This window comes from Bradyrhizobium sp. LA6.8, from assembly GCF_040547935.1.
GTDB classification, from domain to species: domain Bacteria; phylum Pseudomonadota; class Alphaproteobacteria; order Rhizobiales; family Xanthobacteraceae; genus Bradyrhizobium; species Bradyrhizobium barranii.
This window is the reverse complement of the sequence record NZ_JBEPQQ010000017.1, coordinates 57,672-104,716: the sequence shown is the minus strand read 5'-3', so window position 1 is coordinate 104,716 and position 47,045 is coordinate 57,672. Positions and strand designations below refer to the sequence as shown.

Sequence of the window (47,045 nt, the reverse complement as noted above, 5' to 3'; positions counted from 1 at the left end):
GACCCAGGCGTCCAAACCAACCTCCCGTCCCCGCAAACTCGCTCCCCGCTCACAATCGGATCGCTACACGCCCGGCTGTGAGATATCCGGGCTAGATCCTGCCGTTCCGAATCGTTCAATCCGGCGCGGGCTCGTCGAGCAGCAGGATCGTCGGCGCCGAGACCGCTGCCCGCCCAATTTCGACGATCCGTTTGAATCCGAGCGACAACTCGGCAACAGGCCGGCCCAGACTCTCGGGCACGAATCGCATCGCGCGGAAAGTGGCAAGCGCGGCCTCACGACGGAGCCGATTGCGCCTCAGATCCACCGGAAGCCGAAGAAGCGCCGCAGCCAGGCCACCCTTTTCGCGGCCGACTAGACCGATCTCGATGTTCTCGATCGTCGTCAGTTGATCGATCAGTTGCGGCACCTGAAAGGTTCGGCCGATTCCCGCCCGCGCGAGCTCGTCCACCCGCCAGGCGGTAACATCCTGGCCACGGAAGCTGATCGCGCCTGCGTTAGGCGTAAGGAATCCCGAAAGGACATTGAGAAATGTGGATTTACCCGACCCGTTCGGTCCGATGAGACCAATCAATTCGCCCCGCCGGATTGAAATATCGATACCCTGTTAAATCGGACGGACCGCCGAGCGGATCACCACCGAGGCAATCCCAAGGCACGCGTGAACAACGATCTCGTGTCGCCACTGACGATGTTCAGGGCGATCCGGATGTGGATGGACGAACCCAAGCTGCAGGTGGACCACCGGGTCTCGGCCCTCTCCGATCTGCTTCGGTCCCTGGATTGAAGTCGCGGAGGCGCCGCCGCCGTTCCCACTAACGGCGCGCGAAGGCCCCGACCTTGTTCGACGGCTGTATTTTCGGAACGACGAGTAAACAGCGAAGCTCATCGATCTGGCCGACCATGCTCAGGGCCTGCCGCTTGAGCACTTCCACCGCGAGGCCGCGATGGCCTTCCGTTTCCAGTTCCTTGATGCGCTCGTTGAATACAGCGAGGTCCTGATGCAGGACCTCGATCTGGTGCTGGACCGGATAACGCGCGGGGTGAAACCTGTCGCTCGCGCTCTGCTTTGCAGTGTCCGGCTTCGACGCGACGCCGTAAAAACGCTTCTCACCCTCTACGTCCATGAATCACACCCCCGTGCTGCGTCTTAGCATTGCGGAAGTGTGGCGGTCTTACAAGGGGGAAGAAGGCCGGATGACCGGCGCCCCGTAGTGGTACCGGGCAACCCTGAGCCGGCATCGGCCAAACGCTGGAGCGGGTTTGTTTTTATTAGCAATCCCAATTACTTACGCGTTTCGACAATTCTCATATTGGACGTCATTGGACACTCCTGCGCAGCTCAGCCTGGTTCGGTGCCCCACAAGATCCGTTTCCGCCTCTATTCCCGTTTGTACACCGCACGCGGCGCGTTGGCGGCTTTGATCAGTGTTTCGGCTGCCTTTCGATCAAGAGCGATAAAATTTGCAAACTCTTCTGGCGAAGTCGGGGCCGCAACGACTGCTTGCTGCTCCAGAAATTCAACGAATTTTGGTTCCTTGAACGTTTCGACAAAAGCGGCATTCAATTTGTCGATGAATGCAGCAGGCGTGCCCTTGGGCGCCGCCAGGCCCCACCACCCTACGCCCGGATAATCACCGAAGCCCGCCTCGGGGTCCGTTGGCACATCGGGGAGCAGAGGCGACCGCTGCCTTGACGTAACCGTCAAGGCCTTGACCGAACCGGTCTGCAGCAGGCCGATGAAATTTCCGAGGCCGAAACGCGTCAACTGTACTTCGTTCGCGGCCGTGGCCTGGGCGGCCGGTCCGCCGCCTTTATAGGGGATGCCTACAATCCTGGTTCCCCATTGGTTATTCAGCCACTTCAGAAACAAATCCTGAGAGGACCCATCGCCCAGCGTCGCGAAATTGAGTCCGTCAGGCTTGGATTGCGCGAGGCTTTTGAGTTCTGAGACGGTGTTTACCCCCAGCGCCGCAGGCACGAACGTGCCTTCGGTGAGAAAGAACAGTCGGGTAATCGGAACGATGTCGTCCGGATTGTACGGAAGGTGTTCAAACAGCAAGGGATTGTAGGACAGCGTCGAATGATAGATGACGCACAAATTGTAACCATCCGGCGCTGCGGCAGTGCAGGCCTGGCCGCCGAGAATGCCCGAAGCCCCGCCCTTGTTTTCGATGATGAGGGGCTGCCCGAGCTTTGGCCCGATCTCACTTGCCGCTTTGCGCATGATCACATCGGTAACGCTACCGGCTGCAATCGAGACAATCAGCCGGATGGGCCGTTCCGGATAGGTTTGCGCCTGCGCGCTGGTGGCAGCGCCAACACCGAGAAGACCGATCAAAACCATGCTGATCCACTTCATGTCGCTCCTCCCGATTATTCCCTCAACCCACACCTTGCGCCGGCAGCGTTCTAAAGCGCCTGTTCAAATGCATCCGTGATGAACTGATCGAGCCAGCGATAGCTCTGCCGCGCTGCGGGCTCGTTGTATTCGGCGATCCCTGGTACGCCCGCCTCCGGCTCGCAGAATGAGTGCACGAGGCCGCCGAATGTGAGCATCTGCCACTTCGCCTTGGCCGCATCCATCTCCGTTTCGAAAGCATCACGCTGCGCCTTGTCCGAGACCGGATCGCGCGACCCGTGCAACACGAACAGCGGGGATTTGATCTCGCCCGGCTTCGTCGCAGGCTTCGACGTCGTCAGGTCGCCGTGCAGGCAGACGACCGCCTGGACGTCCGCGCCGGTGCGCGCGAGTTCCAGCACGTTGCCGCCGCCGAAGCAGAAGCCGACGGCGGCCTTGCGGCTTGCGTCCCCGATGCCACGCTTCTCGGCCTCGACGATGAGCGTCACCAGCGCGGCGTTGATTCGCAGCCGCCGCTCGTCCGGGGCGTTGCGGAGCGCTTCCGCGAGGTGGGCCGCCTCCGGCGGGCCGCTCGATGTCTTGCCGTCGCCGTACATGTCGGCGACGAAGCCGATGTAGCGAGAGCCGGCCATCATCTGCGTGCGCGCGATGGCGTCGTCGGTCACGCCGAGCCAGTTCGGCGCCATCAACATCAGCGGTCGCTTGCCGCTTGTGCGTTCGTCGTAGACGAACGCTCCGATGAAGCTGTTGCCGCCGGCCTGATAAATGAAGCGTTCGACTGCCATGTCCGTTCCTCAACCTGGTATGACTTCGCCGATGAAGCCGCCGTCGAAAGCCGTAAAGAACAACCGCCCATCCGCCCATGCGCAGATGCAGCGCGCGCCGGCATTCGGTGCCGGAATGTCGTATTCGCCGAAAACTGTGCCTTTCGGCGTCATGCGGCCGATCTTGTTGGCTTGGTTCGCGGTGAACCACAGGTCGCCATCCGGCGCGACGCAGACCCCGCGCAGCGAGGAATTGGGAGTCGCCACCGGATGTTCAGTGATGGTCCCGTCGCCATCGATTCGAGCGAGTGCGTTCGTGCTGGTCTCGACGAACCAGATGCTGCCGTCCGGGTGCTCCGCCATGGCGCGGGGCTGGCTGTCGTGGCTCGGGATCGGATACTCCGTAACGCAGCCATCGATGGTGATACGGCCCACGCGGTTGCCTGCGGCCTCGCTGAACCAGAGCGCGCCGTCGCGCATCGCGATCGAAAGCGGTCTGCTTCCGGGCGTGATGCCATCGCGGAACTCGGTGACAGTGCCGTCCGGCGTTATGCGCCCAATCTGACCGGCGTCGCTCTCGGAAAACCAGACGTTGCCGTCCGGGCCGGCAAGAATGCCGTCGGGCCCGGCATGCGGCGTCGGCAGATCGAACAGCGTGATTTCGCCGCGCACGGTGATCCGGCCGACCTTGTTGGCCTTCTTGGCGCAGAACCAAAGGTTACCCGCGTTGTCCGCGGCTATGCCGATCGGCATCGCGTTCTCGACCGGCAGCTTGAATTCAGCGAAGGTGTAGTCGGTGACGTTCAGGCGGCCGATCGTGGACGCACCGCTTTCACAGAACCAGAGATGGCCGTCGGGGCCCGCTACACAGATATAAGGCTCGCTGTTCGGAGAAGGAATTCGATGGGTCCGGATGGTGACCCTCGTTTCGGTTTGCGGTCGCGCTGTCCCCGAGACCATGGATATGCTCCCTCCTCACGCTGTACCGTTATGCAGTACAACTGTATTGTTGAAGAGTATTCAGCAGCCCCGTGTTCTGGTCAATCGGAAACGGCGGTGCGACACACGACCGTTTGAGATGCCTCGGTTGCGTTGCACACCTCTTGATGAGAGGCGCGGCTACCGCCTTCCAACAAACGTCCGAAGCTTCTCGCGAAAGATGAGCAGAGCCTGGGAGAGCGCCTCACGTTGCTCGTTGAAACGATGGTTCGGCGCGGGAATCGAGACCGCGACCGGCCTGCCAAAGGGATCAAGCACGGCGATCCCGACCGCGCTGATGCCGATGCCGTGCTCCGCCGGATCGAATGCCAGGTGCTTGCGCCGAGCCGTATCGAGCTCGCGCACCAGCTTTGCGCGATCCCTGAGCGGATGCTCGGGATGCTCCGTGGCGCTCTTTTCGATCAGCGTGGCGGCGTCTTCCTTGGAAAAGCACGACAGGATCGCCTTGCCGTTGGCGGTGCAGTGGAGCGGAAAGCGTTCACCGATGCCGGACAGCGCGACCAGCCGTTGCTTGCCCGGTATCTGATCAATGAAGACCGCGGAGCCCCCCGACAAGATCGACAGGTCGACGGTTTCGCCGACCTCGTCGCGCAGCGCGACCAGATGCGGATGCAGGATCTCGGTGAAGTTCGAATTCAGCGACGCCGCAATCCTGGCGAGACCCGGGCCGATGCGCACGCCGCGGCCGGGCTGCGCTTCGGTGACGAAATCCTCGGTGACGAGCGCCGCCACGATGCGCTGGACCGTCGAACGGGCGAGACCGATCTCGCGCGCGATCTCACCGAGACTGAGCCCGTCGGGTTTGCCCTCGAGAGCGCGCAGTACGCTTGCCGCCCGCGCGATGACCTGCACGCCGAGGCCGACGCCTTTCTCATCCTCATCCGTCATCCGCACGTTCACCGCGAATCCCCCTGGCGACTCGTTGCCGCACCAAGCCATAGCGCGCCAACCGCACGCAAACAAATCACGTCGACCGTCTTGACTGCATTGTGATACACATGTACTGACTACCAGTACAGTAAAAAATGAGCGGGGCCGCGCGGCCGCGCCGGTGGAAACGCAAGATCAGGAGGCACGTGCCGATGAAAATTCGCGGCATCGAATTCGAGGGCAACCTCGACAACGCGATGGGGCTGGAGTTCTACAATCTCTCGCATCGCTTCGGATTCCAGTCGCCGAACTGGCCGTATTTCGAAGACGTCAAAATCGAGCGCATTCATTACATGGCGAAGTCGGGGGTGCTGTCGCAGCGCATCACGACCAGCATGCACAACACCACCCATATCGACGCCCCCGCGCATGTGGTCGAGGACACGCCGTTCATCGACGAAGTGCCGCTTCCGCATTTCTTCGGATCGGGAATTGTGGTCTCGATTCCCAAAAAGCTGTGGGAGCCGATTACCTATGACGATCTCGAAAAGGCTGCCGGCCATGCGGTGCGGCCCCACGATGTGGTGATCGTCAACACCGGCTGGCATCACAAATATCGCGACAGCGAAGAGTATTTTTGCAAGTGCCCGGGTTTCGTGCCGTCAGCCGGCGACTGGTTTGTCGAGAAGAAGGTCAAGGTCGTCGGCCACGACACTCAGGCCAATGACCATCCGCTCGCCACTGCGATCGGACCACACCGCAACGGGCCGTTGCATCCGCATCTCGCCGAAGAATTCAAGAAATGGTCGGGCGGAATCGACTGGAAGGAAGCCCATCCCGAATGGGAGCCCGTGCATCGCAAGCTCTTCACCAACGGCATTCTCGGCATCGAGAACGTCGGTGGTGACCTCGATGCGGTGACCGGCAAGCGCGTCACCTTCGCCTTCTTTCCATGGAACTGGGACCGCGGCGACGGCTGCATCATTCGCCTCGTCGCGATGCTCGACAAATCGCAGAACTACCGCATCGAGAAGGGCGACGCGTTCGGCAAATAGCAAACGCCGACCACCCAACAGATCACGGCCACGGCTGGAGGAGACGTCCATGCATGTCAAACGGTTTGCCGACGCCAAGCCCTATGAGGCGCCCAACCACCGCGGCGTGATGGGCCTGCGGCTGCAGGGTTTTGAGCCGGGCGGCCCGACCAACCAGTGGATCGGCTACTCGCAGTTCCTGCCCGGCGGCGGCGCCGGGCCCGATTCGACCCCGTTCGAGAAGGTCTATGTGGTGCTGAGCGGCCAGATGACCGTGCTGATCGACGGCAAGGAGACCGTGCTGGAAGCCATGGATTCCTGCACCATCGCGCCCAACGAGGTGCGCGAGATCGTCAACCGCACCAACCATGTCTGCAACATGCTGGTTGTGATCCCCTATCCACAAGGAGGTGCGCCGCGATGACCGCCCCTACCGATCCACTCGCGCTCTTCTCGGTGAAGGGCAAGGTCGCCATCATCACCGGTGCGTCAGGCGCCTTCGGCACCGTCGCCGCACAGACACTGGCCTCCGCCGGCGCCAAACTGGTGCTGACCGCCGGTCGGGCGCCGGAATTGCACGAGGTGGCGGAAGATTGCCGCAAGCGCGGCGCCGAGACCGAAGAGATTGCCACCCGTCCCTCCGACGAGGCCGCCTGCGATCGCATCGTCGCAGCCGCCGTTGCGCGCTTCGGCCGGCTCGACATCCTGGTCGTTGCATCCGGCAAGAACGACGTGTCGAAAATCACCGAGATGGCGCCCGCCCGGTTCCTCGACGTGATGGATGCCAATGTCACCCAGAGCTGGCTGATCGCCCGCGCCGCAGGCAAGCAGATGCTGGCACAAGGCGACGGCGGAAAGGTCATTCTGATGTCTTCGGCGCGCGGTCTGCTCGGCCACCCCGCCGGATATACCGCCTATTGCGCCTCCAAATCCGCGGTCGACGGCATCACACGCGCCCTCGGTTGCGAATGGGGACCCGTCGGCATCACCGTCAACGCCATCGCACCGACGGTTTTCCGTTCGCCGCTCACGGCCTGGATGTTCGGCGACGACGAGCGCGCGCGAACGACGCGCGCGGGCTTTCTCGCGCGCGTGCCCAAGGGACGGCTCGGCGAGCCCGACGATCTCGCGGGGCCGTTGCTGTTCCTCGCCTCGAAAGCGTCGGATTTCTACACCGGACACATTCTTTATGCCGATGGCGGCTACACGGCGGGATGACGATGGCCCCCCAGTGCATCAGCATCGTCGGCGGCGGCCTGATGGGACACGGCATCGCGCTGGTGTTTGCCGCGGCGGGACACCATGTCAGGATCACCGATCCGGTCGCAGAGATACGCGCGCGCATTCATGACCGGATCGGCACGACGCTCGACGAACTCGGCAACGATCGCGCGGCACTCGACCGCATCGCGATCGCCGAGACCCTCGAAGCCTGCGTCGCCGACGCGCAATGGGTGATCGAGGCGGCGCCGGAAGATCTGGCGCTGAAGCAGCGCATCTTCGCCGACATCGAGAACGCAACGCCGGCCGACGCGATCCTTGCTTCCAATACATCGGTCATTCCGATCGGCCAGATCATGGCCAGGATCGGGCGCAAACAGCGCGCGCTGGGAACGCATTGGTGGAATCCACCCTATCTGGTGCCGCTGGTCGAGGTCGTCCGCACCGCCGAGACGTCGGACGCGGCAATCGCATCGACGATGGCCCTGCTCAAAAGCGTCGGCAAGGCTCCCGTCGAGGTGAAGAAGGACGTGCCCGGCTTTGTCGGCAACCGGCTGCAGCACGCGCTGTGGCGCGAGGCCATCGCGCTGGTCGCGGAAGGCGTCTGCGACGCCCGGACGGTCGACGACGTCGTCAAATCGAGCTTCGGCGCCCGGCTTGCGGTGCTGGGCCCGCTCGAAAACGCCGACCTCGTCGGCCTTGATCTGACCCGATCCATTCACGGCTACGTCTTCCCCGCGCTCGATCGGGCCACCACGCCCTCCCCCTATCTCGACCGGCTGATTGCCGAAGGCCGGCTCGGATTCAAAAGCGGCCGCGGCTTTTCCGACTGGACCGCGGAGCAGCAGGCCGCCTTGCGGGCTCGGCTGACGCAACACCTCAAGGCCAGCTTCGGCCCATCGGCCGCGCGCAGGGAGTAGACCATGGCGAAGCCTCGATCCGACAAGGTCATCATCACCTGCGCCGTCACCGGCGGCATCCACACCCCGACGATGTCGGATGCCCTGCCCTTCACGCCCGACGATATCGCCGCGCAGTCGATCGCAGCCGCCGAGGCCGGCGCCTCGATCCTTCATCTGCATGCACGCGATCCGAAGGACGGCCGGCCGTCGCCGGATCCCGCGGTGTTCATGCAATTCCTGCCCCGCATCAAGCAGTCGACCGACGCGGTCATCAATGTGACGACCGGCGGCAGCCTCAGCATGACGGTGGAGCAGCGGCTCGCAGCTCCCCTCGTCGCCAAGCCCGAGATGTGCTCGCTCAACATGGGCTCGATGAATTTCGGCATCTTTCCGCTCGCCGATCGCTACAAGACCTGGAAGTACGACTGGGAAGAGCCCTATCTGCGCAACACCGACGATTTCATCTTCCGCAACACGTTCCGCGACATCGAGCGGATCCTGAAGCTGCTCGGCGAGGATCACGGCACGCGTTTCGAGCATGAATGCTACGACGTCGGTCACCTCTATAACCTTGCACATTTCGTCGACCGCAAGCTCGTCAAGCCACCGTTCTTCGTGCAGACCATCTTCGGCATTCTCGGCGGCATCGGCGCCGAGATGCGCAACCTGATGTTCATGAAGGAAACCGCCGACCACCTGTTCGGCGACGATTATCACTGGTCGGTGCTCGCGGCCGGGCGATCGCAAATTCCCTTTGCGACACAGGCCGCGATGATGGGCGGCAACGTTCGCGTCGGCCTCGAAGACTCGCTGTTCATCGGCCGCGGCAAGCTCGCATCCTCCAACGCCGAACAGGTCGCCAAGATGCGGCGCATCCTCGAAGAGCTCGGCCATTCGATCGCGACGCCGGCGGAGGCCCGGGAGATGCTCAAGCTAAAGGGCGGCGATCAGGTTGGTTTCTAGCAGCGAACCGGACTGCACAAGGGGACGGCCATGAAATTTGAAGACGCTAATTACCTGCTGAAGCCGGGCTACCTGCCGTTCGAATCCGGATATCAGGAAATCGAGGACGGCAAATGGGTGGTGGCCGGCCTCACCCGCATGCCGGGATGCCGCGCCAAGATGGTGGACTGGTGGTTCTCCTGGCTCGGCGACATCGAATGGTACCGGCTCTGGCATCCACGCGACCACGTCTATAGCGGCTGGGAAAACCGCGTGAACGGCAAATATATCGGCGCCTCGCATCTCGTGCACGAGTACCTGGCCGGGAAGGACGGCCCGCTCTACAAGCTGCGCGTCGACTTCCACGATCCGGCCGAGACTTTCGACGCCTCGCGCTACAAGGCCTCGGGAATGCTTGCCGTCTGCGCCCGTCCGGGTTTGCTGGAGGCGCCGTTTTACGTCGGCCGCATGACGCATCTGGTCCGCGACACCGATTACGGCTGCGAAATGCGGTCGCGCTTCTGGCTCGGCATGATCGCACATCGCGATCCCACGATCACGCTGCCGGAGGCCCAGATCAGGCAGATGCGCGCCGAAAATCTCAATGCGGAATTTTCCCGCCGGCTCCACCAGCATTGCGTCGAAGAGATGGGATATCTCGCCGAGGTTCTGCCGGCGCTCTATCGCCGCGTCACGCTCGACGACACATTTTGAGGACATCCTGACTGCACTGAACAACACAAGAAAAGCACAAAGACATTTGGAGGAGGAAACAGATGAAGCGTCATATTGGAACGTCTCTCGCCACCACCATGTTCGCTTCGGCGATGTTGGCGCTCGGTATCGGCGCCGCGGCAGCCGATGACATCGTCATCGGCGCTTCATTGCCGCTTTCCGGCCCGCTCGCGGGCTTCGGCAGCTTCCAGCAGTGGGGCTACAAGCGCGCCATCGACCAGGTCAACAAGGCCGGCGGCATCGCCATCAACGGCACCAAGCAGCAGGTCAAGCTCATCATCCGTGACGACAAGACCGATCCCAACGCCACCGCCTCCAATACCGAGACGCTGATCTCACGCGATCGGGTGGTCGCAATGCTAGGGTCCTGCACGCCGGCGCTCGTCAATGCCGGCGCGCTCGTCTCCGAACGCGCGAAAAAGCCGATGGTTACCGGCTGCGACCCGCTCGAGGCTTTCAAATCGGTGCGCAAGTGGAATTATGTATGGGACATCTTCTTCCACGAGCCCGAACTCGCGGCAGCGCAATTCAAGGCGATGGACGAGCTCGGCGCTAAGACCAACAAGAAGCTCGCGATCTGGCATGACAACGGTCCCGACGGACAGGTGATCGGCGGCAAGATATGGCCGGCGCTCGCCAAGGAATTCGGCTACGAGGTGGTTCAGAACGCCGAATTCCCGATCGACAATTCCCAGTTCATCTCCATCATCGGCGAGGCCAAGAGCAAGGGCGCCGAGGTCGTGCTCGTCGATGCGATCACGCCGCAGGCTATCGCGATCCGCAAGCAGATGGCGTCCGCCGGCTACACACCCAAGGTTCTCAATATCGAGAAGGGCGCCGAGCCGGTGCAATTCGCCGAAGCGCTGGGCAAGCTGTCGGACGGCATCATGGTCGGCGGCTATTGGGACCCGACATTCCCCTATCCCGGAGCCGCGGACCTTGCCAAGGCCTTCGAGAGCGAGACCAAACTGAGCAGCAGCCAGCATATCGCGGATTCCTATGCCGCCGCGCAGGTCCTGCTCGATGCCATCGCCGCGGCGGGCTCGACCGATCCCGAGAAGATCAACGCCGCCATTGCCAGGACCGACAAGTCCTATGTGGTCGGCCCCGTGAAGTTCGACGAGAACCACACCGCCAAGCTTCCGATCGTCTCGCTGCAATGGCAGGGCGGCAAAGCCGTGATCGTCTGGCCGAAAGCCGCCAAGACCGGCGACTTCCTGTTCCCGCTGCCCTGACCGCGGAAGGCCCAGCCGGCATGTTCGACGTCAGCATCATCTCCAGCACGATCGTTTCGGGCGTGTTGCTCGGCGGGATCCTCGCGCTCACCGCGCTTGGACTGTCGATCGTGCTGGGCGTGATGCGTCTCGTCAATCTCGCCCACGGCGACTTCCTGGTGGTCGGCGCCTATGCCGGCCTGTTCTTTCTGCAATTCACCGGTATCGATCCCCTGCTCGGCGTGCCGGCGGTCGCCGTGCTTGTCGGCCTGCTGGCGCTGCCCGTCTATCGCCTGCTGCTCGCCCCGCTCGCCGACCGCGGCGCGGAAGCGCAGATGATGACGATGTTCGCGGTGTCGATCATTCTCGAAAACGCCTTCGTCCTCGCGTTCAGTGCCGACACGCGTTCGATCGCGCGCAACTATGCCACTGTTCCGCTGACGCTCGGTCCGGTCACGTTTCCCTTGATCTACCTGATTGGCTTTGTCATCTCCGTCAGCCTGATCCTGGCCGTACACTGGCTGGTGTCCGTCACCGCGTTCGGCCGCGACCTGCGCGCCAGTGCCGTCGACGCCGAAGCCGCGTCGACGCTCGGCGTCGATGTCAAACGGGTTCAGATGCTGACTTTCGCGCTGGGCGCGGCCTGCGCCGGCGTCGGCGGCACGCTGATCGGCGCCGCCTTCCAATTCTCGCCATCCAGCGGGGGGGCCTATCTGCTCAACAGCCTCGCGGTCGTGGTGCTCGGAGGGCTCGGCAGCGTGATCGGCACCCTGGTCGGCGGCATCGCGCTCGGCGCCCTGCAGAGCATCGGCGGCCTGACACTGGGCGACGGTTACCGCGACCTGGTCGGCATGGCGGTGTTCCTGCTGGTGCTCGCGTTCCGGCCCGACGGCTTTCTGGCGCGGGGACGGACATGAGCGAAGCGGTCGCATCCTGCCCGCGCCACGGCTACGCGCGCGGCCCCGGACTCGTCGAAGTCGCCGTTCTCGGCGGCGCGCTCGCAGTATTTTGGTTCGCCCCGGATTTTGCCGGCGACTACTGGCTGCAGCTCGGCTTTCGGACTTGCATCTTTGTTGTCCTTGCCCAGGGGTGGAACCTGATGGCGGGATCGGCCGGGCTGGTCTCGCTGGGCACCTCCTGTTTCGTCGGGCTCGGCGCCTATGTGGCGTTCGGCCAGCTCAATCATCTCGGCATGCCACTGCCGCTCGCACTGCCGATCTGCGCAATTGCCGGCGGAGCATTGGCTGCCCTGGTGTCTCCGGCGCTGTTCCGGCTGCGTGGCCTCTATTTTACGGTGGGCACGCTTGCGCTCGCGGAACTGCTGCGGTTGTTGATGGCCAATGTCAGCACCTTTGGCGGCGCAAGCGGTATCTTCCTGCGGGAAGATCCACCGGCGCTCGCCGTATTGTTTCGCTACGCGCTTGTGCTGGCGCTGCTCGCATCGCTTGCGATGACGCTGTGCGCGCGAACCCGGATCTCGGTGATCCTCCGCGCGGTTCGCGACGACGAGGACGCCGCCGCGCAGATGGGCGTTCGTCCCTATCGCGTCAAACTCGGCGCCTTTGTGCTCGCCAGCGCGCTCGCAGCCATGGCCGGCGGCATTCAGGCGGTAAAGCTTGGCGCCATCGAACCTTACGGCATGTTCGGGCTGCAATGGTCGATCGACGTGCTGTCGATGGTGATCATCGGCGGCGTCGGGATGCGGCTCGGGCCGCTGGTCGGCGCGCTGTTCGTGGTGGTGCTTGGCGAAGCGCTCGCCGATTATCCCGAGGCGCATATCGCGATCGCCGGCGCAATCCTGATCGTGCTGATCCGGTTCGCGCCCCATGGCGTCGTCGGCCTTGCCGCAAAGCTTCCCTTAACCCGGCGGATGCCGGCATGAACGCGATGGACCCGCAGCCGCTGCTCCAGGTCGACGGCCTCGTCAAACGTTACGGCGGGCTTGTCGCCATCGATCACGTCGATCTTGCGCTCCGCGCCGGCACCATCACCGGGGTGATCGGCCCCAACGGCGCCGGGAAATCAACGCTGATCGGGCTGATCGGTGGCGCCGTCATGCCCAGCGCGGGCTCGGTCAGGCTCGATGGCCGTGACGTGTCCCGCCTGCCGGCATCCGAGCGCGCCCGCGCCGGCATCGGGCGCACTTACCAGATCCCGCGACCCTTCCTCGATATGTCGGTCGAAGAAAACCTGGAAGTCGCACAATACTCGATTGCGCCGTTCATACGGGCAGCGGCCGCCCGCGACGAGCGCGAGGCCTTGCTGGCCCGCACCGGACTTGCCGACGTCGCGCAGCTGACGGCGCGTGCGCTGCCGCTGCTTCGGCGCAAGCGGCTGGAAGTCGCGCGCGCGCTCGCACTCAAGCCGCGCGTGGTTCTGCTCGACGAAGTCGGAGCCGGCCTGGTCGACAGCGAGATCACCGAATTGATCCGGCTCATTCACTCGATCCTCGACGCGCGTACCGCGATCCTGATCGTCGAGCATGTGATCCGCGTCGTCCGCGAATGCTGCTCGCGCACGATGGTACTCAATTTCGGCAAGCCGCTGATCGAGGGACCGACCGCCGACATCCTCGGCAACGACCGGGTCGCCGCCGTCTATCTCGGCACCGGCGGCACACGCGTGGCTGACGCGGCCGTACCGGCGACCGATGGCGCCATCCATGTCGGCGCCCCCGAGACCGAGACCAGGGTTCTCGCGCCTCTCACGGCACCGGCGCCGGCGGAGACGACCAAAGCACCCGCGCTGCAGCTTACCGGGATCTGCGCGGGCTACGGCCAGGCGCGCGTTCTGCAGGGCGTCGATCTGACCGCGCAGAGCGGCCAGGCGATCGCCATTCTCGGCGCCAACGGCGCCGGCAAGACCACGCTGGCGCGAACCATCAGCGGCGTCATCGCCCCGACGGCCGGCGCGCTTCTGATCGATGGCCAGAACGTCTCGGGCCGCCCACCGCACCAGATCGCCGCAATAGGTGTCGCCCACTGCATGGAAGGACGACGCATCTTCTCCACGCTTTCGGTGCGGGAGAACCTCCTGATTGCGGCACGCGGCGCCGATGCACCGACCGCGCGCGCCAGGCTGGAGGCCGTCTACGATCTCTTCCCGATTCTCGCCGAGCGCAGGAACCAGGGCGGCACCTCGATGTCCGGCGGCCAGCAGCAGATGCTGGCGATCGGGCGTGCCCTGATGGCCCGTCCGCGGCTGGTGATCTTCGACGAGATCAGCCTCGGCCTCGCACCTATCGTGTTGGACAAACTCTACGAAGCGCTGGCGCTGCTGAAAAAGGCACGGATGACCCTGATCGTGATCGAGCAGGATGTCGACCGGGCACTGGCGCTCGCCGACCACGCTTACGTGCTGGAGCACGGCACGATCGCGCTGTCGGGAACGCCGCGGCAAATCGCCGACGACCCGCGGCTGCGTCACATCTATATCGGGGCCGCCGAAGGAGCGCTTGAACATGCGGCTGGCTGATGCAAACCAGTTGTTGGACAGCCCGATCTCGCCGTTCGAGAGCGGCTGGATCCGGCATCCGGACGGTCGCGCCCATGTCGCGGCACGCACGCACATGATCGGATGCAAGACCGCCATGGTGAGATGGTGGTTCGGCTATGTCCACACCACTGAGCAGTACAAATGGTGGCATCCGCGCGACCATGTGTTCAGCGACTGGATCGGCGAACGCGGCACCGGCCGCTACATCGGCGGCACCCACATTGCGCACGAATATTTCGGCGGCGGGCCGACCCGGTTCAAGCTCAAGATCAATTTTCGCGATCCCGGCGACATCCTCGATCTGTCGCGATTCAAACAGGCCGGCATTGGTGCGGCGATCTATGCCAGGACCGGACCGCTCGATCGCGATCTCTGGATCGGTCACACGCTGCACCTTGTTTACGACACGCCGGACGGATGCGTCATGCGCTCCCGCTTCTGGCTGGGCGAAATCGAACCGGCGCCGACCGGTATCTCGCCACAGGACATGCGGGTGCTGGTCCCCGACGAACGCGTGCAAGGCTTGCACCAGCATTGCTCGGAAGAAATGAGCATTCTCGCAGGCTTTCTTCCGATGCTGTTTCGGCTGAACAACCCCGGCGTGGAATGATGATGTCGACGATCACGAGAGCAAAACCACAAGCGCGAGACGCGCGGCAAAGGCCGAACAAGGAGACCTCCATTGGTTAGCAAGATCGCGCTCGAAGAGCATTTTCTCTGTCCGGGTTTCGAGGGGTATTGGGCGACGACCGTCGGTGGCGTGGCACCCGAAGCTTTGCAGAAGATCAAGGGGCGGTTGTCCGATTTTGACGACAGCCGGATCGAAGCCATGGATGGGGCAGAAATCGCCAAGGCGGTTCTTTCCCTCGCTGGCCCGGGCGTGCAGATCGAACCCGACCGCGCGACCGCAATCAAGCTGGCCATTCAGGCCAATGATTTTCTCGCCAAGGAACTTCAAAAGCGTCCGGATCGCTATGCCGGATTTGGCCACCTGGCGATGCAGGATGCATCTGCCGCGGCCGACGAACTGGAGCGCTGCATGCGCGATCTCGGTTTCCGTGGCGTGATGATCAACGGCCACACCAACGGCCAATATCTGGACCATCCGTCGCTGGCACCGTTCTGGGAAAGGGCCGCGGCACTTCGCGCACCGGTCTACATCCATCCAGGCGATCCGGTGGCACTTAGCCCGGTGCTCGACGGACATCCCGCGTTGCGACGGGCAACGTGGGAATGGGGATTCGAGACGGGGTCGCATGCGTTGCGTCTGGTATTCGGCGGGGTGTTCGCGCGCTATCCGGATGCGACGGTCATTCTGGGCCATCTCGGAGAAACCCTGCCCTATCTGCTGTGGCGCTTCGATAGCCGCGCCAAGCTGTACGGCGTAGAGCTCCCTCGTCCGCCCTCGGCGTACATCAGGTCCAATATCGCGGTGACGACATCGGGCATGTTTTCGGCAGAGCCCTTGAATTGCGCGATTGCGGCAATCGGGCACGAACGCGTGATGTTCTCGAGCGACTATCCATTCGAAGCGCCCGAGGAAGCCGGCCGCTTCATGGATCAGGTCGCGCTGCCGGAGGACGTCCGCGCCGCCATCGCCTTCAACAACGCCAAGCGAATTCTGAACCTGTGAACTGATCGATATTCCGTCCGCAGCCGGCACCAGATCGGCAGGACTTCACGCCCTGGAGGAAACCATGATGAAGGCTATTTCCCGAAGAACATTCGCGCTTACCGGCGCTTGTGCACTGATCACCTCACATTCGGCGTCCGCCCAGACCGCCGAGTTGAAGGTGTCGCACTTCCTGCCGCCGAACCACACGTTCCAGAAGGCGATGGTGGCGTGGAGCGATGACCTGGAGAAGCAATCGGCAGGCCGGATGAAGCTGCGGATCTATCCGGCGGGCCAGTTGGGCGGCGGCCCCAACCGGCAATTCGATGCAGCACGAAACGGAGTCGTCGACATCGCCATCAGCCTGCACGGCGCGACTCCGGGTCGCTATGCCATGACCGAACTCGCCAGCCTTCCGTTCGCCTCGCCTTCGGCAGGCAACACCAGCACGGTAGCGTCCCGCCGGCTCAGCGAGGTGGCACCGGACTACCTGTCAAAGGAGCACGAGGGGCTTCGGGTTCTTTGGATGGCCGTCACGCCGCCCTTGATGTTCCACAGCAAGGCGCCGCTCCGGACCATCGCCGATTTCAAGGGCAAGCGCATCCGCTACGCCGGGGTGCAATTCAAGAACATCATCGACAGCCTCGGCGCGGTGCCACTGCTGGTTCCGCCGCAGGAAACGCAGGATGGCCTTGCCAAGGGCATTATCGACGCCGCGACCTTCCCCTACGAAGGCGCCGCCAGTTTCGATATCGCGACGATCGCCAAATACACGCTGGAGCCCGGCGTCAGCTCGGCGACTTTCGCCGTGGTCATGAACCCGGCGAAATACGGCTCGCTTCCCGACGACCTCAGGACCTTGATCGACAAGACCACCGGACCGGAAGCCGCGGCCAGGTTCGGCGCGATGTGGGACGAGGCCGAACGCGAGGGAAAGGTCTCGATGCTGGCGAAGGGTACGCAGGTGTCAACGCTTGCCGAGGACCAACTCGCGCAGATGAAGGGCATTTTCAAATCTCAGGTCGAAGCAGCGCTCGCCGAGGTGGAAAACCAGGGCAAGCCTGGCCGCAAATTCTTCGCCGCCTATTTGAAATAGACGCCCCATCATGAAGGACCAGGTATCCCCACCTTCGGCACCGCCGGCCAACGTTCACCGGCTGCAGGCCGCGCAGCTTCGACTCGCTGCGGTCGCGCTTCTGACCATGATGACAGGGACGGTGCTCGATGTATTTTTCCGTTACGCTTTCAACAAGCCGTTGCGAATCTCCTACGATCTCGTCGAGAGCATGCTCGTGATCTACGTCTTTCACGGCATATCGAGCGTGTTCCTGGCGCGGCGCAACATCGTGATCGACGTGATCGATTCGCTGGTCAGTCCGCGCATTCTGCGCGTGCTGGCCGTCATCGCCGATATCGTCTCGGTGATGTGCCTGTTGCTGTTTGTCTGGGGGATGTGCCAGCCCGCGATGCAGGCTTTCCAGTACGGCGATCGCAAGCTTGAACTGGGGATGCCGCTTTATGTGTTGTGGGGTTTCGCGCTGGCGGGACTCTTCGGCACCGTCGTCTGCGCCATGGCTGCCTTTGTCCACATTTCCCTGCGCCAGCTACGGAGCCCACAGTGAGCCCAGGCATTATCGGCGCCATCGGCATTGCATCGCTGCTGCTGCTGTTATTCATCCGCATTCCGGTGTGGGCGGCATTGGCGCTGGTCGGCTTTGCCGGCAATTTCATCCTGTCGGGGCTGCCAAGCGCGTTGACCCTGACCGGTACGTCGGCGTTCGATGTGTCGTCCGCCTACACGCTATCGGTCATTCCGCTGTTCGTGCTGCTGGGCGAGGTCGCCTCGAACACGCGGCTGTCGGCCGACCTCTTCAATGCGGCGCGCCTGCTGCTTTCCGGCGTGCGCGGCGGCCTTGCGATTGCCACCATCGCCGCCTCGGCCTGCTTTGGCGCCGTGTGCGGCTCGTCGATCGTCACGGCCGCGACCATGACACGGATTGCCCTGCCGGAAATGCGCAAGGCGGGCTATGACGACAGGCTGGCGACGGGATCGCTGGCCGCGGGCGGCAGCATCGGGATACTCATCCCGCCGTCGATTATCCTCGTGATTTACGCCTCGATCGCCGAACAATCGGTCCCGAAGCTGTTCGCGGCGGCTCTGTTGCCGGGACTGTTGCTGACGGCGCTCTATATGGCTGTCGCGGTCGGCATCGCTTTCGTCTATCCGGACTATGCACCCCGCCAGAAGCGGGCCTCGACGCGCGAACGGCTCAAGGCGCTCGCCGGACCTTGGCAGTTCATCCTGCTGTTCATCGTCACGATCGGCGGCATCTATGCCGGAATCTTCAGTCCGACCGAGGCCGCCGCGGTCGGCGCCTTTGGCAGCATCGTGCTCGGCGCCATCGCCCACCGCCTGACATGGAGGACGCTGTGGCAGTCGATCGAGGCATCGATCCGGACAAGCTGCATGCTGTTCGTGATCATCATCGGGGCCAACCTTTTTTCATCCTTCATGGTGCAAACCCAGTTTCCGACCATGCTCGCAGACGGCGCCAGTGCCCTGAACCTCTCGGCGCCGGTCGTGATGACCATGATCGTGCTCGCCTATATCGTGATGGGATGCTTTCTGGAAGGAATCGGCATGGTGCTGATCACCGTGCCGGTATTCCTGCCGCTGGTCGTCAAATTCGGCTATGATCCGATCTGGTTCTCCATCCTCGTGGTCATCGTCGTCGAAGTCGGACTGATTCATCCGCCGGTCGGCATGAACCTGTTTGTGATCCAGGCGCAGGCGCCCGATGTCCGGATCACGAGCATCTACCGCGGCATCGTTCCGTTCCTGATCGCGCCGCTCGTCCTCATTGTCATTCTGTTCCTGTTTCCCGGCCTGGCGCTGTGGCTTCCCAAACTCCTGTACGGCTAAGCCCATGACCAATGTCCTTGTTCTCGAAGCCCATGCCGAAGCCTATGCCGGCGGTCTGCGCGGTGAATTCCGAGACCTGAAGGTTCAGGTGGCGCGATCGGCGGCCGATACCCATGTCGACTATGGCAAGGTGGAGATCCTGGTTGCGTTCGGCATGGACGTGACGGATCCACTGTTTGCCCGGATGCCTGCATTGAAATGGGTGCAATCGTTGGCGACCGGCGTCGATCATTTCCTGCGCAGCAAAACCCTGTCTGCCGAGGTGATCCTGACGAGCGGTCGCGGCATTCACGGGCCGGCGATGCGGGAAACCGTCCTGCATCTGATGCTGTCGGTCGGCCGTGACAGCCTCGGATTGGCCAGCGACAAGGCCGCCCGCCGCTGGGATCGTCGTCCCTGGTCACTGCTTGCCGGCAAGACCGCGGTCGTCGTCGGCACCGGCGTCGCCGGTTCGGCGATCGGCTTGCTGCTGCAGGCACTGGGCATGCGCGTGGTCGGCGTCAGCCGTACGCCTCGCGACGCAGAGGGATTCGATAGCGTGCTATCCCAAGGCGAATTGAAGGAGGCCGCCGCAATGGCGCACTACCTCATCAACGTCCTGCCCGGCGACCCAGCAAATCGAAACCTGGTCGGTCGCGACGTCTTTGCGTCGATGAATCCGCGCGCCCATTTCATCAATGTCGGGCGCGGGGAAACCGTCGACGAGGCCGCCCTCATCGAGGCTCTGCACGATCGCAAGATCGCCGGCGCCGGCCTCGATGTCTTCGCCACCGAGCCGTTGCCGGCCGAAAGTCCGCTGTGGGCTCTGCCCAACGTCTTCATCACGCCGCACACTGGCGGCCTGTTTCACGAGTACCAAGAGATGGCGATGCCCCTGATTATCGGCAATATGCGCGCGTTTCTCTCCGGCCGGACCGACCAGATGACGAACGTGATCGATCGCTCACCTCTCGCAGCAAAGGTGCATTGACATGACCATCGTGATAGATCCCGCCAGCCGTATTCTGACCCGCATTTCGCAAGCTGAACTGACGCGGCGCTGGAACGAGGTTCGTCGCGTCATGAAGGATCGCGACATCGACGCTATCGTGATGCAAAACACCAACGACTGGCTGGGCGGCTACGTAAAATGGTTCACCGACCTTCCCGCCAACAACGGCTATCCTCGCACCGTGGTTTTCCACGCGGAGGCCCCGATGAGCCTGGTCGAGATGGGACCGTCGAATGCCCGGCGAGCCTTCGCGGCTGACGAAACACTGCACCGCGGCGTCGGCGAGATGCTGCATACGCCATCATTTACGTCGATCGGTTATACCGATCTTGATGATGCCCGGCTGACGATCGATGCGCTCCGCCGTCACCGCCATCATACCATCGGCCTCGTCACACCCGGGGCGCTGCCTTACGGATTCGTCGCGGCGCTAAAGGACCAGCTTGGCTCGACCTCATTCGTCGACATCACCGCTGATATCGACGCCATCAAAGCCATCAAGAGCGACGAGGAGATCGCGCTTATCCGGCGTACCGCCCGGCTGCAGGACGAGGTCTTCGCAGAAGTTCTCAAGGAGATTCGTCCGGGATTGCGGGACATCGACGTCACCTCTATCGCCCAGCGCAAGGGCCAGATCCTCGGCAGCGAGCAGGGTATCTTCCTCGGCGGCTCCTCCCCGCTCGGAACCCGGTCGCCCTTCGTCCCGCGCTACATGCAGGGCCGGACGCTTCAGAGAGGCGACCACCTCTCTCTGTTGATCGAAATTAACGGACCTGGTGGCTTCTATACGGAAATTGCGCGAACGATCGTCCTGGGCAAGGCCACCTCGGAGCTGACCGACGCGTTCGCCGCCGTCAAAGCCGCCCAGGCCTACTCGCTCAGCCTCATGAAGCCCGGCGTATCCGTCAGGGACATCTTCGCCGCGCACAACGTCTATATGAAGCAAAACGGCATGCCCCAGGAAACGCGGCTTTATGCGCATGGCCAGGGCTACGACATGGTGGAGCGGCCGCTCATCCGGCAGGACGACGATATGGAGCTGCGGCAGGGCATGTGCCTCGCCGTCCACCCCGGCTATGAGACCCCCTCTCTGTTCGCGGTGATTTGCGATAATTATGTGATCGAGGAAAACGGCGTCGGCGAATGCCTTCATCAAACGAAGAAACAGATCTTCGAGGTCGACTGACCGGGTCGACGGCTGGGATCACTCCATGATGGCTCATTCCATCACAGATTCTCCTTGGCGTTCATCTGAGGCGACAGCAGCAGGAAGAGAACAGCGCTGGCAACCAACGCAAGTGCGTAGGCAAGGAGCCCGGGCGCGTAGCCACCGAGGTAAGTTCGACTGAGCGGCAGTACAGTTGCACCGAGTGCTGCTCCGAACTGGAACACGGCGAAGATCAGCCCGTAGACGCGACCAAAGATGGCGAGCCCAAAGAAGCGCTTTACAACATAGCTCAGCACATCGAATTCGGCGCCATAGATCGCACCAATCAGGATGGCGCAGATGAATCCAACGCCCCAAGCGGATCCGATTGCATAAAGGCTGCAGGCAACCGCCGCACCGACGCAGACGATGCTCATCAGCTTCTTTGCCGCGACATAGTCCAGCAGCACTCCGGTCAGAAACCGACCGATCAGCACCGACAGACCAAAGACGGACTGAACTGCAGCCGCATGTGCCGGGGTTGCTCCACCGTCGAGGTGCCGTCCGGAATGCGGTTGGAATTCAGTGTGGCGCATTCTCCGGGAACATGAAGGTATCGTTTCAGGCGGCGAGGTCAATCGGCTGATCGATGGGTTTTGTGGCGAGCGTCTGCCAACCATCAACCTTGCGCATGTTGATCTGACCGGAGGCGAGCAGTGCCGATGCCGGTATACCAATCGTGGACGGCCCTGTAATAGGTGCGCCGGTAAGGTGCGCCGCCGGCCGCGCCCATAGCCGCCATCCACATGCGGATCTCTTCGCAGCCATTGCCCGCCGTATGGACGAAGTCGGTCGCGTACGAGATCGTGCCGTCGATATCGCCGTCTTCCATCAGGCCGAGGAAAGTGCGGTCGAACTCCTCGTTCACCATGCCCATTCGAGGCGTGGCGATGTCATGGCTAATTCCGCCTAATGCCATTACGATCATAATATTAAATTACGATCGTACTTCAATGGTGATTTTCGCGTCCATGCTGTGTTGCCGGACACATGTTCGTGAGGCGCCGATGACACCGTTGATCGAGGGGAGCAATCAACCGTTCGACGAATGACCATCAGTGACGCAGGGCCTGCACACACCCTCTATTCGCGCTTTCAACCCGCGGCGCGATTGCTGGCCTACGTCATACCGAAGCAGGGGACGGCGTTTGTCGGGTCGAGTAGATGACTTCTGCATTGGGTCAATCGCTACACGAGCGACGGAGCGGCAAGTCCGGCCACGTCAGCTATACCGCCGAAGCGGAAGCAGAGCGTAAGCCGCTCCGCCATAGGCCAATGCGGGTTGATGGCGCTGCTCGCGGGTGCCGCCGACTAAGAACCGTTAACTAACCCCGTGCGCGCCGCAACGCGGCTTCCAATCGCTCCTTCTCCTTATCCCAGCGGGCTTCTTCGGCTTGCAATCTCTTCTCAAGAGCCTCGATCTCGGATTGGATGGTGATGGCCCGCTTGGCGCGCCCCTGCCCGGCCTTGTCCAGCGCAGCCTGCGCCTTGTCGATCGCCTGCTGACGGCGTTTACGCTCCTTCTGCTTGGCGGCCTCTTCCTTCGCCCGTTCAAGCTCGCCGCGCGACTGCTCTCGTTCGTAGCCGAGAGCGGCCTTCCGCTCCGCAGCCTTGTCGACGGGGCGAGACGAACGCTTCTTCGCCTTTGGGCCTTTCGACTTGCGGGCGGCTTTCCTTGGTCCACCGACGCCAAGATCGGTGGGCAGCTCGGCATGTTCGTTGAAAGGCCGGTCGGTGCCAACCGGGCGCCTGAGAACGACGCCGGGCTTTGCCATGGTGGCGGCGATGACGTCCGGATCGTGGCTCTCCTTCGCCGCACCCTGATGGAAGAGATTGCTGTCTGCGCCCCAGGCTTCCAGAGCCGCTTTCATGGAGGGAGCGGCCATCGCCAGATCGAAGAAGCCCAGCGAAGTCTGGTAGGTCTTGAGTTTTCTCGCCATCTGTTTCGCCGCCCTCCCCGATCATCAACGCCCGCGCTATTGGATTGTCCCGGCGCATGACGGAACATGGCGCGGCCGTGGAGCGTTCCTTAATCCTTGAAGGACGTCCATGCATTACGCAACGAGTTCTGAAGGATTGGCCCGCGAATGAGCCGGACGTCGACCCTGCCCAAGCGCCTGCAGCCGATGCTCGCTACGCTCACCGACGCGCCGTTCGACGACCCCGGCTGGGTTTTCGGGGACAAGTACGACGGCTTCCGGATGATCGCAGAAATCCGGCGGGGCAAGGTTGCGCTCTACAGCCGCAACGGCAAAATCATCAGCCGCAGTTATATGGAGGTCGCCAAAGCGCTGGAGGGCGTGAAGGGCGACGCCGTGATCGATGGTGAACTCGTCGCGATCGGAAAGGACGGCGTCTCGCATTTCCAGCTGCTCCAAAATGCGCTGCGCCATGAAGCGAAGCTCCTGTATTGCGCTTTCGATCTCATATTTGAGAACGCAGTGGACTTGCGCAGGCAGCCTCTCCTCGAACGCAAGAAGCGGCTGAAGGCGATTCTACCGCGCGACAAGCTGGTCGCCTTCAGCGCTCACCGCAAAGGGGATGGTACCAAATTCTTCTCCGAGGCGGAGCGGAAGGGTTTGGAAGGCGTCATGGCGAAGCGCGCCGCGACTTCGTGATTGTCGGACCACCCGGTAACGAGCGCATCTTCTGCATCTCGATATTCTTGACATGGACCGCGCGGTACCAGCCCAGGCGCATCATCTGTGCAATGCCTCGGGCGTCGTTACGGTCCGTCTTATTGCGCATCGTCGACAGCGAGACACGCATATGGCGCGCTTCGACAACAATGATCGGGACCCCGGCCGGCTGAAGTTCACGGTACAACCAGATGCCGAGCGACGACGCTTCGACGCCGACCCTATCGAGGCGATCCGCGTAGCTTTCAAGAGCGAAGCGGATCGCCTCCGGCTCCGTGTTAATCTTCACCTCGCGCACCGTGAGACCCTCACTATCGACGATGCAAAGGCTGGTTTCCTCAAGGCCGACGTCCAATCCAACATACAGTTTCATCGGAGCTCTCCTTTGTGACAACGACAGCCTAAGTCGTTGCACCAGGCTCCGGATTCGGCCACCAGGGGGCTATCCCCGTGCACCGGTTTCTCGGAGCCCGATTTGAAGAGCCGTCATCCTCGCCGTCACGCCGTCATGTAACCGTCCGAGTCCTGCACATCTTTCGGATATTTTGTTCTCGCTTCATCAACGCCAGCGCTAATCCCTCGCGATCCGATGCAGCAATTACTGCACAGGCTTCAATCGCGGCCGCTGCGTCACCTTGGCACCGAAGCCGACGTGGAAGTCGGTCTCGCTTGCCCACATCCGATGCAGGATGCTTGCGAGCTTGCGCGCCACCGCAACGATCGCGCACAACATGCTCGACCGTTTGGCGATCCGCAGGCCCCCTCGCGCGCAAGACCGACCATTTCCTGCCCCGCAGCAGAAGGCTTGCAGCCGCCACGCACAGCGCCTCCCGCACGGCAACGTCGCCCTGCTTACTGATGCGTCCTTCATAGTCGATGGACGTTCCAGATTGGTGTCGCCTCGGCGTCAGGCCAAAAAGCGCTCGAACCGGTCGAGATCGCGTGATGCGTCGGGGGTCGTCGACACCTACTTGAACAAAAGCGCAGCAACGGGACCGACGCCAGGCACCGTCATCAAACGACGGCAAACTGCATCGTGCTGAACCACCTGCAGGAGCACTCTGTGCAATCTCTCGTAGCCCACGAAGATTGCCCGCCGCACATGCAGCGTGGCTTCGATTGTGGCGACCAAGATCGGATCGCAATGCTCGAGCAGCTCTATGACCCGGCCTTCGTATTGCCCCCGGCCGACGGCGCCAATCGGCAATCCATAGGCCCGCAGCGCACCACGAACGTGGTTTTCGATGTCGATCAGTTTGCGCTTGAGCAGCTTTCTGTTGGCCAGCAGCGTGCCCATCTTCCTGCATCTCGATATTCTTGACGTGGACCGCGCGCTACCAGCTCAGATCGCATGATCTGCGCGCAATGCCGCGGGCATCGTTCCGGTCGGTTTTGTTGCGCATCGCCGAAAGTGAAACGCGCACAGGGCGAGCTTCGACGACAATGATAGGAAGCCCGGCTGGTTGCAGTTCGCGATACAGCCAGATGCCAAGCGATGACGCTTCGACACCCACCTTCTCCAGGCGATCCGCGCAGCCCTCAAGAGCGGAGCGGATCGCCGCCGGCTCCGTGTCTAGCTTGACCTCGCGAACGGTGAGGCCCTCGCTGTCGACAATGCAAAGATTGGTTTGTGACGCCCAAGCCAACGCAAAGATTCATCGGAGCTCTCTTCCGTACCAACGACCACCCAAGTCGTTGCACCAGGCTCCGGATTCGGCCACGGCCGTGTTATCCCTGTGCACCGGTTTCTCGAAGCCCGATTTGAAGGACGCCGTTCCGAGCGCATTGATCCGACGAGATGTCGCTCTAACTTGAAGATCTCGACGGCGATCTCGCCTGCGAACACGAGAGCCGTCCGCAGGTCGAGAAGCAACAAGCCGAATAGTCTTCCCACGGCAAACCGCTGCCCGACCATTTGCCGCGTGAGGATGTGCGGCTCGATATCGACGAGATGACGGGCGATCGAACCAGCGCCGCTTACCAGGTCACAACGTGGTTCGACCAGTACGGGTTGTTAGCCTTCGCCCAGGAACGACGAGGCGCCATCGGAGATCCTCCACAGCAGCAGAGAACCCGAAATGGAACGAGAACACATCTTCGAAAAGTCGTGCAAGGTTCGGACGGTTAGGCACGCCGCCGCCGCTATGGCATCGCCACCAGCCTGCTCTTCCGCTGGCGGGTCCAGTTCGGGCTGACCGCTCGAAAGGCGCCGCAACTGGCAACGGTGGCGCTCGCCGACGCCGCGACGAATGAGGCGCCGGCGTTCGCGGCCTTGCGCGATCTCGTGCGGCCGCCGGACGGGACGATGCGATCGAACTGGAGGATGGACGGCGCGTCTTTGCGCCAGCGGGCAGCAGTCCGGCCGAGGTGAAGCGGCAACTCGCCGAGAAGGAGAAGGCATTATGATCGTCGTTCCGGCAGGCGTGAAGGTGCACCTGGCGCTCGGCCATACCGACATGCGCAAGGTCTCGACGGACTTGCCACGCTGATCCAGGGACACTCGAAGAAGGACCCCTTCTCGGGCCATCTGTTCGTCTTCCGCGGCACGAATGCCTCGCTTCTGAAGATCCTGTTTTGGGATGGCACGGGTTGTGCCTGTTCACCAAGCGCATCGGTCACAGGGCTGTTCAGGCAGTCCGGCGCTCTCATTGTGTTTTGGCGTGGATGAATGCCGAAACACAATTGCCGGCCATATCAAGTGAACAGGTATCGAAGCGGACCAAAACCAACTATCCGAATCGAACACAAGACAGGCGCAATTACTGCTCATCGTTTGGACGCAGATGGCGTAAAGTTTTACGCCGACGCCGAGGAAGTCCTGGCGAAGCTTCCGAGACGCGGGATACCAATGGTCCTGCGCGAGCTTAAACACGGGAATGCCAAGCCGTTCGCGTTCAGCACCATGCAACACATCGTTCAGCGCGTGCGTAAAGCCACAGGCGAGGTAGACTATGTTGAAGCACTGGCTCATTGACCTCATTGGTCACGTTTCCGGACTCAGCGATGCGCAACTTAGGCAATTTGAGGAATCGTTGCCGGCGAGCAAGGCGCTGATCGATCTTCTCATTAGAGCGCAGCCAATCATCGAACAGGCGCAAAAGCTGCACGCAGAAGCTGAGCCGCTGATCGACGAAGCAATGAAAGAGTGGCAGACTGTCGGCCCCGCGGCGCAAATTTTGATCGATGTTATCGGGCATCATGTCAACAAAGGTAGTTCGCCGGCAGAGGCCGCTGAGGCAGTCCGCACGGCGCTTAACGGCTCAATCAAGAGCGTCGCCCAGGATCATTGGATCGATCGGCGAATGAGCTGCGTAACCGTGTTTGGGGGAACTGGCTTTGTTGGCCGTCGCGTCGTGCGCTATTTGGGCGAGTCCGGCGCCACGGTGCGCGTCGCCTCACTGCATCCTAGACCGGCTGAGGGCGACGACGTCAAACAGATCGCCGCCGACGCACATGACGAGCGCTCGGGAGAGGCCGCCGTTGCGGGCGCCGATGGCGTGGTCAACGCGATTAGCCTGTACGTCGAGCACGGAAGCGATACATTCCATTCGGTGCACGTCGAAACGGCCGCTAGGATCGCGAGCGTAGCGCGGCGGGTCGGGGCCAAACGGCTAGTTCACCTATCAGGAATCGGCGCCGACGCGGCCTCGCCTTCGCCCTATATTCGCAGTCGCGGCGAAGGCGAGGCAGCTGTGCAGGCCGCATTCCCTGGCGCGGTCATCATCCGCCCAGCGGTGATGTTTGCGTCGGACGACCGCTTTCTCACGACAATTCTCAGGCTGCTTCGGGGCCTGCCGGCTTATCCGATATTCGGCGACGGCAGGACGAGGCTCCAGCCGGCGTACGCGGATGACGTTGCTGCGGCGATTACACAAGTTCTGCGGCAGAGCAAAAAGCCGTATCCTATCTACGAACTGGCCGGCCCGCGTGTCTATTCATACGAGGAGTTGTTGCGGACCATTGCCCGTACCGCAGGTTTGCGGCCGGCGCTGATGCGGATGCCGTTTGCCTTGTGGGATGTACTTGCCGGCGTCGCTGAAATCTTGCCACACCCACCCCTCACCCGCAATCAGGTCGAACTTATGCAGATCGACACCACAGCGTCGGACAACTTGCCGGGGTTTCGCGTGCTCGGCATTTCGCCGCGATCGCTCGAAGAAGAACTCGAAGCGATGCTCAAGCAAAGCAAATGAGGAAACTCAGTCAAACCCACTTCGGTTTGAACAAATGGGAGTTTGGTTGATACGAGGGCAAGTAGCCAAAAAGCACAAAGGTTTTACTGGTGATGGTGCGGTTGCCTCTTATCTAAACAACAAAGGAGGCAACCATGAAACTTACGGCAATGGCACTAGCCTCTGCGTTCGTGCTCTCCAGCACCTGCGCATTTGCCCACACAGTTCGTCACGAGTCGAACGTCAGGACCCATCCCAAGTATAGGGTTGTTGCGCCGCCCGTCGTCTCGCATCCGAAATATGGCAATCCGAACGGCAATTTCAGCGGGTACGGGGGCCGCGATGTGTGGGGCCACTGGGGCGCCTACTATGGGCCCATGATTCCCACAGGAGCCGGCGGTAGGTGAAAAAGCCTTGTACGCGATGTTGGCAGCACCTGCTGTGACCCGAAGGCCCCTGGCCTGATATTGATGCTAATCGTGCCCGCAATTACCGCTGGAGCGCATTCTCCACGGTCATGGCGATCCAGGCGGCGCCTGAAAGGCCTTGTTTGCGGGCCGTTTCGTTGAGTACTGCGACAACGTCAGGTGTGAGCGGTACACTGATGATAATGTCCAGGCCGCTTTCGAGGCTGTAGACCAGCTGTGTGACCTGACCGGTGAAACGCCGAAGATGCGCGTTCTTTTCCGCTTCTGTGAGCGAGCTTTCTTGCGCGACCATGGGGCAGTAGGCACCAACAAGATGGTCAATGATCAGACTTTTCGACATGCCGCCCTGCCGCAGCGTGCCGATAGTCGCGCTGAGCCGCTCGCTATTGGCCATTGCATTGCCGTCCGGAAGCAATCGCTGAATCTCCTGCAGCTTTGCAGGCGTGGTCGGTTTGACAGGGAGGGGGCACTCAAACTTTTCCGCTGCCACGCCGACTGGCGGCATCGCGGTGAGCATCAGACCAAAACATGTCAGGCCGCAGAGAAGTGTGCTCTTGTTCATAAGATGCATCCTCAAATTCGTAGCCAGCGCAACCCTCCCCCGAAGTCAGGGGCAGGATATGACAAATACACTTGCCTCCGGACGAAGCGGATCGTTACCTAATGGGGCGTTAGAACAAGACGCTATTGCAGGGTTGCGTTGACGGCGATTACTGACGTGCCAGAACTCGTTGGACTCTTGCCGCTCGCCTGAACGGAGAAAGTATCGGTACCTCTATATCCAGCCTGCGATGTGTATACGAAAGAAGATACATTGAGCTGTCGCAGCGTGCCGTGTGCCGGATTCTGCGAAACGCTCGAACTCAATATTTCGCCGGTAATATTGACGGTAAATAGGCAACTCCCGCCGGAAGCGATCTCGATATAGCCTATCGAGTTAAAGCCCCAGCCCGCTGGTGGTGATCCTGACACTACGCACTGAGGAGCGTTTTGGGAAAGTGCGGGCGCCGCTGCAGCTATCAATCCCAGCGCGGCCGCAATTAGCATTGAACACTCTCGCGTCATGTATGTCATTTGGGTGCTCCATTGCTCTTCGTTGACCCAGCGGGAAAGCTTTTCCCAATGCAGTCACTTCGCTTTGTCGCCCGATGTTCCTGCCCGTGTACATCGTTCGAGCACCCCTCAGTAGCAAGGCGGGTAGGGGTAATAGCCGCAGTACGGATATACGTTCGCCGCCGCCGCACCGACCGCCGCCGCACCGAGCGCAGCGCCGCCGACCGCAGCAGCTGCATAGGGAGCTCCCCGATACCAGGCACCGCGTGCGACGTAGGGATGGTACCCGACGCCGACAGCGCCGACGCGCGCGACTCTGACGTCTCCTACACGGGCGTAGCCGCCTCGGAAGCCACCGGCATGGAAGCCGCCGCCGTGGAAGCCGCCGAAGCCGAATCGGTCGATGAAGAGTGCGGCCGCGCCATCGGCGCCTGTCAGCTCACCTTCCAGCACATCCACGTCGAAGGTCAGCTTGTCGCCTTCAAGCTTCGCCGTCTTCAGCGTGACGACGGCATCGTGGATTTTCGACCCGTCCATGCTGAACACCGAGACAGTGCCGTTCGGCGGATTCTTGGTGAAGCTTTCGTCGCTTTCATTGTTCGGCGCCCACTCCGCCAGCAGGTGCGTCGTAAGTGTGTGCCCTGCCGCCCGCACCGGGCGGTCTGCGAAGACGATCGAGTTGGGTGCGACGCCGGTCAGCGTCAGTTTCCCGCCCTGCAGGCTCGCGCCGCGGGCGTTCATCACGATCAACGACGGCACGATGTCCGGGCCGGCCTGGCCGATCGTCTTCTGCAGCGGCACGTGCTCCGGCGTCGAAGGCGCGGTCTGGGCCAGCACCGATCCCGGCGCGCAGAGCGCAATGGCGATGATCATCCAGCCGATGCGATTCTTGGCCGCCATCTTGCGCGGCGCGTTTCGGGTACCAGACGGTTTTTCCGTGAATATGCAGTCAAGCATGGCGTTACTCTCCTGTTTATGATGCGTCGGAGGCTCTTCGCCTGATGCATCGAAAGCCCACATGACTCGTGGATAAGCGGCTTGTCATCGTGCATCTGGGGGTCGTGCGATAAAGAGCCTCTCCTTAGGAAGCGCTTCGGCGACCGTTCGTGGCAGGCCTAAATTGACAGCCAGCACATCCGGCGGATTCGAGGCTACCCATGCGCTGAGGTCGTGGGAATGATAGTGCCCGCTGTTGAATCCGAGCAGCAAGCGCAAGATGCCGCTACCGGTATTGCGGATGTAGTGTCCGGCGCCCATCGGCACGTAACCGATGTCACCCCTCACGAATTGTTCGGTTACTGCGTTACCCATCCCTAAATAAACAGCCATCTCAGCCGCACCCTCAAGATAGTATTGCCACTCGTCGGCGAGGGGATGCCAGTGAAGCTCACGCATGGCGCCCGGCTCGATCTCCAGCACGGAGACGGACAATGTTGTCGAGATCGGAAACTCATCCGCGGTAGCCGTCCACTGCGCGCCGCCGCCGGGCACGCGCCGCGGCTGCTGGGCGCCTAACGGATAGCGGTGCGTCGTTAAAAGTGTCGGCTTCGCCCGGGGCGTAGCACGTGCGAAGGAGTCATCGGGAACGGCCCCCTCTGCAAAGTTAAGTCTCTCCCTTCGGAAGCTTGGTCGCCCACTCCATGCCGAGGCCGAGATTCTGTGAGACGACGGCAGGCGACGTATGGGCTAACCAATCAGTGATGCTAAGTGTATGATCCTCAGAGAAGGCGCCGTTGTCGAACATCAGAATGAAATGGCACTCGCTTGGCCCAGTCCCCTGGATGGAATGGCCCCAGCCGCGAGGGAAATACCAAACATCGCCCGGCCCGAACGTATCGGTCGCCGCTCCTTCGGGGCTCAATACAGTGGTACGGCAGTTGCCAGATACGACGTAACCCAACTCGGCAGCAGTCGTGTGCCAATGCAGTTCGCGCAGGCAACCGGGTTGCAAGCGCATAGAGGCGCCGGCAATACCCTGGCTAACTGGGAACTGCCGGACAGATGCGCCCCGTACGAGACCGCCAGAGCTAGTATGCGGCGGTTGCCGTTCCAGGCGGTAGCGGAACGATGGCAGAGCCGGGTCGCTCATATCTGATCTCCTGGCCGCAATATCGGCGCTCGCCGGACTGAATATTCGTTCAGCTGAACCCCTATCGTGCGGTCGCGATCAACTGAAAATAACGTGCAACCCGCCAAGGCCGCGTTTGGATCGCAGCCCGACACTAAGGAACGGAATTGCGTTGGACCATCGCAGGGAACACGTGTTGGAGTACGTGGAAACACCTGTTGCCGACGTGCAAGGGTTGCTGACTTCCACGCTCAGACGTCAAGAGACGCTATATTTCAATGGACGTGATCAACCGTCTGAAACCGCTCGGCATCAATACTTCGTCAACTCTCCCGAGGAGTTTACACGCATTCAGTCAGCCGGCATCGCCGCGATGGACTGAGGTACCAACGCAGCCAATATCAAGATGGAAGGGTAGCGCCGCTTCCCCACAGCAACAAAGAAACCGACGAAGGTAGCGACTGGCAATCTGGCAGGGTGAGATTGCAACCACCACTCTGGAGCCGCGAAAACACGACTTGCATTCACCAGGCGGGGTCCATGCGTTCCTTCGCGTTCAGCACTTGGGCTGTCGCATGCTCTTCATCAGGTTTGTAAACAGGGCTGTCCAAGCAGTCGGGCACTCTCACGGCGGCACCATCAAAGCGGTCGAGTGAAATCAAGGGCGGTCCGATCGACTGAGAAGCAGCCAAGCGCCAATGCCGAGCGTCGGGTCGAGAACTGCAAACGCGAGCAGAAAGTGAGGAAAAACTCCTGCGATGGCCAAGGGTACGAGCACCAAGGGAACGAGCACCACTCTGTCCAATACGCCAGCGGCGACGATCCGTCTGCCGCCGGAGAGGCCACCGAACAGATAGAGCCAGCCAATGACCATCACGGTCATACCCACTACGCGGATAAGCGAAGCCTCGCTTCCGACGAAAGCCGCATCCCTGAAGATGGTCTGCACCATTCCGGGCCAAATAAGTACAAGGGCTCCGAGCCCCAAATAGATAAAGCCGTTCATTGCCGTGTATTTTGATGTGATCGCCTGATCGAACGGTCGCTCAAGAAGAGCCTTGAAGAGTGACATACTGTAATCCCGCTGGTGAAGTTGCTGGCCCAGTACAGGCCTCCCGCTCACGGGTGGGGTCAGGTTTTTTGGCAGTTTCAGAATTGCCGTCAACATTGTGCGCGCGCTATGCGCCTCCGGCCGGTTTTCGTCAGAATAATTAGGGTGCACCTCAGCGTAGTTGCTGGCTCCAAGGAGCAAAATTTAGCGTTGGCGAGCATACCGACGAAATCTCTTGAAGCTTGTCGTCCTGAATCGGCTTGGGTCCACAGCGCTGAGGTCCGCTATAGCGTTGCATCATTCGGAAGTAGACTTGCTGTCTACAGGCTCGAATTGCCGTCTGCGAACCTCGGAGAGATCTCTCTCGAGGAAGAAGTTGAGCAAAGTTCGAATCACTGCGACGATCGCGAGGCGCACCAGCTCATCCCAGCTCGGAGCGATTGAGGTCGCAAGGATATCGGCGGCGAGCTGGAAGGTGAGGCCGGCGACCAGCCAGCGCGCGTAGTGCAGCCACACGTCTCGCCTTTCATGTCCGGTCGCAGATGGCAAGAGCATGACCCGCAAACCCTGGACAAAGGCTTGGATCGTCCCGATCGCGATGATGACCAATACCACCGCATCGATTACCAGCACCGTGCCATTGGTGATTGCCGAGAGCCATTCATGCATCGCGAACACCTCGGAACATCTTCAACGTCCTCTCGACCAGCAGGCCAGCACCGGATGGCCGCAAGCAAGTCGTCGGCTCCGACCGTAGGCCGATATCCTTCGTCAGCGTTCGGGCCGTGCGGTCGTCTTTCATTTTATTGCGACTTTTTAGCCGCCCTCAGATCATCAGACTCACAACCGCGCGCGCTCCTCATGCGCCGGCCTGTCGATTATCGCGCCCCCCGTCCTCCAGCATGCCGGGCGCGAAGCGTTCCGTCAGCACCGGCCCGAGAATGGACGTGGCCAGCATCAACACGAGTACCGCGTTGAGCATTGTGTCGTCCAGCATTCGTTGCCCTGCCCCATTGCGCGTGTCGAAGGCGACCACCGCGGCGGCCAGGGTTGCGGCCACCTGCGGCAAAGTTAGCGCCCACATCGTCGATCTTGCGGCCGGCGTGTAACCGAATAGGCGAGCCCCAACCGCCGCGGCGATCCACTTTCCCGCGAGCAAAGTGACGACGAGTCCTAAGGCCAGAGGGAAATGGTCGACGATGTCTGTGGCGAACACGACCGGATCGATCACCAGACCGGTGACGACAAAGAAGCTCGGGATGAACAAGGCTTTGCCAAAGAATTCCAGTTTGACCCTTGCCGGATCCACCTGCACCGCGCTGTTGACCGCCAGTCCCGCCAGGAACGCGCCGACGATCCCCGGCAGGTTTATGAAGTCGGCGATCGCGCCTGCCACCGCCATGACGGCTAGCATCACCAGAAAATGGGCTTCCTCGTTACTTCCCATGCTGCTCAATGCCCAGGCGCCGGCGCGACTGAGCCCAATCAGGATCAGCGGCACAAAGATGGCAATCTCGATGAGCTGGATGGCAAGCCCTTCCGCTGAGAAGCCGGTTGTATACATCGAGACGCAGACCGCGAACACGACCAATGAAAGTGTGTCCGACAGCACTGTGGCGCCGATTGTCACGACGATCGGTTCGAGCCGAATGACACCCAGTCTCTGAACTATTGGTACACTCAGCAACGTGTGGGATGCGAGCAGCGATCCGACCACGATCGCCGGAATGAGCGCATAGCCAAAACCGAGGCCCAGCAAAGTGCCGAAAAGCAGTGGCACGCTGGTGGTAAGAAGCCCGAAGGTGATCGACCGGGCCTGAGCCTTGCGGAAGAGGGCAATGTCGATCTCGAGCCCGGCGGAAAACATCAGCAACAGCTTGCCCAACTCGGCAAAGAAGTTCGCTATCGGCCGGTGCTCACCGAAGAAGCCGAGCACGTGCGGCCCCAAAGCGACCCCGAAAAGCAGCAGGCCGACCATCGGCGGAAGTCTGATGCGGGCCGCCAGCCCCGGAACGCCGACGATGGCCGCGACAACGATCGCGAACTTTGCCAGATCCGGCAGCGCCAGGACGTGCGATCTCATCGCGTCGATCATGCCCGTCATATTGCACCCCTCGCGTCACATCGGCGAAAGCCGGTCCGAACTACATGTCGAATGCAAACGGCTGCTTCCACGAGCGTCTCTTCCCCCCGCAGGAGAGCGGTTCATGCTGAGCCTTGTCCGCCGAGCTTCAGTCCGACAGTGACTGCGATGTAGCCCAGCACCAGACTGATCACGACATAGACTGACGCGACGACGGCGCTTGCCGTCGAGGTCGACATCAGCACGACTGCGCCATAGACAAAGCTCGAAAATGTTGACAGTCCGCCCGCAATGCCGGTGCCGACCAGCATCTCGGCACCTTCGGACACGATTTGCCTGCGATGCAGCCCTGTGACGAGACCGAGCAGGAATGCGGCCAAGAGATTGGCAACGAGGATATCCAATGGGAAATTGTCCGCCAGGTTCGGCACCATCAGCATGCTGAACTCGCGCAACATGGCACCCAGGGCCCCGCCGACGAACACCAGTATGACAACATTGACCACGGCAAGTCCTCCTCAGCCCTGCGCACGGGCAAGTGTGCCGCCGAGCGCGGCGCCGAGCTGACCGACTACGACTGAAAGCAGAAGATAGGACGCGGCAGGAGCGCCGCCTCTCCTTCCGGCTAGCTTGACGGCGTCGAGTTGCATGCTGCTGAACGTCGTGTAGCCGCCGAGCCCCCCCGTCAGAACACCGGCATTGAGAGCCGTGCCATAGCGATCGCGCCAGTCGACCTTGAACAGGACGGAAAGGTAGCCGATGGCGAAGGCACCCGACACGTTGAACAGGAACGTGCCGACGGGAAAATCGCCACGATAGTGCTCGCCGATCACACGCCCGGTCATCCAGCGCAACAGTGATCCCAGACCACCGCCTAAACCGACCCACATAACATCCAACGGCGTCATCCCGGCTACTCCGGTTCTGAACTGGCCTTCCCGATCATTGTTGCAACCGCAAGAACTCTCAACAACCTCTTGTTGGCTCGCCCGACGTAACGAGTATCGCGTCGTGCACCGCGCTCTAAGATTAAGTCCTCCAATCCGCCCGGGCTATGCAAATCCGGCATGGACGAAAAAAGGAGTCGAGGCATGTCATCGGCCATCGGTGAATCGTGAGGGTATTGCGGAACAGGTTCGGCAGTAGAGGGCCGTTCGGCGGCCAAATTGCTGAGCTATCGGCATCATTTGGTTTCGACGCATCTCTAAGTTTCCGCCTGCTTGATGCGTGTTCTTTCGCGCTCGAGAGTGCGCTCCCGCAACGAATCGTAGATTGGCGCATCGTGCATCACAGTTGGCACCAGCATGGCCATGAAACAGGCTCCCAACATCGGCAAAAGCATTGTGACGTTTGCCGTCATCTCGACGACGAGTACGATGCCAGTCAGCGGGGCGCGGACAACACCGGTGAAAAAGCCGGCCATCCCGACCAAGGCGAATCCTTCAGGTTGAATGTTCAGATCTGGAAATACAAGCTGGCAGAGCTGACCGAAGAACAATCCCAGTTGGGCTCCCAGTACTAGCATGGGGGCAAACAGGCCCCCCGGTGTCCCGGCCGCATACGATATGGCGCCGAGCCCAAGCCTGAGCAGGAAAAGGAGCGGAAGCAGGCCAAGCGTCTCCGCCCCGACCAGAGTGCGCTGCGTAATCGGATCGCCGCCGCCAACAAGGTTGGGCGCGAACCAAGCCAGCATTCCAACTGCTGCGCCGATAAGACCCGCACGCAGCTCGAAAGGCCATCGGTCGAGTCGATCGATCGTCGCAATAGTTCCGAGCAGCAAGCGATTATAGACAATCGCCACAAGTCCGGCGACCGCCCCGAGGACGAAATAGAGGGGCCTCGTTGCCGCACCAGCATAGGTCAACGCTCCAACATGGAAGTCTGGTGCGTCGCCGAGGAGCACGCGGGACACGGAGATGGCGGTCGCCGACGCGCCAAGCGCCGCAATCGCAACGCGCAACTCGAATCGCCGTACCAATTCCTCCAGGACAAAAATGGCGCCGGCAATCGGCGCGTTGAACGCAGTGGCCAGCCCTGCCCCCGCGCCGGCGGCAAGCAACACTCTGCAGTCGGGCCAGCCGCGTCGAAATACCTTGCCGACTAGATGCCCGATGGTCGCGGCCATCTGGACGCTCGGGCCTTCACGGCCGAGCGCCAGCCCCGAACCGATTGCCAGCACCCCGGCAACGAACTTCACCGGTATGATGCGAAACGGCGCCTGCGGCAGGTCCTCGTTCAGGACCGCCTCGACGTGTGGGATGCCGCTCCCTGATGCGTTGGGTGAGTAGCGGCGAACCAGCCAAGCCGCTACCGCCGCCGCCGCGGCGCAAGCAATGCTAACGACCATAAAGCCGGCGAAGGCTTTCGAATGCGCCCAGACGATGAAGACCTCGCGAAACCTGTCCGCCCGTTCAAGCAAGAGCAGGAAGAGCGCTCCCACTAAGCCTGAAACTGCGCCAACGATGAGCGCCAAAACAGCAAGCACCACGAGGCTGCCATGGTCGCCATCTCGGTCACTCGCAAGGTTCTGCCCGGGGGTCATTTGCATTCCGAATTGGGGACAGGCGAGAACTCGGAGAGGGCCATCAATATCTTTCCGTCGACGACGTCAGCCGGATATGGCGCGGCCCCGTAGCCTGAAGTATTCATTGTCTCTCCTTCTCACGGTCCCGATGGTTCGCGGCGGCACACGATGCGTCAAAGACGACCTGGTCGTATTGCCAAAGGCGCTCGAAGAATCTCAAGGCTCGGCGATCGCCCTCGCCGTCCTGCGCTGCAAATTGCAGAATTTCGGCCAGCGTTCGGTTCCCGTCGATGGCGCCGAGCAGTTGGTCCTCGAAAGCATCAATGGTGAGAATGAGATCGGTGAATGTATGCGACCGGTTTATCAGCACCGCGACGCTACCAGGAGGCAGACGTTCCCGAACGCACACCGTCCGTGGCCGCGCAACGGGAACATAGTCGCGCCAGCGATCGCCGGCAAAGTTGATCGGCTGGCTCGCATCGGAGCGGTCGTCTCGGTATGCGATGAAGCTATGCGAGAACATCGTTCCTCGGAAGAGCTCGACGGCGGCGTGCTGCAGTCGCGAGGGCAATGAAGCCAAGCGCGCGGCGTGCGGGCTTAGCGCCACCACCCCGCATTGGGCCAGGTAGGGCGCCTGCTCGATCCAGCGACCAAAGAACATGCCGCACCGATCGAGCCATGCATACAGCTCCGGGACGGTGTAGGCGCGATCCTGGGGATGAAGAAGTGCGTCCGCCATCGCTTCCGGCCGCCGGAAATCCGCCGCCCGGCGCAGCACGCCTGAAATCGGGTGGTCTGCCGACAATGCTTCGATTGCGGCGCCGAGATCTCGTAGATCCTCTGCCGACGCGCTGATTCCGAGCAGGCGGCAGTACTCCTGCATCATATAGATTCCGGCCCGGCCGTAGCGTGCGTAGACCATCAGGCGCATCGCGCCGCTCGGACGCAGCACGTCGCGAAGGGCGCGAAGGCCGTGATCCGGGTCGGGCAGGTGATGCAGCACTCCTGTGCAGACCACCAGGTCGAACGAGCGTCCAATCTTCCGGACGCGCTCGATCGGGAGCTGATGGAGTTCGAGATTCTCGAGATTGTACTTGCGCTGAAGATCGCGCGTGTGACGCAGGCTCGTATCGCTGATGTCGATTGCGGTGATTCGCGCATCGGGCTCGCGAAGCGCGTACCGCGCGGCCTGCGAAGTGCCGCATCCGGCAATCAGGATTTCTTGTCCTCCCCGCGGTTGCTTGGCCGGCCACATCAGATGGAACTCGGCCCGGCGACGGTCCGGGTTCTTGTAGTGGTCGCGGTGTGCGTCCAGACTTGTGCGTGGGGCCGGATAGGGCATCCTTTCGTAGAAGTCGCGGACTTCCTCGCTGCGGCTCATCTCGGACCTCCTCGGATTTCCGGCCTCAGCGCCCGCTCAACGTCGAGCGCCACAGGCGGCAGCCAAAAGCCTGCCGCCCGAAGCCGAATGCGGGCTCAGTGCATTCCGGAGGCGGTTTCGTGCATCATCCTCAACGCGTCGTCGAGGGTGAAGGTGTTAGGCTTCTGAACCGGCGGGAAGTCCTTGAATGTCGCCGCCCATTGGGCGGCGGCCGCCTGCGCGCCGTACAACAGGTAGATGTGATGAATGTACCACTCCCAGTAGGTGTTGGACGTCTGTTCCGCCCGCTCGTAAGGGTCGGTGCGAAGATTGAACATCTTCGGTATTCTGAGCCGGGTGAACGGCTCGGCCCAGATCTGTAGCGTGCCGTGGCAGCGCTGCTCCATGAACGCCATCTTCCAATTGTCGTAGCGCAAGCCCAGCACGTCGCCGTCGTCGCTCAAATACATGAAGAACTCGCGCGGGCTCTGCTTCGCATCGCCGGTGAGGTAGGGCACAAGATTATAGCCGTCGATGTGGTTCTTGTAGGTGCGGCCGATCGCCTGATAGCCGCTCTTCAGCTTCTCAACGACTTCCGGATCGCCGGCCATGGCGAGGAAGGTCGGAAACCAATCGTGGTGCTGGACGATCCCGTTCGAGACTTGGCCCGGCTTGATCTTGCCCGGCCAGCGCACCACCATCGGGACGCGGAAGGCGCCCTCCCAGTTGGTGTTCTTCTCGCTGCGGAACGGCGTCATGCCGCCGTCCGGCCACGAGTTCATGTGGGGACCGTTGTCGGTCGAATACATGACGAAAGTGTTGTCCGCGATGCCGAGTTGGTCGAGATAATCGAGCACCTGGCCGACATTCTTGTCATGGTCGATCATTGTGTCGTGATAGTCGGACTGCCAGCGTCCCGCCTGTCCTTTGTTCTCGGGCTTGGGATGGGTGTAGAGATGCATGTGGGTCATGTTCAGCCAGACGAAGAACGGCTTGCCGGCGTCGTTCTGGCGTTTCATGAAATCCTTGGCCGCCGCAACAAATTCGTCGTCGCAGGTTTCCATGCGCTTCTTGGTGAGCGGGCCGGTGTCGGTGACCCTCTGTTTTCCGACCTTGCCCCAACGCGGCTCATCGGTCGGGTCGTCCTTGTCGGTCGCCCATGAATGGATCACGCCGCGCGGTCCAAACCTGTTGCGGAAGTTCGGGAAATCCTTCTCGCTCGGGTAGTCCTCCATTTCCGGCTCTTCTTCGGCGTTGAGGTGATAGAGGTTGCCGAAGAACTCGTCGAAGCCATGGTTGGTCGGCAACATGTGGTTGAGATCGCCGAGGTGGTTCTTGCCGAACTGGGCGGTCGCGTAACCCTGGTTCTTGAGGCAGGCGGGGATGGTCGCGAGCTTCTCCGACATGCCGATCGGCGCGCCCGGGATGCCGACCTTGGAAAGGCCGGTGCGATAGACGCTCTGCCCGGTGATGAAGGAGGAGCGTCCCGCCGTGCACGACTGTTCGCCGTAGCAATCGGTGAACATCGTACCTTCCCTGGCGATGCGGTCGATGTTGGGCGTCCTGTAGCCCATGAGGCCGTGCGAATAGCAGCTTAGATTAGAGATGCCGATATCGTCGCCCCAAATGACGAGGATGTTCGGCTTTTCCGTCTTGGCCATTTCAATCTCCTCCTGTTGGTATTGCAGTTGCGGGTGTAGTAGAGGGGCATGACTCTGTGCATTACGATCGCTTTACGGTAGAGGGCGGCGCGCTCATCGGGGTGTGGCCTTTGCGCTGCTTGCCGCGAAACATCCAGTAGACGACTGCGGTGTAGGCGGCGATCACCGGCAGCACGAACAGTCCGGCGCCCCAAAACAGGAAAGACAAGGAAGCCGCAGGCGCTGCCGCCGCGGCCACCGTGACGCTGTAGGGGATCATGTACGGCCAGAACATCACCGCGAGCGAGAGAAAGGTGGCGACGAAGAGCACGACCGTCATGGCGAACGGCCATGAGTCGCGACGCTGACGCACACCCGCAAAAATGCCGACGATCGCGATGATGCCGATCAGCGGAAAGATGAAGCCCCACGGACGGTCGAGGAAGAGGCTTCCAGTCATGCGGGCCCGATCGATGAACGCCATCACGACCGCAATGCACAGGACCGCAACAACCGCACCGGCAAGCACCGGTATGCGACTGCGCGCCCAGCTGCGTAGCGGATCTTCGGACTTAAGGACCAACCAGCCCGCGCCGAGCAGGGCATAAGCAAGCACGAGGCCGATGCCGCACAGAATCGGAAGCGCCGCGACCCAGTCGAACGAGCCTCCGGAAAACTGGCCGTTCACGACCGGTATTCCGCGGATCATGGCTCCGACCGCCGCGCCTTGGACAAAGGCCGCAACGAGCGAGCCGGCAGCGAAGCTGCGATCCCAGAATCCTTGTGCAGCGCCCCGAGCGCGGAATTCGAACGCGACGCCGCGGAATATCAGTCCCAAGAGGAGCAGCAGCACCGGGATGTAAAAGGCCCCCAGGAACACTGCGTAGACGGTGGGGAAGGCTGCGAACAACGTGGCGCCGACCACGATCAGCCAGGTCTCGTTGCCGTCCCAAAATGGAGAAATCGAGGCGATCATTTCATCCCGCAGCGCCTCGTCTTTGGTAACGCCAAAAAGGATCCCGACGCCCAGGTCAAAGCCGTCCAGGACGACGTAGGCGAGAATCGCCAAGCCGATCACGGCGAGCCAGAACAGGGCTAGCGCTGAGGGGGCCGTCGCACTCATCGGGGTTCCTCCGTGGAGGATTGCATTGCAACAGCCAGCGGCCGAGCCGGAGTCATTTTCGCCCGGTCCGACGCATCGCGCCCAGGGCCATCCCGCAAAAGTCGGTGAATGAAAAACAGACCAAAGCCGAATATTATGGCGTAGGCGATGACGTAGCATGCCAGCGAAAACAGCACGTCACCCGTCGTCAAAGACGGCGTTACAGCATCCTTCGTGCGCAGGAGGCCGTAGACGACCCAGGGCTGGCGGCCGACTTCGGCGGTGAACCAACCGGTGAGGATGGCGATGAAGCCGCTCGGGAAGGACAGGAACGCCACCCACAGAAACCAGCGTGTCCTCTCCAGCCGGCCGCGCCAGCGCAGAAGGTTTCCAAACCAGGATACCGCGAGCATGATCAGGCCCATTCCCACCATGATGCGGAACGCGAAAAAGGGAATGATCACCGGTGGGCGGTCTTCGGGCGGGAAGGTCTCCAACCCAATCTCGCGCGCGGTCCAATTGCCGGAGGCGATGAAGCTGCCGAGCCTGGGGATTTCAATCGCAAAGAGATTCCGCTCCTCGAATCGATCTGGCAAAGCGATCAGCACCTCGCTTGCCGGCTGCTGGGTCTTCCAGCGCGCCTCGATCGCCGCGAACTTCGCAGGCTGATGCTTGAGCACGTAGAGGCCCGTCAAGTGGCCGAAGAAGAGCTGGATCGGGATCAGCACCGCGACCAGTCCAAGGCCCCAGTTCAGCATCGCGCGCGACTCCGGCACGTCCCTGCCACGCAGCAGGTACCAGGCGCCGGTGGCCGCCACGCACATTCCGGTCGTCAGGAAGGCGGCCAGCAGCATGTGCGGCCAGCGCACCCGCATGATCGATCCGGTCGTGATCGCCCACCAGTCCGCAGGAATGATCCTGCCGTCGACAATCGTGTGGCCAAGCGGCACCTGCATCCAACTGTTGTTGGCGAGGATCCAGAACGACGAGAACATGGTGCCGAGCGAGACCATGCAACAGGAGAGAAAGTAGAACCAGGGCGGCACGCGGTCGCGACCAAGGAGCACGACGCCGAAGAATGTTGCTTCCAACATGAAGGCAGTGAAGGCCTCATAGCCCAGCAACGGCCCCTGGATCGATCCGGTGCGCTCGGCCAGTACGCTCCAGTTTGTGCCGAACTGGAAAGCCATCACGATGCCGCTAACCACGCCCATGCCGAACGACAGAGCAAATATCTTGAGCCAGAAGTCGAAGATCCGCCGATAGAGCTCGTTGCCATTCCACAGCCGCACGCCTTCGAGAGTTGCAAGCCACGCGGCGAGCCCAATGGTGAAGGCTGGAAAGATGATATGGAAGCTGATGACGAAGGCGAACTGCACGCGCGACAGCAGAACGGGATCGAGCTCCATGACCAGGCTCCTCATTGGCTCGCGCGGCGGCCGGCGCCGCCGTCGGCTGATTCAGTTGCCTTCGACGCCCAGGATCGCGATCTTCGCTCTCCGGATTTCAGTCGGAAAGGCGGGGGATACATAGCCGGTCGCTACCGCGACTTTCTGCGCGCCATTGGCTGTATAAGTGATCACTCCGCCACCGATCGCGCCGCCGATCTTCTTGCCCCACAGCTTCTGGCCGGTCGCCGCGTCAACCGCATAGAAATTGCCGCCCATGTCGCCGAACAACACGAGGCCTCCGGCGGTCGGCGTCACGGCGCCGATGATCGGGTAATTGGACTTCAGCCTCCACTTCCACACCCCGGTATCAGCGTCGACGCCATGGAGCCATCCCGCCCAGACACCGTCGGCACGCGTGAACTTTCCAAAGATGTCGGCCGGATTGAGAGACTTCTCTCCCGTCCATATTTGTCCGACCGAACTCGCCAGAACTTCTTCCCTCGTCTGCAGCCTCACCGTCGTGCACCAGTCGTTCTGGCCGGTGAAGATGAAATTGGTCATAGGGTCGTAGGCCGGGCTGTTCCATTCCCCCCCGCCCGCCACGCCGGGACAAAAATGGACGTCCTTGTCGACAGCGAAGGGCTCTTGCGCATTCTCGATTTTCGTCGCCGGCGTCCGGTACAAGAGCTTGTTGTCGGCAAGATCAAAGCCGTAAAGGTGTCCGTCCTTCGGCGCCACCGCCATGAGCCTCTTGCCCCCCCTTGTCTTGATCAGAGCCGGCGGGTTGGAGACGTCCCAGTCGTGCCAATCCCTGGGCACAAGCTGGAAATGGTTCTTGTAAGCGCCGGTCTTGGCGTCGAGGACAACGACGGAACCGGTGAAGAGATTGTCGCCCTGGCGAACGCTGTTGTCGTAGTCGGGCGCGGGATTGCCAACGGGCACATACAAGAGCCCAGAAGCCGGGTCCAAGGTCGTAGAAGTCCAGGTTCCCCCGCCGCTGATCGGCGCGCCGGGCACCATTTTCCAAGTCGAAGTGTCGAGCGGCGTGGCGCCCTCAGGCCCGCGAACAGTATCGCCCTCGGTCTTGGGCACGAGGAAGAATTGCCACACAATCTTGCCGGTCTTGGCGTCGAGCGCGTACATGTGCCCTTTGGCGCCCTTGACGTCGCCGCCGGCGTTGCCGACGAAGACGAGGCCCTGCCAGGCGATCGGTGCCGCTGGCACGTCTTCAAGCTTTTTCGCGTCCCCGATCGTCGCCTCCCACAGCCGCTTGCCGGTCTTGAAATCGTAGGCCAGCACGCGCCCGTCTTGGGTGCCGCGGAACAACATGCCGTCGAGGTACGCCGCGCCCCGATTGGTCGGCAGAATGTAGGACGGATATTCCTCGTGCGTGCGCCAGTTCTCGGCGCAGGTCGCCGGGTTTATCGAGAAAATATCGAATTCGGTTGTGCCGATGAGCGCGCCCTCGACCATCAGAAGACCGGTCTCGAAGGCCGTTAATCGCCCGGTGTCGTAGGTACACAGCACCTTGAGCTTGCCGACATTCTTCGTGTTGATCTGGCTGAGGTCGGAGAAGCGCTCGGAAGTGAGCGTCTTGTTGTAGCTCGGCCAGTCCGCGGCGGCCGGCGAGGGAGGAGCCGCAGGCGCAGGCGCCGCAGCGCCCTTGTAATTCGGGTTCGTTTCCGTCGCTACGGCACCCCGACGCGCAAAGAGCGACAGGATTTCGCCGCGCAAGTCGCCGAGGTCCACCTCGATTCCGACCTCGTCCGCAAGCGCGGAGGTGACTCCTCCGCCCACAACGCCCGCGCTTAGCGCAAAGAGTACGATGCTGAAGAGTTCGAGTCTGCGATTCATTTGCGCCTCTCCTGTTCGCTTACAAGCAGGTTTTCCACTGTCGAGGGCAACCGCCCTTCGAAGGTAAGGGCTTCGCTTCCATGCTCATGCTGATGAACCTGTTTACGATGGTCGGGCTTGTGTCGGTCATTTCGGAACCCCTTTCGGTCGCGGTTTCGCGCGGTCAGCTACACGAGGCGCAGCAGCACGGCAAAGAAGGCAAACACGCCGATGCAAATGAGGAGGATGGCGATGGCGATAACCGGCGTATGCATTCCCTCCCTTGTCAGTCCGGCAATTGGGGCGAACGTTTCGCTCCAAAGGTAACGAATGCCCCACAAGTACTGCCAAACCGAAATGAGTAGCGAAAGGACGCCGCATGAGATCAGCGCCAGCCCGAGGTCCCGCGGTGCGTTTGGATAAGCAGCAGGTCGGGCTCCGGGCATCTGTTCGAAGCGTACGAAGAACTGGACGATTGCGAAGCCGAAGCCGATCAGCGCGACTGCCGTCCGTATCCACGACATCATCGTGCGCTCGATGCTCAGGCGGGTGCGGATCCAGCCAAAGTGGCTGTCTGAGGTTACTCTCACCTCGAACCTGCCCGCGCTTGGGATGGAGTGTGGGTCTGCCATAGCGGGCTCCCTATTGCTGACGATTCATCTCGGAGCCCTCACCGCGCGATCTACGGATGCGCGACCGCGCGACGCGCAAGACGAGCCCCCGGATGATCAGGTACGGGACAAATGCGAGCAGCAACGCGATGACGAGCGCCTCATTCGGATAGAATGTCTTGAGCACGATGAGCTGATAGATCACGTCCATCACCAGCCCCAGAAGGATGATTCTGGCGGTCGCGTTTAATCCCTCGCGCAGCCGTCCAACGCGCTCCTGCGGATTGCGCAGCACCGTCATGAAATACGGAGAGCGTCCGGCCCGCGCGTCCTCACGTCCATCGTGGATAGCGGCGAACGCAGCCATCAGCGGCTGCAGGATGAAGCGGAACCTCATCGGCTCGTCCGGCCGTTCGACCAGGTCATGCCAGAATCGTCGGAAGGCATCGACCGTAACGCCGTGCCACAGCACGCCGGCGACGATCAGCACGATAGCGAGCACGATGACCAGCTTGGCCAGGACGCCCAGTTCCTGCGGAGTGGCATCGCTCATCGCGCTGCTCCCGCCTGTCTGATGATGCAGCGGAACCCCACATGACTGGTGGAGGTATCGATCGGTTCTGCATGACGGGCGGCCGGGCGATAACGGCGACAATAGTTCGGCGCGCAAAGGTGCGAGCCGCCCTTGATGACCTTGCGGGGGATCCTGATGTTGGACAGGCGCGGGTCGTAGCTCGCATCTTCACGAGCACCCCGCGGATTTTCGGGAATGCAGCAAGCTTTCAATGCATCCGCTTCGTGCCTCGGCGAGTACCAGTCAGTGGTCCATTCCCAGACATTGCCGATCATATCGTGCACGCCGTAGCCATTGGCCGGAAAAGCGGTGACCGGCGACGTGCGCTCGAATCCGTCCTGATTCAGGTTTTGGCGCGGAAACTCGCCCTGCCAGGTATTGGCCATGTGCCTGCCGCCGGGCGTGAGCTCGCCACCCCAAGCATATTGGGCGCCGTCGAGCCCGCCGCGCGCGGCAAATTCCCATTCCGCCTCGGTCGGCAATTCCTTGCCGGCCCACGTCGCATACGCCAGCGCATCGGAGTACGCGATATGTACGACCGGATGATCGTCGAGGCCGCGGATCGAACTGCCCTTGCCGTACGGGCGACGCCAATTGGCACCGAACGTGAAGCTCCACCAATTCGCGAAATTGCGGAGGTCGACCGGATGATCCGGTGGACTGAAGACCAGAGAGCCCGCCCTCAGCATGTGCGGCAGAGCCCCCGGATAATCCTTCGGGTCGGGGGCAATCTCAGCAAAGGTAATGTGCCCAGTCGCCTCGACGAACTGCCGAAATTGGCGGTTCGTTACAGGGGTTGGATCCATCCAAAAACCATCGACCGTAACGCGATGCACGGGCGCTTCTTCTGGATAATGCTTGTCTGATCCCATCCGAAACGTGCCGCCCGGAATGAATACCATCGGCGCGGATGAACACTGCCGGTTTTCGGCCTTTACGAGAGTATCGGTCGAAATACTCATGAGCCAACCCTCGTTGGGCGGTCGCGAAATGAAGAGACAAATGCTACACGCCAAGGCAGCGTGGCAATGCAACACTACACTAAAGTAGAGAATGGAATTGGACCATCGCAGGGAATACGTGCCGGAGTAGGTGGAAATACCTGTTGCCCATGTGCACGAGAGCTACCAACTTCACGTGCAGGCGCATCGAAGATGCGCGCCGCATTTGAATCGCATCGCAGCGAGTTCAGTCATGCGCGACGCCGATCGCCTGACGTATGACCGATCGCAGCCGCCCATCCGA

51 protein-coding genes and 2 pseudogenes (1 of these 53 only partly in view) are annotated in these 47,045 nt (G+C 61.7%); 20 read left to right on the top strand and 33 right to left on the bottom strand.

The features are described 5' to 3' along the window. Positions 1-115: 115 nt before the first annotated feature. The 6 genes from ABIA90_RS44425 to ABIA90_RS44400 all read right to left on the bottom strand — a co-directional run bounded on the left by ABIA90_RS44425 (position 116) and on the right by ABIA90_RS44400 (position 5,013). Positions 116-595 carry an ATP-binding cassette domain-containing protein gene (locus ABIA90_RS44425; protein ID WP_354116762.1) on the bottom strand — a complete coding sequence of 160 codons (480 nt, stop codon included), beginning with the start codon at positions 593-595 and terminating at the stop codon, positions 116-118. Between the two features lie 220 nt (positions 596-815). After that, on the bottom strand, positions 816-1,127 hold the full coding sequence (locus tag ABIA90_RS44420) for a hypothetical protein (RefSeq protein ID WP_354116760.1): 312 nt from the start codon (positions 1,125-1,127) through the stop codon (positions 816-818). A 254-nt stretch (positions 1,128-1,381) separates the two neighbouring features. Beyond that, entirely contained in the window at positions 1,382-2,362 is a 981-nt protein-coding gene (locus ABIA90_RS44415; RefSeq protein WP_354116759.1) for a Bug family tripartite tricarboxylate transporter substrate binding protein, read from the bottom strand. Positions 2,363-2,412: 50 nt separating this feature from the next. Continuing rightward, the gene (locus ABIA90_RS44410) at positions 2,413-3,147 is read right to left on the bottom strand and encodes a dienelactone hydrolase family protein (RefSeq protein ID WP_247302701.1); all 735 of its coding nucleotides are present in this window, start codon (positions 3,145-3,147) and stop codon (positions 2,413-2,415) included. A 9-nt stretch (positions 3,148-3,156) separates the two neighbouring features. After that, the gene (locus ABIA90_RS44405; protein ID WP_247302704.1) at positions 3,157-4,086 is read right to left on the bottom strand and encodes a Vgb family protein; all 930 of its coding nucleotides are present in this window, start codon (positions 4,084-4,086) and stop codon (positions 3,157-3,159) included. A 159-nt stretch (positions 4,087-4,245) separates the two neighbouring features. Beyond that, on the bottom strand, positions 4,246-5,013 hold the full coding sequence (locus ABIA90_RS44400; protein ID WP_247302707.1) for an IclR family transcriptional regulator: 768 nt from the start codon (positions 5,011-5,013) through the stop codon (positions 4,246-4,248). 194 nt (positions 5,014-5,207) lie between these two features. Here ABIA90_RS44400 and ABIA90_RS44395 point away from each other — a divergent pair, with 194 nt between their 5' ends. From ABIA90_RS44395 to ABIA90_RS44315, 17 genes are all read left to right on the top strand, one after another. Further along, positions 5,208-6,050, top strand: coding sequence for a cyclase family protein (locus ABIA90_RS44395; RefSeq protein WP_247302708.1), 843 nt, complete (start codon positions 5,208-5,210; stop codon positions 6,048-6,050). 49 nt (positions 6,051-6,099) lie between these two features. After that, the gene (locus tag ABIA90_RS44390) at positions 6,100-6,453 is read left to right on the top strand and encodes a cupin domain-containing protein (RefSeq protein ID WP_247302710.1); all 354 of its coding nucleotides are present in this window, start codon (positions 6,100-6,102) and stop codon (positions 6,451-6,453) included. Beyond that, on the top strand, positions 6,450-7,247 hold the full coding sequence (locus tag ABIA90_RS44385) for an SDR family NAD(P)-dependent oxidoreductase (protein WP_247302712.1): 798 nt from the start codon (positions 6,450-6,452) through the stop codon (positions 7,245-7,247). The genes ABIA90_RS44390 and ABIA90_RS44385 overlap by 4 nt, the downstream gene beginning before the upstream one ends. Then, the gene (locus tag ABIA90_RS44380) at positions 7,244-8,170 is read left to right on the top strand and encodes a 3-hydroxyacyl-CoA dehydrogenase family protein (protein ID WP_247302714.1); all 927 of its coding nucleotides are present in this window, start codon (positions 7,244-7,246) and stop codon (positions 8,168-8,170) included. Before ABIA90_RS44385 ends, ABIA90_RS44380 begins: the two co-directional genes overlap by 4 nt. Positions 8,171-8,173: 3 nt before the next feature. Further along, positions 8,174-9,115, top strand: coding sequence for a 3,5-dioxohexanoate:acetyl-CoA acetone transferase (gene kce, locus ABIA90_RS44375; protein ID WP_247302716.1), 942 nt, complete (start codon positions 8,174-8,176; stop codon positions 9,113-9,115). A 30-nt stretch (positions 9,116-9,145) separates the two neighbouring features. Further along, the gene (locus tag ABIA90_RS44370) at positions 9,146-9,808 is read left to right on the top strand and encodes a DAPG hydrolase family protein (RefSeq protein WP_354116758.1); all 663 of its coding nucleotides are present in this window, start codon (positions 9,146-9,148) and stop codon (positions 9,806-9,808) included. Between the two features lie 62 nt (positions 9,809-9,870). After that, positions 9,871-11,064 (top strand): amino acid ABC transporter substrate-binding protein, encoded by a 1,194-nt coding sequence (locus tag ABIA90_RS44365; protein WP_247302721.1) that lies wholly within the window; start codon positions 9,871-9,873, stop codon positions 11,062-11,064. Between the two features lie 20 nt (positions 11,065-11,084). Continuing rightward, positions 11,085-11,960: a branched-chain amino acid ABC transporter permease gene (locus ABIA90_RS44360; RefSeq protein ID WP_247302723.1), complete on the top strand. Its 876-nt coding sequence runs from the start codon at positions 11,085-11,087 to the stop codon at positions 11,958-11,960. Further along, entirely contained in the window at positions 11,957-12,925 is a 969-nt protein-coding gene (locus ABIA90_RS44355) for a branched-chain amino acid ABC transporter permease (RefSeq protein ID WP_354116756.1), read from the top strand. Before ABIA90_RS44360 ends, ABIA90_RS44355 begins: the two co-directional genes overlap by 4 nt. Further along, positions 12,922-14,517, top strand: a complete 1,596-nt coding sequence (locus ABIA90_RS44350; protein WP_354116755.1) for an ATP-binding cassette domain-containing protein — start codon at positions 12,922-12,924, stop codon at positions 14,515-14,517. The genes ABIA90_RS44355 and ABIA90_RS44350 overlap by 4 nt, the downstream gene beginning before the upstream one ends. Then, positions 14,504-15,148 carry a DAPG hydrolase family protein gene (locus tag ABIA90_RS44345; RefSeq protein WP_354116754.1) on the top strand — a complete coding sequence of 215 codons (645 nt, stop codon included), beginning with the start codon at positions 14,504-14,506 and terminating at the stop codon, positions 15,146-15,148. Before ABIA90_RS44350 ends, ABIA90_RS44345 begins: the two co-directional genes overlap by 14 nt. A 72-nt stretch (positions 15,149-15,220) precedes the next feature. Continuing rightward, complete coding sequence (locus ABIA90_RS44340) at positions 15,221-16,171, top strand: amidohydrolase family protein (RefSeq protein WP_354116753.1); 951 nt, start codon at positions 15,221-15,223, stop codon at positions 16,169-16,171. 64 nt (positions 16,172-16,235) lie between these two features. After that, positions 16,236-17,246 carry a TRAP transporter substrate-binding protein gene (locus ABIA90_RS44335; protein WP_354116752.1) on the top strand — a complete coding sequence of 337 codons (1,011 nt, stop codon included), beginning with the start codon at positions 16,236-16,238 and terminating at the stop codon, positions 17,244-17,246. A 10-nt stretch (positions 17,247-17,256) separates the two neighbouring features. Then, the gene (locus tag ABIA90_RS44330; RefSeq protein ID WP_354116751.1) at positions 17,257-17,772 is read left to right on the top strand and encodes a TRAP transporter small permease; all 516 of its coding nucleotides are present in this window, start codon (positions 17,257-17,259) and stop codon (positions 17,770-17,772) included. Continuing rightward, positions 17,769-19,073 (top strand): TRAP transporter large permease, encoded by a 1,305-nt coding sequence (locus tag ABIA90_RS44325; RefSeq protein ID WP_354122175.1) that lies wholly within the window; start codon positions 17,769-17,771, stop codon positions 19,071-19,073. Before ABIA90_RS44330 ends, ABIA90_RS44325 begins: the two co-directional genes overlap by 4 nt. A 4-nt stretch (positions 19,074-19,077) precedes the next feature. After that, a complete protein-coding gene (locus ABIA90_RS44320) occupies positions 19,078-20,043 on the top strand; it encodes a D-2-hydroxyacid dehydrogenase (protein WP_354116749.1) in 966 nt (321 codons plus the stop codon). A 1-nt stretch (position 20,044) separates the two neighbouring features. Continuing rightward, a complete protein-coding gene (locus ABIA90_RS44315; protein ID WP_247342200.1) occupies positions 20,045-21,250 on the top strand; it encodes a M24 family metallopeptidase in 1,206 nt (401 codons plus the stop codon). A gap of 41 nt (positions 21,251-21,291) precedes the next feature. On the opposite strand, the gene ABIA90_RS44310 is transcribed toward ABIA90_RS44315, so the two are convergent. The 3 genes from ABIA90_RS44310 to ABIA90_RS44300 all read right to left on the bottom strand — a co-directional run bounded on the left by ABIA90_RS44310 (position 21,292) and on the right by ABIA90_RS44300 (position 23,211). Next, complete coding sequence (locus ABIA90_RS44310; RefSeq protein WP_354116748.1) at positions 21,292-21,807, bottom strand: MFS transporter; 516 nt, start codon at positions 21,805-21,807, stop codon at positions 21,292-21,294. 83 nt (positions 21,808-21,890) lie between these two features. Then, on the bottom strand, positions 21,891-22,190 hold the full coding sequence (locus tag ABIA90_RS44305; protein ID WP_354116761.1) for a DODA-type extradiol aromatic ring-opening family dioxygenase: 300 nt from the start codon (positions 22,188-22,190) through the stop codon (positions 21,891-21,893). A 406-nt stretch (positions 22,191-22,596) separates the two neighbouring features. Next, positions 22,597-23,211, bottom strand: coding sequence for a cell envelope biogenesis protein TolA (locus ABIA90_RS44300; RefSeq protein ID WP_354116273.1), 615 nt, complete (start codon positions 23,209-23,211; stop codon positions 22,597-22,599). 147 nt (positions 23,212-23,358) lie between these two features. Here ABIA90_RS44300 and ABIA90_RS44295 point away from each other — a divergent pair. Then, positions 23,359-23,877, top strand: a pseudogene (locus ABIA90_RS44295) (ATP-dependent DNA ligase); the annotation flags it as partial. Here ABIA90_RS44295 and ABIA90_RS44290 read toward each other — a convergent pair. The 5 genes and pseudogenes from ABIA90_RS44290 to ABIA90_RS44270 form a co-directional block, all read right to left on the bottom strand. Then, positions 23,861-24,283 (bottom strand): IS110 family transposase, encoded by a 423-nt coding sequence (locus ABIA90_RS44290; RefSeq protein ID WP_354116274.1) that lies wholly within the window; start codon positions 24,281-24,283, stop codon positions 23,861-23,863. The pseudogene ABIA90_RS44295 and the gene ABIA90_RS44290 sit on opposite strands and share 17 nt — an antisense overlap. A 225-nt stretch (positions 24,284-24,508) precedes the next feature. Further along, positions 24,509-24,643 carry a hypothetical protein gene (locus tag ABIA90_RS44285; protein ID WP_354116332.1) on the bottom strand — a complete coding sequence of 45 codons (135 nt, stop codon included), beginning with the start codon at positions 24,641-24,643 and terminating at the stop codon, positions 24,509-24,511. A 70-nt stretch (positions 24,644-24,713) separates the two neighbouring features. Further along, positions 24,714-24,938 (bottom strand): annotated as a pseudogene (locus ABIA90_RS44280) (transposase); the annotation flags it as partial. Further along, positions 24,878-25,207, bottom strand: coding sequence for a hypothetical protein (locus tag ABIA90_RS44275; RefSeq protein ID WP_354116275.1), 330 nt, complete (start codon positions 25,205-25,207; stop codon positions 24,878-24,880). The gene ABIA90_RS44275 and the pseudogene ABIA90_RS44280, both read right to left, overlap by 61 nt. Before the next feature lie 37 nt (positions 25,208-25,244). Further along, entirely contained in the window at positions 25,245-25,556 is a 312-nt protein-coding gene (locus ABIA90_RS44270; protein WP_354116276.1) for a hypothetical protein, read from the bottom strand. A gap of 839 nt (positions 25,557-26,395) precedes the next feature. Between ABIA90_RS44270 and tnpB the strand changes: the two genes are divergently transcribed. Continuing rightward, positions 26,396-26,578: an IS66 family insertion sequence element accessory protein TnpB gene (gene tnpB / locus ABIA90_RS44265; RefSeq protein ID WP_354122179.1), complete on the top strand. Its 183-nt coding sequence runs from the start codon at positions 26,396-26,398 to the stop codon at positions 26,576-26,578. A gap of 283 nt (positions 26,579-26,861) precedes the next feature. Beyond that, complete coding sequence (locus ABIA90_RS44260; RefSeq protein ID WP_354116277.1) at positions 26,862-28,103, top strand: complex I NDUFA9 subunit family protein; 1,242 nt, start codon at positions 26,862-26,864, stop codon at positions 28,101-28,103. Between the two features lie 468 nt (positions 28,104-28,571). Here the strand turns inward: ABIA90_RS44260 and ABIA90_RS44255 are convergent, their stop codons facing one another. The 19 genes from ABIA90_RS44255 to ABIA90_RS44160 all read right to left on the bottom strand — a co-directional run. Further along, on the bottom strand, positions 28,572-29,072 hold the full coding sequence (locus ABIA90_RS44255; protein ID WP_354116278.1) for a hypothetical protein: 501 nt from the start codon (positions 29,070-29,072) through the stop codon (positions 28,572-28,574). A gap of 620 nt (positions 29,073-29,692) precedes the next feature. Further along, positions 29,693-30,520: a hypothetical protein gene (locus tag ABIA90_RS44245; RefSeq protein ID WP_354116280.1), complete on the bottom strand. Its 828-nt coding sequence runs from the start codon at positions 30,518-30,520 to the stop codon at positions 29,693-29,695. Positions 30,521-30,604: 84 nt separating this feature from the next. Continuing rightward, positions 30,605-31,054, bottom strand: a complete 450-nt coding sequence (locus tag ABIA90_RS44240; protein WP_354122173.1) for a cupin domain-containing protein — start codon at positions 31,052-31,054, stop codon at positions 30,605-30,607. A gap of 112 nt (positions 31,055-31,166) precedes the next feature. Beyond that, complete coding sequence (locus ABIA90_RS44235; RefSeq protein ID WP_354116282.1) at positions 31,167-31,652, bottom strand: cupin domain-containing protein; 486 nt, start codon at positions 31,650-31,652, stop codon at positions 31,167-31,169. Between the two features lie 637 nt (positions 31,653-32,289). Continuing rightward, positions 32,290-32,703 carry a hypothetical protein gene (locus ABIA90_RS44230; RefSeq protein ID WP_354116283.1) on the bottom strand — a complete coding sequence of 138 codons (414 nt, stop codon included), beginning with the start codon at positions 32,701-32,703 and terminating at the stop codon, positions 32,290-32,292. 276 nt (positions 32,704-32,979) lie between these two features. Beyond that, on the bottom strand, positions 32,980-33,351 hold the full coding sequence (locus tag ABIA90_RS44225) for a DUF1622 domain-containing protein (RefSeq protein WP_354122172.1): 372 nt from the start codon (positions 33,349-33,351) through the stop codon (positions 32,980-32,982). Positions 33,352-33,541: 190 nt separating this feature from the next. Continuing rightward, positions 33,542-34,786, bottom strand: coding sequence for a cation:proton antiporter (locus tag ABIA90_RS44220; protein WP_354116285.1), 1,245 nt, complete (start codon positions 34,784-34,786; stop codon positions 33,542-33,544). A gap of 101 nt (positions 34,787-34,887) precedes the next feature. Then, entirely contained in the window at positions 34,888-35,271 is a 384-nt protein-coding gene (locus ABIA90_RS44215; RefSeq protein ID WP_354116286.1) for a CrcB family protein, read from the bottom strand. 12 nt (positions 35,272-35,283) lie between these two features. Then, complete coding sequence (locus ABIA90_RS44210; protein WP_354116287.1) at positions 35,284-35,673, bottom strand: fluoride efflux transporter FluC; 390 nt, start codon at positions 35,671-35,673, stop codon at positions 35,284-35,286. Positions 35,674-35,969: 296 nt separating this feature from the next. Continuing rightward, the gene (gene clcA / locus ABIA90_RS44205; protein ID WP_354122171.1) at positions 35,970-37,307 is read right to left on the bottom strand and encodes a H(+)/Cl(-) exchange transporter ClcA; all 1,338 of its coding nucleotides are present in this window, start codon (positions 37,305-37,307) and stop codon (positions 35,970-35,972) included. Positions 37,308-37,410: 103 nt separating this feature from the next. Continuing rightward, complete coding sequence (locus ABIA90_RS44200; RefSeq protein ID WP_354116289.1) at positions 37,411-38,670, bottom strand: class I SAM-dependent methyltransferase; 1,260 nt, start codon at positions 38,668-38,670, stop codon at positions 37,411-37,413. Between the two features lie 95 nt (positions 38,671-38,765). Beyond that, positions 38,766-40,310, bottom strand: a complete 1,545-nt coding sequence (locus tag ABIA90_RS44195) for an arylsulfatase (RefSeq protein WP_354116290.1) — start codon at positions 40,308-40,310, stop codon at positions 38,766-38,768. A 61-nt stretch (positions 40,311-40,371) separates the two neighbouring features. Continuing rightward, a complete protein-coding gene (cydB, locus tag ABIA90_RS44190) occupies positions 40,372-41,412 on the bottom strand; it encodes a cytochrome d ubiquinol oxidase subunit II (protein WP_354116291.1) in 1,041 nt (346 codons plus the stop codon). Continuing rightward, positions 41,409-42,800, bottom strand: a complete 1,392-nt coding sequence (locus tag ABIA90_RS44185) for a cytochrome ubiquinol oxidase subunit I (protein WP_354122170.1) — start codon at positions 42,798-42,800, stop codon at positions 41,409-41,411. Before ABIA90_RS44185 ends, cydB begins: the two co-directional genes overlap by 4 nt. Positions 42,801-42,851: 51 nt before the next feature. Beyond that, positions 42,852-44,636 carry a pyrroloquinoline quinone-dependent dehydrogenase gene (locus ABIA90_RS44180; RefSeq protein ID WP_354116293.1) on the bottom strand — a complete coding sequence of 595 codons (1,785 nt, stop codon included), beginning with the start codon at positions 44,634-44,636 and terminating at the stop codon, positions 42,852-42,854. Between the two features lie 167 nt (positions 44,637-44,803). Further along, positions 44,804-45,247, bottom strand: coding sequence for a YidH family protein (locus ABIA90_RS44175; protein ID WP_354116294.1), 444 nt, complete (start codon positions 45,245-45,247; stop codon positions 44,804-44,806). Positions 45,248-45,257: 10 nt separating this feature from the next. Continuing rightward, positions 45,258-45,779, bottom strand: coding sequence for a hypothetical protein (locus ABIA90_RS44170; protein ID WP_354122169.1), 522 nt, complete (start codon positions 45,777-45,779; stop codon positions 45,258-45,260). After that, positions 45,776-46,702 (bottom strand): formylglycine-generating enzyme family protein, encoded by a 927-nt coding sequence (locus ABIA90_RS44165; RefSeq protein ID WP_502916693.1) that lies wholly within the window; start codon positions 46,700-46,702, stop codon positions 45,776-45,778. The genes ABIA90_RS44170 and ABIA90_RS44165 overlap by 4 nt, the downstream gene beginning before the upstream one ends. 286 nt (positions 46,703-46,988) lie before the next feature. Further along, on the bottom strand, positions 46,989-47,045 hold the final stretch of the coding sequence (locus ABIA90_RS44160) for a response regulator (RefSeq protein WP_354116297.1). The gene runs 315 nt beyond the window's last position; the window shows 57 of its 372 coding nt (coding positions 316-372); its start codon lies off the right edge, out of view; it ends in the stop codon at positions 46,989-46,991.

Coding starts and splice junctions, on each gene's coding strand:
- ABIA90_RS44420 (WP_354116760.1), bottom strand. CDS start 1,127: ATGGACGTAGAGGGTGAGAAGCGTTTTTACGGCGTCGCGTCGAAGCCG.
- ABIA90_RS44415 (WP_354116759.1), bottom strand. CDS start 2,362: ATGAAGTGGATCAGCATGGTTTTGATCGGTCTTCTCGGTGTTGGCGCT.
- ABIA90_RS44410 (WP_247302701.1), bottom strand. CDS start 3,147: ATGGCAGTCGAACGCTTCATTTATCAGGCCGGCGGCAACAGCTTCATC.
- ABIA90_RS44405 (WP_247302704.1), bottom strand. CDS start 4,086: ATGGTCTCGGGGACAGCGCGACCGCAAACCGAAACGAGGGTCACCATC.
- ABIA90_RS44400 (WP_247302707.1), bottom strand. CDS start 5,013: ATGACGGATGAGGATGAGAAAGGCGTCGGCCTCGGCGTGCAGGTCATC.
- ABIA90_RS44395 (WP_247302708.1), top strand. CDS start 5,208: ATGAAAATTCGCGGCATCGAATTCGAGGGCAACCTCGACAACGCGATG.
- ABIA90_RS44390 (WP_247302710.1), top strand. CDS start 6,100: ATGCATGTCAAACGGTTTGCCGACGCCAAGCCCTATGAGGCGCCCAAC.
- ABIA90_RS44385 (WP_247302712.1), top strand. CDS start 6,450: ATGACCGCCCCTACCGATCCACTCGCGCTCTTCTCGGTGAAGGGCAAG.
- ABIA90_RS44380 (WP_247302714.1), top strand. CDS start 7,244: ATGACGATGGCCCCCCAGTGCATCAGCATCGTCGGCGGCGGCCTGATG.
- kce (WP_247302716.1), top strand. CDS start 8,174: ATGGCGAAGCCTCGATCCGACAAGGTCATCATCACCTGCGCCGTCACC.
- ABIA90_RS44370 (WP_354116758.1), top strand. CDS start 9,146: ATGAAATTTGAAGACGCTAATTACCTGCTGAAGCCGGGCTACCTGCCG.
- ABIA90_RS44365 (WP_247302721.1), top strand. CDS start 9,871: ATGAAGCGTCATATTGGAACGTCTCTCGCCACCACCATGTTCGCTTCG.
- ABIA90_RS44360 (WP_247302723.1), top strand. CDS start 11,085: ATGTTCGACGTCAGCATCATCTCCAGCACGATCGTTTCGGGCGTGTTG.
- ABIA90_RS44355 (WP_354116756.1), top strand. CDS start 11,957: ATGAGCGAAGCGGTCGCATCCTGCCCGCGCCACGGCTACGCGCGCGGC.
- ABIA90_RS44350 (WP_354116755.1), top strand. CDS start 12,922: ATGAACGCGATGGACCCGCAGCCGCTGCTCCAGGTCGACGGCCTCGTC.
- ABIA90_RS44345 (WP_354116754.1), top strand. CDS start 14,504: ATGCGGCTGGCTGATGCAAACCAGTTGTTGGACAGCCCGATCTCGCCG.
- ABIA90_RS44335 (WP_354116752.1), top strand. CDS start 16,236: ATGATGAAGGCTATTTCCCGAAGAACATTCGCGCTTACCGGCGCTTGT.
- ABIA90_RS44330 (WP_354116751.1), top strand. CDS start 17,257: ATGAAGGACCAGGTATCCCCACCTTCGGCACCGCCGGCCAACGTTCAC.
- ABIA90_RS44320 (WP_354116749.1), top strand. CDS start 19,078: ATGACCAATGTCCTTGTTCTCGAAGCCCATGCCGAAGCCTATGCCGGC.
- ABIA90_RS44315 (WP_247342200.1), top strand. CDS start 20,045: ATGACCATCGTGATAGATCCCGCCAGCCGTATTCTGACCCGCATTTCG.
- ABIA90_RS44310 (WP_354116748.1), bottom strand. CDS start 21,807: ATGCGCCACACTGAATTCCAACCGCATTCCGGACGGCACCTCGACGGT.
- ABIA90_RS44305 (WP_354116761.1), bottom strand. CDS start 22,190: ATGGCATTAGGCGGAATTAGCCATGACATCGCCACGCCTCGAATGGGC.
- ABIA90_RS44300 (WP_354116273.1), bottom strand. CDS start 23,211: ATGGCGAGAAAACTCAAGACCTACCAGACTTCGCTGGGCTTCTTCGAT.
- ABIA90_RS44290 (WP_354116274.1), bottom strand. CDS start 24,283: ATGAAACTGTATGTTGGATTGGACGTCGGCCTTGAGGAAACCAGCCTT.
- ABIA90_RS44285 (WP_354116332.1), bottom strand. CDS start 24,643: ATGTTGTGCGCGATCGTTGCGGTGGCGCGCAAGCTCGCAAGCATCCTG.
- ABIA90_RS44275 (WP_354116275.1), bottom strand. CDS start 25,207: ATGGGCACGCTGCTGGCCAACAGAAAGCTGCTCAAGCGCAAACTGATC.
- ABIA90_RS44260 (WP_354116277.1), top strand. CDS start 26,862: ATGTTGAAGCACTGGCTCATTGACCTCATTGGTCACGTTTCCGGACTC.
- ABIA90_RS44255 (WP_354116278.1), bottom strand. CDS start 29,072: ATGAACAAGAGCACACTTCTCTGCGGCCTGACATGTTTTGGTCTGATG.
- ABIA90_RS44245 (WP_354116280.1), bottom strand. CDS start 30,520: ATGCTTGACTGCATATTCACGGAAAAACCGTCTGGTACCCGAAACGCG.
- ABIA90_RS44235 (WP_354116282.1), bottom strand. CDS start 31,652: ATGAGCGACCCGGCTCTGCCATCGTTCCGCTACCGCCTGGAACGGCAA.
- ABIA90_RS44230 (WP_354116283.1), bottom strand. CDS start 32,703: ATGTCACTCTTCAAGGCTCTTCTTGAGCGACCGTTCGATCAGGCGATC.
- ABIA90_RS44225 (WP_354122172.1), bottom strand. CDS start 33,351: ATGCATGAATGGCTCTCGGCAATCACCAATGGCACGGTGCTGGTAATC.
- ABIA90_RS44220 (WP_354116285.1), bottom strand. CDS start 34,786: ATGACGGGCATGATCGACGCGATGAGATCGCACGTCCTGGCGCTGCCG.
- ABIA90_RS44210 (WP_354116287.1), bottom strand. CDS start 35,673: ATGACGCCGTTGGATGTTATGTGGGTCGGTTTAGGCGGTGGTCTGGGA.
- clcA (WP_354122171.1), bottom strand. CDS start 37,307: ATGACCCCCGGGCAGAACCTTGCGAGTGACCGAGATGGCGACCATGGC.
- ABIA90_RS44200 (WP_354116289.1), bottom strand. CDS start 38,670: ATGAGCCGCAGCGAGGAAGTCCGCGACTTCTACGAAAGGATGCCCTAT.
- ABIA90_RS44195 (WP_354116290.1), bottom strand. CDS start 40,310: ATGGCCAAGACGGAAAAGCCGAACATCCTCGTCATTTGGGGCGACGAT.
- cydB (WP_354116291.1), bottom strand. CDS start 41,412: ATGAGTGCGACGGCCCCCTCAGCGCTAGCCCTGTTCTGGCTCGCCGTG.
- ABIA90_RS44185 (WP_354122170.1), bottom strand. CDS start 42,800: ATGGAGCTCGATCCCGTTCTGCTGTCGCGCGTGCAGTTCGCCTTCGTC.
- ABIA90_RS44180 (WP_354116293.1), bottom strand. CDS start 44,636: ATGAATCGCAGACTCGAACTCTTCAGCATCGTACTCTTTGCGCTAAGC.
- ABIA90_RS44175 (WP_354116294.1), bottom strand. CDS start 45,247: ATGGCAGACCCACACTCCATCCCAAGCGCGGGCAGGTTCGAGGTGAGA.
- ABIA90_RS44170 (WP_354122169.1), bottom strand. CDS start 45,779: ATGAGCGATGCCACTCCGCAGGAACTGGGCGTCCTGGCCAAGCTGGTC.
- ABIA90_RS44165 (WP_502916693.1), bottom strand. CDS start 46,702: ATGGTATTCATTCCGGGCGGCACGTTTCGGATGGGATCAGACAAGCAT.